Annotated in this window: 40 protein-coding genes and 14 tRNA genes; 15 read left to right on the plus strand and 39 right to left on the minus strand. The window is 52.2% G+C overall.

All coding sequences use genetic code 11. The annotated features are described in order from the left end of the window. Positions 1–72: 72 nt before the first annotated feature. The 4 genes from hemG to L971_RS02775 form a co-directional block, all read right to left on the minus strand. A complete protein-coding gene (hemG, locus tag L971_RS02760; protein WP_047374239.1) occupies positions 73–1458 on the minus strand; it encodes a protoporphyrinogen oxidase in 1386 nt (461 codons plus the stop codon). Continuing rightward, positions 1451–2380, minus strand: a complete 930-nt coding sequence (hemH, locus tag L971_RS02765; RefSeq protein ID WP_047374241.1) for a ferrochelatase — start codon at positions 2378–2380, stop codon at positions 1451–1453. The genes hemG and hemH overlap by 8 nt, the downstream gene beginning before the upstream one ends. After that, positions 2377–3426: a uroporphyrinogen decarboxylase gene (gene hemE / locus L971_RS02770; RefSeq protein WP_029335812.1), complete on the minus strand. Its 1050-nt coding sequence runs from the start codon at positions 3424–3426 to the stop codon at positions 2377–2379. The genes hemH and hemE overlap by 4 nt, the downstream gene beginning before the upstream one ends. 116 nt (positions 3427–3542) lie before the next feature. Further along, the gene (locus tag L971_RS02775; protein WP_024371800.1) at positions 3543–3848 is read right to left on the minus strand and encodes a MerR family transcriptional regulator; all 306 of its coding nucleotides are present in this window, start codon (positions 3846–3848) and stop codon (positions 3543–3545) included. Positions 3849–3978: 130 nt separating this feature from the next. On the opposite strand from L971_RS02775, the gene L971_RS02780 reads away from it, so the two are divergent. Continuing rightward, positions 3979–5277 (plus strand): ammonium transporter, encoded by a 1299-nt coding sequence (locus L971_RS02780; protein ID WP_024371799.1) that lies wholly within the window; start codon positions 3979–3981, stop codon positions 5275–5277. 41 nt (positions 5278–5318) lie between these two features. Here L971_RS02780 and L971_RS02785 read toward each other — a convergent pair whose 3' ends face one another. Both L971_RS02785 and L971_RS02790 read right to left on the minus strand, forming a co-directional pair. Further along, complete coding sequence (locus L971_RS02785) at positions 5319–6449, minus strand: ABC transporter permease (protein ID WP_081977033.1); 1131 nt, start codon at positions 6447–6449, stop codon at positions 5319–5321. After that, entirely contained in the window at positions 6446–7183 is a 738-nt protein-coding gene (locus L971_RS02790) for an ABC transporter ATP-binding protein (RefSeq protein WP_024371797.1), read from the minus strand. The genes L971_RS02785 and L971_RS02790 overlap by 4 nt, the downstream gene beginning before the upstream one ends. Positions 7184–7349: 166 nt before the next feature. Between L971_RS02790 and L971_RS02795 the strand changes: the two genes are divergently transcribed. Further along, complete coding sequence (locus L971_RS02795) at positions 7350–7601, plus strand: GlsB/YeaQ/YmgE family stress response membrane protein (protein WP_024371796.1); 252 nt, start codon at positions 7350–7352, stop codon at positions 7599–7601. A gap of 52 nt (positions 7602–7653) precedes the next feature. Here L971_RS02795 and L971_RS14775 read toward each other — a convergent pair whose 3' ends face one another. Beyond that, positions 7654–8694, minus strand: coding sequence for a hypothetical protein (locus L971_RS14775; protein WP_052200239.1), 1041 nt, complete (start codon positions 8692–8694; stop codon positions 7654–7656). Between the two features lie 130 nt (positions 8695–8824). On the opposite strand from L971_RS14775, the gene L971_RS02810 reads away from it, so the two are divergent. Continuing rightward, positions 8825–9253 carry an HIT family protein gene (locus L971_RS02810; RefSeq protein WP_024371794.1) on the plus strand — a complete coding sequence of 143 codons (429 nt, stop codon included), beginning with the start codon at positions 8825–8827 and terminating at the stop codon, positions 9251–9253. 37 nt (positions 9254–9290) lie between these two features. Here the strand turns inward: L971_RS02810 and L971_RS02815 are convergent, their stop codons facing one another. After that, a complete protein-coding gene (locus L971_RS02815; protein WP_024371793.1) occupies positions 9291–9626 on the minus strand; it encodes a hypothetical protein in 336 nt (111 codons plus the stop codon). 237 nt (positions 9627–9863) lie between these two features. Between L971_RS02815 and L971_RS02820 the strand changes: the two genes are divergently transcribed. Further along, on the plus strand, positions 9864–10151 hold the full coding sequence (locus L971_RS02820) for a hypothetical protein (protein WP_231557552.1): 288 nt from the start codon (positions 9864–9866) through the stop codon (positions 10149–10151). Between the two features lie 60 nt (positions 10152–10211). After that, positions 10212–10775 (plus strand): HTH-type transcriptional regulator Hpr, encoded by a 564-nt coding sequence (locus tag L971_RS02825; RefSeq protein WP_024371791.1) that lies wholly within the window; start codon positions 10212–10214, stop codon positions 10773–10775. Here L971_RS02825 and L971_RS02830 read toward each other — a convergent pair. Continuing rightward, positions 10759–11097, minus strand: coding sequence for a DUF1878 family protein (locus tag L971_RS02830; RefSeq protein WP_231557553.1), 339 nt, complete (start codon positions 11095–11097; stop codon positions 10759–10761). The two genes, L971_RS02825 and L971_RS02830, sit on opposite strands and share 17 nt — an antisense overlap. 152 nt (positions 11098–11249) lie before the next feature. Between L971_RS02830 and L971_RS02835 the strand changes: the two genes are divergently transcribed. After that, entirely contained in the window at positions 11250–12239 is a 990-nt protein-coding gene (locus tag L971_RS02835; protein WP_024371789.1) for a peptidylprolyl isomerase, read from the plus strand. Positions 12240–12280: 41 nt separating this feature from the next. Here L971_RS02835 and L971_RS02840 read toward each other — a convergent pair whose 3' ends face one another. After that, positions 12281–13207, minus strand: coding sequence for an HD domain-containing protein (locus L971_RS02840; RefSeq protein WP_024371788.1), 927 nt, complete (start codon positions 13205–13207; stop codon positions 12281–12283). 115 nt (positions 13208–13322) lie between these two features. Here L971_RS02840 and L971_RS02845 point away from each other — a divergent pair, with 115 nt between their 5' ends. Genes L971_RS02845 through L971_RS02855 form a run of 3 tightly spaced genes read left to right on the plus strand, consistent with a single transcriptional unit; the run spans position 13323 to position 15633 of the window. After that, positions 13323–14246: a CorA family divalent cation transporter gene (locus L971_RS02845; RefSeq protein WP_052200241.1), complete on the plus strand. Its 924-nt coding sequence runs from the start codon at positions 13323–13325 to the stop codon at positions 14244–14246. Between the two features lie 36 nt (positions 14247–14282). Beyond that, positions 14283–15374 carry a DNA polymerase IV gene (gene dinB, locus L971_RS02850; protein ID WP_047374250.1) on the plus strand — a complete coding sequence of 364 codons (1092 nt, stop codon included), beginning with the start codon at positions 14283–14285 and terminating at the stop codon, positions 15372–15374. A gap of 40 nt (positions 15375–15414) precedes the next feature. Continuing rightward, the gene (locus L971_RS02855) at positions 15415–15633 is read left to right on the plus strand and encodes a YhzD family protein (RefSeq protein ID WP_024371785.1); all 219 of its coding nucleotides are present in this window, start codon (positions 15415–15417) and stop codon (positions 15631–15633) included. 46 nt (positions 15634–15679) lie between these two features. Here L971_RS02855 and L971_RS02860 read toward each other — a convergent pair whose 3' ends face one another. The 3 genes from L971_RS02860 to L971_RS02870 form a co-directional block, all read right to left on the minus strand. Beyond that, a complete protein-coding gene (locus L971_RS02860) occupies positions 15680–17455 on the minus strand; it encodes an SLC13 family permease (protein WP_047374251.1) in 1776 nt (591 codons plus the stop codon). 132 nt (positions 17456–17587) lie between these two features. Further along, complete coding sequence (locus L971_RS02865) at positions 17588–17959, minus strand: YlbF family regulator (protein ID WP_024371783.1); 372 nt, start codon at positions 17957–17959, stop codon at positions 17588–17590. 35 nt (positions 17960–17994) lie between these two features. Beyond that, a complete protein-coding gene (locus L971_RS02870) occupies positions 17995–19113 on the minus strand; it encodes a DUF445 domain-containing protein (RefSeq protein ID WP_047374253.1) in 1119 nt (372 codons plus the stop codon). A 48-nt stretch (positions 19114–19161) separates the two neighbouring features. Here L971_RS02870 and L971_RS02875 point away from each other — a divergent pair, with 48 nt between their 5' ends. The 3 genes from L971_RS02875 (at position 19162) to L971_RS02885 (ending at position 22199) form a co-directional block, all read left to right on the plus strand. Then, a complete protein-coding gene (locus L971_RS02875; RefSeq protein WP_047374255.1) occupies positions 19162–20013 on the plus strand; it encodes a CdaR family transcriptional regulator in 852 nt (283 codons plus the stop codon). Between the two features lie 103 nt (positions 20014–20116). After that, on the plus strand, positions 20117–21217 hold the full coding sequence (locus tag L971_RS02880) for an ABC transporter ATP-binding protein (RefSeq protein WP_024371780.1): 1101 nt from the start codon (positions 20117–20119) through the stop codon (positions 21215–21217). A gap of 142 nt (positions 21218–21359) precedes the next feature. Continuing rightward, positions 21360–22199 (plus strand): DUF6671 family protein, encoded by an 840-nt coding sequence (locus tag L971_RS02885; RefSeq protein WP_047374258.1) that lies wholly within the window; start codon positions 21360–21362, stop codon positions 22197–22199. Between the two features lie 57 nt (positions 22200–22256). On the opposite strand, the gene L971_RS02890 is transcribed toward L971_RS02885, so the two are convergent. The 3 genes from L971_RS02890 to L971_RS02900 form a co-directional block, all read right to left on the minus strand. Next, on the minus strand, positions 22257–22907 hold the full coding sequence (locus tag L971_RS02890; RefSeq protein WP_024372505.1) for an amino acid ABC transporter permease: 651 nt from the start codon (positions 22905–22907) through the stop codon (positions 22257–22259). Further along, positions 22904–23662 (minus strand): transporter substrate-binding domain-containing protein, encoded by a 759-nt coding sequence (locus tag L971_RS02895; protein ID WP_024372506.1) that lies wholly within the window; start codon positions 23660–23662, stop codon positions 22904–22906. The genes L971_RS02890 and L971_RS02895 overlap by 4 nt, the downstream gene beginning before the upstream one ends. 125 nt (positions 23663–23787) lie before the next feature. Further along, complete coding sequence (locus L971_RS02900; RefSeq protein WP_047374260.1) at positions 23788–25515, minus strand: phospho-sugar mutase; 1728 nt, start codon at positions 25513–25515, stop codon at positions 23788–23790. A 98-nt stretch (positions 25516–25613) separates the two neighbouring features. Here L971_RS02900 and L971_RS02905 point away from each other — a divergent pair, with 98 nt between their 5' ends. Continuing rightward, complete coding sequence (locus L971_RS02905) at positions 25614–26429, plus strand: sulfurtransferase (RefSeq protein ID WP_024372508.1); 816 nt, start codon at positions 25614–25616, stop codon at positions 26427–26429. A gap of 17 nt (positions 26430–26446) precedes the next feature. Here L971_RS02905 and L971_RS02910 read toward each other — a convergent pair whose 3' ends face one another. The 4 genes from L971_RS02910 to L971_RS02925 are packed head-to-tail and all read right to left on the minus strand — an operon-like array spanning position 26447 to position 32636. Further along, positions 26447–28879, minus strand: a complete 2433-nt coding sequence (locus L971_RS02910) for a glycogen/starch/alpha-glucan phosphorylase (protein WP_024372509.1) — start codon at positions 28877–28879, stop codon at positions 26447–26449. 22 nt (positions 28880–28901) lie between these two features. Next, complete coding sequence (gene glgA, locus L971_RS02915) at positions 28902–30335, minus strand: glycogen synthase GlgA (protein ID WP_024372510.1); 1434 nt, start codon at positions 30333–30335, stop codon at positions 28902–28904. Positions 30336–30346: 11 nt separating this feature from the next. Continuing rightward, on the minus strand, positions 30347–31447 hold the full coding sequence (gene glgD, locus L971_RS02920; RefSeq protein WP_024372511.1) for a glucose-1-phosphate adenylyltransferase subunit GlgD: 1101 nt from the start codon (positions 31445–31447) through the stop codon (positions 30347–30349). A 34-nt stretch (positions 31448–31481) separates the two neighbouring features. After that, positions 31482–32636 carry a glucose-1-phosphate adenylyltransferase gene (locus L971_RS02925; protein ID WP_024372512.1) on the minus strand — a complete coding sequence of 385 codons (1155 nt, stop codon included), beginning with the start codon at positions 32634–32636 and terminating at the stop codon, positions 31482–31484. A 159-nt stretch (positions 32637–32795) separates the two neighbouring features. On the opposite strand from L971_RS02925, the gene L971_RS02930 reads away from it, so the two are divergent. Further along, complete coding sequence (locus tag L971_RS02930; protein ID WP_024372513.1) at positions 32796–34583, plus strand: transglycosylase domain-containing protein; 1788 nt, start codon at positions 32796–32798, stop codon at positions 34581–34583. A 31-nt stretch (positions 34584–34614) separates the two neighbouring features. On the opposite strand, the gene L971_RS02935 is transcribed toward L971_RS02930, so the two are convergent. From L971_RS02935 to L971_RS02960, 6 genes are all read right to left on the minus strand, one after another. Beyond that, positions 34615–35172, minus strand: coding sequence for a DUF5366 family protein (locus tag L971_RS02935; protein ID WP_024372514.1), 558 nt, complete (start codon positions 35170–35172; stop codon positions 34615–34617). A gap of 284 nt (positions 35173–35456) precedes the next feature. Further along, positions 35457–35930 carry a tRNA (uridine(34)/cytosine(34)/5-carboxymethylaminomethyluridine(34)-2'-O)-methyltransferase TrmL gene (trmL, locus tag L971_RS02940; protein WP_024372515.1) on the minus strand — a complete coding sequence of 158 codons (474 nt, stop codon included), beginning with the start codon at positions 35928–35930 and terminating at the stop codon, positions 35457–35459. A gap of 10 nt (positions 35931–35940) precedes the next feature. Continuing rightward, on the minus strand, positions 35941–36381 hold the full coding sequence (locus L971_RS02945; RefSeq protein WP_024372516.1) for a methylated-DNA--[protein]-cysteine S-methyltransferase: 441 nt from the start codon (positions 36379–36381) through the stop codon (positions 35941–35943). Next, complete coding sequence (gene queG, locus L971_RS02950; RefSeq protein WP_024372517.1) at positions 36362–37519, minus strand: tRNA epoxyqueuosine(34) reductase QueG; 1158 nt, start codon at positions 37517–37519, stop codon at positions 36362–36364. Before queG ends, L971_RS02945 begins: the two co-directional genes overlap by 20 nt. 69 nt (positions 37520–37588) lie before the next feature. Then, positions 37589–37659 (minus strand) — tRNA-Gly (locus L971_RS02955). Between the two features lie 199 nt (positions 37660–37858). After that, positions 37859–38878 (minus strand): fatty acid desaturase, encoded by a 1020-nt coding sequence (locus L971_RS02960; protein ID WP_024372518.1) that lies wholly within the window; start codon positions 38876–38878, stop codon positions 37859–37861. 266 nt (positions 38879–39144) lie between these two features. Here L971_RS02960 and L971_RS02965 point away from each other — a divergent pair, with 266 nt between their 5' ends. Next, entirely contained in the window at positions 39145–39789 is a 645-nt protein-coding gene (locus L971_RS02965; RefSeq protein WP_024372519.1) for a DUF6241 domain-containing protein, read from the plus strand. A gap of 232 nt (positions 39790–40021) precedes the next feature. Here L971_RS02965 and L971_RS02970 read toward each other — a convergent pair. The 13 genes from L971_RS02970 to L971_RS03030 form a co-directional block, all read right to left on the minus strand. Beyond that, positions 40022–40102, minus strand: a tRNA-Leu gene (locus L971_RS02970). Between the two features lie 9 nt (positions 40103–40111). Further along, positions 40112–40185 (minus strand) — tRNA-Cys (locus L971_RS02975). Between the two features lie 8 nt (positions 40186–40193). Next, a tRNA-Gly gene (locus L971_RS02980) sits at positions 40194–40268 on the minus strand. A gap of 5 nt (positions 40269–40273) precedes the next feature. Continuing rightward, positions 40274–40348 (minus strand) — tRNA-Gln (locus L971_RS02985). Positions 40349–40354: 6 nt separating this feature from the next. Then, a tRNA-His gene (locus L971_RS02990) sits at positions 40355–40430 on the minus strand. A gap of 9 nt (positions 40431–40439) precedes the next feature. Further along, positions 40440–40510: transfer RNA gene (locus L971_RS02995), tRNA-Trp, on the minus strand. Between the two features lie 3 nt (positions 40511–40513). Continuing rightward, a tRNA-Tyr gene (locus L971_RS03000) sits at positions 40514–40597 on the minus strand. Between the two features lie 3 nt (positions 40598–40600). Further along, positions 40601–40676 (minus strand) — tRNA-Phe (locus L971_RS03005). A gap of 27 nt (positions 40677–40703) precedes the next feature. Then, positions 40704–40779 (minus strand) — tRNA-Asp (locus L971_RS03010). Between the two features lie 8 nt (positions 40780–40787). After that, positions 40788–40861 (minus strand) — tRNA-Met (locus tag L971_RS03015). 17 nt (positions 40862–40878) lie between these two features. Then, positions 40879–40953 (minus strand) — tRNA-Glu (locus L971_RS03020). Positions 40954–40970: 17 nt separating this feature from the next. Then, positions 40971–41061, minus strand: a tRNA-Ser gene (locus L971_RS03025). A gap of 13 nt (positions 41062–41074) precedes the next feature. After that, positions 41075–41149, minus strand: a tRNA-Asn gene (locus L971_RS03030). Positions 41150–41154: the final 5 nt, after the last annotated feature.

Here is a 41154-nt window from a genome sequence, read left to right on the forward strand (position 1 = left end):
TTTCTCTTTCGCTTCTAACTATAACAAAAAGAGAGGCCGGCGGAAAAATCCGGCACCTCTCTTCATAAATCCTTAACCTTGTGCGGCCATCTGTTTGATTTGTTCATGGACACTGTTAATACAGTCCGGCATGCCGATCCCGTCATAAGCAATCCCAGCCAACAACACGCCCGGATAGACACGGCCCATCTCGGCCCGGAGTGCTCTGACACGGTCCGCATGGAACACCGAATATGGCGGTAGCCCGTCACGTAAACGGCTGACGACGGTTTGATTTGGCTTCCTGTGTATCGTCATCAATCCCCCGAGATCACGGAGCGCCGTCGCGACAATCTCTTCGTCCGATGCCTCAACGATGTCATCGGCACCCGGACGACCGAGGAAGACGCGAAGGACATGATAGCCATCCGGCACGGCGTGCGGCCACTTTTGATCGATGAATGTGCACGCCGTGATCACGACGTCCGCTTCTTGACTCGTGACAAAGCCGGTCCCGACGAACGGGAGTTCAATGTCTCCTTCTTTAAAGACGAGCGAACACGTCGCCGTGGCGTGCGGTTTCATCTCAGCCAAAAAATCGCTGTCGACTTTCGGCAAAAACTGACGAATGAGTCGCGGTGGCACGGTCAAGATGAGGCGTTCGGAGTCGATGTCGCCGCGATTCGTGAGCAGGCGATACCCGCCGTCGATTTCCTCGACCTGCTCGACCGAACAGTTCAAGATGATCTCCGTCCGTTCGAGCCGTTCCGCGATCCGGTCCGTCAGTGATTTCAATCCACGCTTGAGCGAGGCGAACTGACCGACTTTCTTCGCGCCGACTTCGGCGACGCGTTGCTCGGGACGCAGGTGACGCATCCCTTCGTATAAGTTCCCGTACCGCTTCTCCCCTTCGATGAACTGCGGGAACGTCGACAACGCGCTCATCTTGTCGATATCGCCGGCGTAAATGCCAGACAAGAGCGGTTCGATCAAACGGTCGACGATCGGGTCTCCGACACGCTCACGCAAATAGAGACCTAGCGAGACGTCTGTCTCCGGGGGGGCCACGTCCGGTGGCGACAATAGCATCTCCCGAAGCGCAGCGTGTTCTTCTTCCGATAAGAGCGTCGTGTCTTTAAATGCGTCGACATCGAGCGGGATCCCCATCACCGTCTGTTTCGGGATCGGATGAAGGCCGTCACGGTGCAACACATACGCCTGACCGACGCCGTTGCGGACGATCTCATCGCCGAGTCCGACATTTTTAATCAACTCCGTCATCGCCGTCTTCCGAAACACGTAAGAGTCGGGACCGCGCTCAACCGCGAACTCCCCCGTCTCGAACGTGTCGATTTTACCGCCGAGTCGACCGCTCGCTTCAAGCAACGTGATCGATACGTCTTCCGGCAAATAGCGTTCGGCATAAAAAGCGGCGGTGAGACCTGTGATCCCACCGCCGACAATCGTCAAATTACGCATGATGCACAATCACGCTTTCCATCCGATCCGCGATGGCCTCGATGAAGCTCCGCTCCGCGTTTGGCATGTTCGGACGCGCGTAGTGAACGCCGAGACGATCACAGACGACTTTACATTCCACATCGTTGTCGAAGAGAACTTCGAGGTGGTCTGCGACGAATCCGACCGGCGTATACACGAACGCCTCATAGCCATGCTTTTCATAAAGTTCAGCCGTCAAGTCTTGGACGTCAGGCCCGATCCAAGGGTCAGGTGTGTTGCCTTCTGACTGCCAACCGACCTCATAGTGCGGGACACCGGCCGCTTGCGCGATTTTGTCCGCCGTCTCTTTCAATTGATCCGGGTACGGGTCACCTCCGGCCAAAATCTTCTCAGGGAGACTGTGTGCCGACACGATCAAGCACGCCTTCTCGGCCGGTACCGGCAAGTTCGCGAACGTTTCTTTGATCGCCTCTGCCCACCAGTTGATGAATTTCGGCTCATCGTACCATGATTCAACCGAACGAATCTCGATGCCGTATTTGGCCGCTTCCTCATGGGCGCGTCCGTTGTATGACTTGACGCTATATGACGAGTAGTGCGGAGCCAATACGACCGACACCGCTTCTTTGATGCCATCGTTCGCCATTTGCGCGACAGCATCTTCGACGAACGGTTCGATGTGCTTCAGACCGATATACAATTTGAACTCGATCTCATCGGCATGACGCTCGTTCAAGATGTCACGAAGCGTTTCCGCTTGATCGATCGTGATCTTCGCGAGCGGGGATACCCCGCCGATCGCCTCATAGCGCTCTGTCAAATCTTGAAGCGCTTCCGGTGACGGCTTCCGGCCATAACGGATGTGCGTGTAGTAGCGTTCGATGTCTTCCGGCTTGTACGGTGTGCCATAAGCCATTACGAGTAGTCCGACTGTTTTCATGATGATTTGCCTCCCATTTTTTCACGTGAGTAATCGTGGATGAATGCTGTCAATTTGACGAGTACGGCCGGGTCGACTTCTGGGAACACCCCATGTCCCAAGTTGAAGACGTACCCTGGTTGTTTCATGCCTTCATCAAGAATCTCTTTCACTTTCTCCTCGATGACCGGCCATGGTGCGAGCAAGAACGACGGATCCAAGTTTCCTTGGACTGCTTTCGTGACACCACGGTCGCGGGCTTCTTGGACAGACAAGCGCCAGTCGAGACCGACGACGTCGATCGGCAAGCTGTTCCACTCTTCCACTTGATGGCTCGCACCGACACCGTGCATGATGAGCGGGATATCGAGCGGACGCAATTCGTTAAAGATGCGTTCCGTCGTCGGCTTGATGTAACGAGCGTAGTCTTTACGGCTAAGCGTCCCGACCCACGAGTCGAACAATTGGAACGCTTGGATACCGGCCTCGGCCTGCGCTTTCGCGTAAGTGATGACCATATCCCCCAATTTTTCCATGAGCGCGTTCCAAACGTCCGGTTCCGCGTACATGAGCGCTTTCGTCCGGTGGTAGCTCTTCGATGGGCCACCTTCGATCATATAGCTCGCGAGTGTGAACGGTGCCCCTGAGAACCCGATGAGTGGTACATCGAGACGTTCCCGGAGCAAACGGATCGTCTCAAACACGTAAGCGATATCATCCGTGTTGAGCGGTTTCAAGCTTTCGACGTCTTCCATCGTCCGGTACGGATTGTCAATGACCGGACCAATGCCGCTCTTGATCTCGACGTCGACACCCATCGATGGCAGTGGCGTCATGATGTCCTTGTACAGAATGGCCGCGTCGACACCGAGCTGCTTGACTGGAAGCTCGGTCACATAGGCGCACAGTTCCGCATCGTGCGTGATCTCAAACAGCGTCCTCGTCTTTTTGATCTCCCTATATTCCGGCTGATAGCGTCCCGCTTGTCGCATATACCAGACAGGCACATAGTCTGTCGCCTCTCCTCGAAACGCCTTTAAAATAGTATCGTTCATACGTCGCGTCATTCCCCTCTTTATTTCTCCTACACTCTTCTTCTATAGGTATGTGAACTCAAAAACATTATACAGAAATGAATTAGAATAATGCTAATGTGAAGCATTTTCATTGTGTTTACTTTGTGTCATTTTTTTGTCGGATACGTGCGGAACGCCGAGTTGAGCTGACCACGAATCAATTCGTCACGCTGTTTCGTCGACAGACGCTTCTCTCGGTCTTTAATGTCTTGAATGCGCCAACCGTCTTCAAGTTTCGAAGCGACATCGATCAGTCGCTCGACGTCATGGAAAGAATATTTACGTGACCCGCCTTTCGTACGTTCAGGAAAGATGAGTCCTTTCGCTTCATAATAGCGGACCTGACGCTCAGAAAGTCCCGTCAATTCAGTGATGACGCCCATCCCGATCACTTTCTTTAATTTATAGTCCACGCTGCCCGCTCCTCCCTTTTGAAAAAACTATGTCAGATAATCTGACAAAATGCAATCCACCTCGAATATTTCGACTTAAACTGAAAACAACTTTTCACCCACACCGATGAAAAAAAGGAGGAATCGCAACATGGAAGACATTATGTATTATATGGACACGCTGTTCGTACTCATCGCGGCATTGCTCGTTTTAACGATGCAACTTGGCTTTGGTCTGCTAGAAACAGGGACACTCCGGGCGAAAAACGCCGGGCACGTCGCCGTCAAACAAATTATCAGCCTCTCTGTGGCGGCACTTGCTTTTTGGGCTGTCGGGTTCGGACTATCCTTCGGGGACGGGACACGCTGGTTCGGAACAGAAGGGTTCTTCTTGAACGGTTCGTTCACAAGCCTTGATTGGGCGAACGTCTCAATCGACATCAAATTCTTGTTCCAGTTATCGTTCGTCGCGGTCGCACTCGCTATCGCTTGGGGCGGCTTCGCGGAACGAGCCAAACTTTCCGCTTACGTTTTGTTCGGCATCTTCTTCGTCGCCATCCTCTACCCGATTGTCGCTCGCTCGGTCTGGGCCGGTGGATTGCTCGGCTCGATGGGAATGCAAGACTTTGCCGGTTCGGCCGTCGTCCACCTCCAAGGCGGGATGGCCGCGCTCATGGCGACGATCATCTTGAAACCACGCCGGAAGACCGAATCACTCGCTGGTCACAACCACGTCCTAACGGTCGTCGGTGGACTCGTCCTTTGGCTTTGCTGGTTCGGATTCAACGCCGGATCGACGATGTCAGTCGCTGACGGGTTCTTCGGTTACGTCGCATTGACAACGATGCTTGCTACAGCTGCCGGCGCACTCGGTGCGCTCGCCATCGTCATGGTCCACCGGAAGAAAGCGGACATCCCGACGGTCGTCAACGGTGTCCTCGGAGCGCTCGTCGCCATCACGGCCGCTTGTGCGTTCGTCGAGCCATGGGCCGCCGTCATCATCGGGGCGCTAGCTGCGGTCGCGACATACGGAACGAGCATTCTCATGGCGAAATACGTCGACGACCCGCTCTGCGCCTTCTCCGTTCACGGCGTCGCTGGAATCATCGGGACGCTCGCCCTCGGTTTCTTCGCCTCACCACGACTCGTCGAGATCACGGGCATCGGATCGGCCGGCCTCTTCTACGGCGGCGGTCTCGGTCAACTCGGCGTCCAGGCGCTCGGCGTCTTGATCGCCATGGTCATCGCTGGTGGCGGAAGCTACGCGTTCTTGAAACTTCTCGACGTGACGATTGGGCTTCGTGTCACGGAAGAACAAGAAGACATCGGCCTCGACATCGCCGAGCATGGCGTCTCGGCTTACGGAGAAATCGAAGCACAACCAGACACTCCGGCACGCCTTCCGAAAATACTCGGTTCGAGCGTCTCGGTCATGTCACCGAAGAAATAACGTCACAAACAAGGACACCCATCGCGTGGGTGTCCTTGTTTTCATGTCAATCTCGACAAATAGTACCGCACGATCCCGTACGCAACTAGCAGTCCGACGAGAGCGTCCCAGCTCGCCCCAAAGAAGAGTGAGACGACACATAGTCCGAGCGCCTGTCCGACGAGAAGGCGGAGCGTCCACCACTTATAAGCCGTGAGACGCTCGAGGCGGGTGATCGGCAGCCACGACGCGATCGAGACCGTGTCGAGCCGTTTGAAGAGCGGCACGAGTTGCAGCGCCGTCAAGCCGACAAACAAGGGCACGACGATGCCAACGTACCAACCGCCAGCGAGCCACATGACGAGCACCGCGACGAGCGACAGCCGAATGATCAAGTCGAGCGAGTCTTTCGACCGTGCGATGCGTAAACCGTACATATAACGTGCCGCATCCGCACGGGCGAGCACCGAACGTTCAATCATCTTCACGACGAGCTTGCGCTCTTTCACTTCTTCACGCATCTCCGGCAAGTCGACGAACCAACTGACGATCCGATTAAACTGTGCCTTGCTCGTCTGTTCGAGGGCGAGCCACTCCAGGAGCGGGATCCGTTCGTGCCGTCTCATATGAAGGAAGACGAGCGCGGCGAGCGCCGGTAACGGCGTCAACAACGGCATCCCGAGAAACATTAAGCCGCCGCTGGCCACGGCACTCGCGACCCCTACGAAACGGATTCCTTCCAACTTCGCGAGGCGGCCGACGACCGAGAGCAAGATGCTCGCGAAGACGAGGGCAAACACCTCCGCTGACGTCAGCTCAAGCGTCCTGACGAGGAGCGGCAAGAGGACGAGCATGAGGACGAGGGCGCGGATGCTCGCGAAGACGACGTTGAACAAGCGGACGCCGTTCATGTACGAGCGAATGCTTCCGAGTTCAGGCAATAAAAACACTTGGTCGGCTTCTCGTATTAGCGTTCTCGGCCGGTGACCGAGCGGCAAGACGAGGAAAGCCAACGCGACGACCCACTCGCTCGGGAACGACGTGTCCAGCCCGTTCAAAAACTGGTTATACACGAAAGCGCCATAAATCAAAGTGAAGTATAACGTGAACAACAAACCGCCATTCGCCACGTAGCGGCTATATTTCACGACCTCTTCCATCCAGACGCCGAACCGGGTGCGAAACACGTTCATCTCGTCCGCTCCTCGGCGTCAATCGCCTCGACGTAAATATCGTCGAGCGTTGCATCCGGTGCGAGCGCGTATTTCTCACGTAACTCGCTCGCTGTCCCTGTGGCGATGACCGCGCCTTGATGTAAAAAGACGAAACGATCACAGTGTCGCTCTGCCGTCTCTAAGATATGCGTCGACATTAAAATCGCACTCTCTTCTTTATACTCGTCAAATAATTGGAGCAGTTGACGGATCGCGAGCGGGTCGAGCCCGACAAACGGTTCGTCGACGATGAGGAGCGGCGTCTTCGTCACGAGCGCACAAAGGATCATCGCCTTTTGCCGCATACCTTTCGAGAAGACCGACGGAAACCAGTCAAGTTGCTTCTCCATCCGCATATTTTTGGCGAGCTGTGCTGTCCGTTCTTCTAAATCCTTTTCACGTATCTCATACGCTTTCCCCATGAGCGTCAAATGTTCACGCAAGGTCAACGTGTCGTACAAAATAGGGGTCTCAGGTATATAACTTATTTTTTTGCGATAGTTTTTTTCAGACGATTGGACAGTTTCCCCACCGACCGTGACCGTTCCAGAAACGGGTTCAAGCAACCCCAAAATGTGTTTGATTGTCGTCGATTTCCCGGCTCCGTTTAGCCCTATCAGCCCGACAAGCTCCCCTTTTCCGACTTCGAACGTGACGTCGTGCAACACTTGTTTACCTATATAACCGCCGTTCAACTTGTCGACGTGCAACATGAAAACTCCACCCCTCATTTTCAACTTTTTTTTGTGATATATGTTTTAAAAGCTGTCACATGGGAATAATCTGAACTGTAAGGCATTTTAAAACTTATTCATCACTTCCATTGTTCCATAAAAATGTAAGTCAGGACAATGGACAAAACAGAAAGGAGAATGTTTTATGGGTTGGATTATCACTTTAATCGTCGGGGGTATTATCGGTTGGTTAGCAGGTCTTATTTTAGGTAAGGATGTGCCAGGTGGCGTTATCGGTAACATCATCGCTGGTATCATCGGTGCTTGGCTCGGTGGCCTCATCTTCGGTGACTTCGGTCCTGCAGTTGGCGGCATCGCAATCGTACCAGCACTTCTCGGTGCGATTATCTTAATCTTGATCGTATCGTTCGTCATGAAATCTATGCGTAAACGCTAATCAAATGCCTACCGAAAACGGGACCCTCGACTACGAGGGTCCCGTTTCACGTTCAGCTGATGACGACGTATAGCTTGCCGTCCCGTTCAATGAAGCGTTTATCCGTCTGGAGACCGAACAACGTGAAAATCGATTCGATGAACGAACGGTCATAACGCCACTCCGTGCCAAGCTCGGTATCAATCCGTTCCTCCGGTTCCCCAAGCAACGCGACCATATCGTCGGGACGTTTATCCAAGTCGATGTCGATCCGGTTCACCCGCCCGTTCTCAAACGTCACATCGAACCCCTCATACCGCCAGACGCCGTTTTGGTCGCTCGGTTCACCTAGTTGCTCGAGGACCGTGCTTTCCCGTTTGTTCATGAGTCCATCCATCGTCTCGAGCGGATGTCCCGTCCGCGCCTCGACCTCAATCGCGATCAACTCCAGACGTTCGATATCGAACTGCCCCGCGATTGTCTCGCCGGTCTCCGCCTCAAGCTCGAATGCGAGCTCGGTCGCCTCGACGAGCGTCACGGTTTCTTCCTTCACTATCGTCTCTCCACCTACGACCGCGACCGCCTTCACGTCATATCGGCCGGGCATCCGATCGATGGTGACGGTATCCCCTGTTTTTTCTACCCGTCCCGCTTGCGTCCCATCCACCCACACGTTCGTCAGCGGTCTGTCTGCTGTCACGGTGAGGCGTTGCGGCAACAATTCGATCTGATAATCGGCAAAACCGAACCGCCCCTCCCCTGTGTCGGTCAAGCGGAACAGTCCTTCTCCGTCCGAAGTCTGTTGACGATCCCGTGCCACCTCGGCGATCGCCTCGCCTCGAAGCGCCGGCTCATCGTTCAACCATCGGACAAAACGGATGGCCTCGGCCCGCGTGAGCGGAACGTTGGCGTATTCGACCGTCTGTTCGAAGAACGCGATATCTTCCGTGAGCAGCGCCTCTTTGAACCGGACGTGAATGTTCTCGTTTTCTGCGGCCGGCTGATAACCGTATACGTACACGAGGATGGCGACAACAGCGAGGACGCCCCCGCCGGCCAACCATATCCGAAGGCGGCGCTTCGGTACGCTCTTTTTCGTCCGTTCATACGCCAAGCGTTTCCCTCCTCTCTATCTCGTTTTATTCTATTGTATGTCAGCATCCATCGACAGGACAATCGTTCTTCCGCCCGAATTTCCATGTTATGATGAAATGGAACAGTCATTTCAGAATGGAGGACGTGCCATGCACACAGAAGACAACTGTATTTTTTGTAAAATCGTCAACAACGAAATCCCTTCTCACAAAGTGTACGAAGATGATGACGTCGTCGCTTTCCTCGACATCTCGCAAGTGACGAACGGACATACGCTCGTCATTCCAAAACACCACGCCCGAAACGTCTATGAGCTCCCGGAAAACATTGCGGCGGACGTGTTTCAGACCGTCCCGAAAATCGCGAACGCGATTCAACGTGAGACCGGCGCCATCGGGATGAACGTTCTGTCCAACGCCGAGGAAATCGCCGGTCAGACCGTCTATCATTTCCATATTCATTTGATCCCGCGTTTTGGCCACGACGATGGCTTCGGCGCGAAATGGGAAACACACATGGACGAGTATTCGCAAGAAACGCTCAAACAGCTGGCCACTCAAATCAAACAACACGTTTAAATGACACGGACCGGGCATATGCCCGGTCCGTGTTGGTTTATGTTGAATTGATCGAATCGAGGTGGCGTTTCCGTTCCTCATCGATTTGTGCCCGTTCGACTTGTAATTTGATCGCCTGCTCGTACAACTGCTGACGCGATTTGACAGATTCGGCTTGTTCAAATTCTTTTCGTAATTCATGTAGGCGGGCATCTATTTCGACGAGTCGCTTTTCAAGCAACGTTTGCTTGCGCTCCTGTTCGCTCTGTTCTGATGCTTCATATCCCGCCTCGAGTGCTTCCATGATTGTGTGTGCCCAAGTGTCATCTCCGAGTCGTATCGCAGCGTTATACAAGTCCAACATGTCGTCGACCCAACGCTTTTGCTTGTTCACTGGAGGTCACCTTCCTTTACCTACATTCTAAAATAAAATGATTTTTCGGTCAAAATTGAATGTTCTGAAAAATTTTATTTGAGATATAGGTTTTTAATCTCTCTTTTTTGGTAAAATAATATGAAAAGAATGTATTCTAGCATCATCGTGCTTGAGGAGGGGAATGTATTGTCGAGTCACAATCGTCGAGAATGGGTTGCTTTCGGCTTTGTCGTAGCGTTTTTAGGGGTTGCGACGATGCGAAAACTCGCTCGTGGAACGGCAAACGATGCCGCATCGAAGCAGCATCGGGCGTCTACAATCACTACGTTGAAAGAACAATTCAAAAAAGTTGCGGCTGACACATCGCACGTCGCACAGGCAGGCAAGCTGCAAGGGAAAGAATTGGCGGATCAAGTGAAAGCCGAAGTCGAACGCTATCAACAAGACATTCAGCCTTCTATCGAGCGGATCCAAGGAAACCTTAACGAGCTTTCGAACGTACAGTCAGATATGACCGAAACGAAAGCGAAACAGACTGACTGATTTGTCTGTCGTCATCGTCCGTCGTTTTAGTCACTTTGTATCCGGAAAGGATGGATCGAGATGGATCACGAAAAAGAGTTCACTGGCCCCGAGGCCATGCTGTATAGCCATAAAATCATTCAACTCAGCAAAGCATTGTGGAAGACGGTCGAAAAAGACTGGCAGAATTGGATCAAACCGTTCGATTTGAACATAAACGAGCACCATATTTTATGGATTGCCCACGCGTTAGGCGGTGCCTCGATTTCTGAGATCGCGAAATACGGCGTCATGCACGTATCGACGGCGTTCAACTTCTCAAAGAAGCTTGAAGACCGCGGTTTGCTCACGTTCTCTAAAAAAGAGACGGACAAACGTAATACGTACGTCCAGTTGACGCCTGAAGGCGAGGCGCTCCTGCTTGAGACGATTCACGCCTTCGACCCGGAAGAGAACGGTGTTTTCCGTGCCTCGCTCCCGCTTCAAGAGTTATACGGGAAATATCCTGACTTGACCGACATCACCGCGATCGTCCGCCGTCTCTATGGCGACAACTTCATGGATATCTTCGCTGAGACGTCGAAAATGATCACCGAAGAAGCCGGACGCCGTCCGGAAGAAGACGAGGTCACGAAAGAAGCTTGACCTGCTGATAAAGCGGCTCCGTCACATCAAGCTCGATTTGTTGCTTGACACACGCGGCTAAAATTTTCTCAGGATCAAGCGCCGGATGTAACATACCGACGAAACTGACGAGCAGTGGCTCTACGGACGAGAGACCGTACCGCCCTTGCTCGTTTTGTTGTTGCCGGATTTCCTCCAACAACGTGTGGAAGGCTTCCACATCCTCTTTCGTCAAATTCGCCCGGATGATTTCATATTCAAACGGACGATCCGACCAGTCGACCGATTTCATCAACAGCTCCATCTGGTATGACAATTGTTTGACTTTCTCTTCTAACGACACGTTTCCCACCCCATCATTTCACATTCTCTTTCATCATTATACGATACGTTTGTGTGCTATGATACGGTACAGGTAACAGAACAGCTGTCATGATTAGGAAAATGTGATATAGTCGGACATAAGAAACTTATAGATTTTTAGGGGTGGAATATATGTCAAACGGAATGACGAATGAACCAAAAAAACAAGATAAGAAATTTTCAACGGGCGCCCTCGTCGGCGCATCTGCTCTCGCACTCGTAATCGGTGCAGGCGGTACGTACGCAGCGACGAACGGCGGCGGCGCATCAGATGACTCAACTGTCGTCTCATTCGAAGGCGGCGAGATCACACGCGGTGAAATCGCGAATATGAGTTACGACCGCATGGTCCCGCAACTCGCGTTCCAAGAAACGATGAACGAGCTCCTTGAGAAAGAATACGGCGACAAAGTCGAACAAGATAAAGTCGACGAAGAGTACAGCAAAACTGAAGAGCAGTTCAACTCGAAAGAAGAGTTCGAGCAAGCGATTCAACAAGCCGGCATGACAGGCACAGACGAGTTTAAAGAAGCCCTTCGCGGCCAAATGCTCGTCGATGCAGCGAAATCTGAACTTGTCGATGTGACAGATGAAGAGATCGAAGCTCAATTCGCGAAAGAAAACGTTGAAGTCCAAGCGAGCCATATCCTCGTCGAGACAGAAGAAGAAGCACAAGACATCATCAAGCAATTGAACGACGGAGCGGACTTCGCTGAACTCGCTAAAGAGAAGTCGACAGATACCGGTTCAGGCGCACAAGGCGGCGATCTCGGTTACTTCTCAGCCGGCGCGATGGTCCCTGAGTTCGAAGAGTATTCGTTCCGTGAAGACGTCGTCGGTGAGATTTCTGAACCTGTTCAATCGCAGTTCGGTTACCACATCATCAAAGTCGTCGACCGGAAAGAGAAAGATCTCAAACTCGAAGACGAGAAAGATCGCATCCGTGAAGAACTCGCAGCCGAGAAAGCTGCATCGGTTGACGCGAACAAGATCTATGCCGAGTTGATCGAGAAGTATAACGTCGACGTGAAAGATGCGAAAGCATCACAACAGTTCGACGCAGTCAAAGAAGCTGTGAAAGCATCAGAAGAAGCACCAGCTGAAGAATCAACTGAACAATAAACCAAAAACGGTCGCTCTCACAACGAGAGCGACCGTTTTTCTTAGAGTTTCGGCTTGTAAAACGCGCGATTATCGAGCGCCATGACCCGTTCCGTGAACGCACCTGGCTCGACGCCTTCGTACGCCTTGTCGAACATATTCATCCGCGCATCGATGTTGTCGATGAAAAACAACATCTCCGCTTCCGGAAGTTGCGGCGCGTTCGCCGAACCCCATTCCGGTTTTCCGTGGTGGCTGAGGACGAGATGTTGCAGCAAGGTCACAACTTCACGATCGGTGCCGAGCTCACGCGCAATGACTTCGATTTCAGACGCCATCAATGACAAATGTCCGAGCAGCTTTCCTTCGAGCGTGTATTCCGGTGTGATCGCATCTGACAGTTCGATGACTTTCGCCAAATCGTGCAAGACGACTCCTGAGACGAGCAAGTCCCGGTTCAACTGTGGATACAAGTCACACATCGTCTCGGCGAGCTTCAGCATCGACATGACGTGGAACGCCAGACCCGAATAGACGGCGTGATGGTGGCGCACGGCCGCCGGGTACGTGAAGTACGCCTCTTCGTGCCGCTCGACGACCGTCGCGACGAGCTGTCGCATGCCGTCATGTCGAATCGCTTCGATATATGACCGAATCGCCGTCTCGAGTTCCGATTTCGCGACCGGTGCCGACCGGACGTACGGTGCGATATCCGTCTCGCCTTCGATGATGGAGATCTGTTTCAGCTTCAATTGTGTCCGTCCGCGATAATCCATCACTTCACCCGAAGCGTGAACGATTTTTTTCATCGCATATTTCTCCGTGTCAGCACTGTCCCACAGCTTCGTCTCAATCTCCCCGCTCTCGTCACAAAGGATGAGCGTCAAGTATGGTTTGCCATTGCCGGCAAGTCCCCGATAAGATTGTTTGATCATCACATATTGGTCTAACGTGTCGCCCACTTTGAGCTGTCCGATTTTTGTCGCCAATGTTAGCACCTCTCTCTAATTCAGTACCTCCATCTTAACGAAACTTCAGGTGAGATGCCAACTTTCTTCCCAATTCGGGAATAGTTGAAGGAGAATCGAATTGGAGGAATAGAACATGAAGTGGAATTGGTACACACGGCCCGAGGAGTCCGTACACATCGATCAGCGTTACGAAGAGGCGTACACGTATTGGCTCGATCAATTGACGACAGCGAACGTCACGAAAATCATCGTCGGGGAAGGCTACATGTACGGCTCACTCACACTCGACTACGAGCAGCTCGAACGGGAACCGCAAAAGGTCGGCCATTATTTTGTTGGACGCAATTTTTTATGGACAATCGGATTTGACGATTTGTTCTGCGAGGTCGTGGCCGCGAAACGGTACGAGACACCCATCGAGGCGTTTTATGAACTGTTGGCCGAAAAGATGGACTACTACTTCCACGGAATCGATGAGTATGAAGAGCGTCTTTTGGTTGCTCAGCGTGAGATGAGCGGACAAGTCCCGCCTGAGTTCATGAACGAGATTTTCGGACTCCGCAGCGAGATCGAACGTTGGTCCGATACGGTCGTGCCGTATCGAGAACTCCTCATGGCCGGGCGCGAGGCGTTCCTCGACCTCGAGTTACAAGAGATGAAACCGTATCGGTTGGCCACGTATCGGGTCGAACGGTTGCTCACTTCTATCGAACACTATCAAAACGATGTCATCGCGATGACCGATCTCGCGGCGACACTATCAAACTTCCGGGGCAACGAGATCATGAAGGCGCTCACCGTCTTCACGGCGCTCACCACGCCGGTCGTCGCTTTCGGCGCCATCTGGGGAATGAACTTCAAAGAAATGCCCGAGCTCGACTGGCCGTTCGGGTACGTCTTCGCCTGGGCGATGATCCTCGGCTTCACCGTCGTCATTCAAGTCTGGTTGAAACGGAAAAATTGGATCGGCTCGCTCTTACAATTCCCGACCCAAGTGAACACAAAGCAGGCCATTAGAAGACAAAAAGATAAAACAACGAACAAAAGTTCGGTATAATAGACGTATCCAACATAATTTAGAAAGGGGATACCCATGGATCGTCTCATCATCCACGTCGACATGGATGCGTTTTACGCATCCGTCGAACAACGAGACCGTCCCCACTTGCGGGACAAGCCGGTCATTGTCGGCGGTGCGCCGCACAGCCGCGGCGTCGTCGCGACGTGTTCTTACGAGGCGCGAAAATACGGGGTCCATAGCGCCATGTCTTCGCGCCGCGCGTTCGCCCTCTGTCCGCAGGCGACGTTCGTCAAACCGCGTTTTCAAGCATACCGTCAAGTAAGCGACCAAGTGATGCAGATCTTCAAATCCGTGACACCGCTCGTCGAACCGTTATCGCTCGACGAAGCGTATTTGGACGTCACGGAGAACACGCTCATGAGCACATCCGGCACGTACGTGGCCCGCTATATTCTCGGGGAAATCAAACGCCGGACGGGTCTCACCGCCTCGGCTGGTGTCGCCCCGTCAAAATTCGTCGCCAAAATCGCTTCCGGTTTCGAGAAACCGAACGGTCTCACGGTCGTCCCGGCCTCTGAAGTCGAGACGTTTCTCGCCCCGCTTCCGATCAACACGATGCACGGCGTCGGCAAAGTGACGGCCCAAACACTCTTCAAACACGGCTTCCATCTCATCCACGATATTCAACAAGCCCGGCCTGATGAATTAAAAGCCATCTTTGGCCATGACCGCGGCACACAATTGTACGAACTAGCCCATGGACGCGACAGCCGACCGGTCGTCCCGACCCGTGAACGGAAGTCGATCGGATCCGAGACGACGTTCGCCTTCGACCTCGATGACCCGGAAGAAGTTTATGAGCGCGTCGTCCCGGAGATCCAGGACGTCTTGCGCCAGCTTGACCGTCGCGAGCTCAGTTGTCAGACGGTGACGATCAAAATCAAGACGAGCGAGTTTCAGGCACGCAGTCACCAGATCAAGTTGAACCACCCGACGCACGACCATGACGAAATCAAACGTCTCGCCCGCCGTCTGTTCGACGAGATGGGCATCAATGAACCGGTACGCTTGATCGGAATGACCGTCTCCGATTTGATTCCCCGCACCGAGTCGACGCGACAGCTCACATTCGAAGAGTTGACGACACCTCCCCTTGAAGAATGAATGACCATTCAGTACAATGAAGACAAAGGGGGCAATGGAGATGGCACAGTATACGATCACCGCGTTCGAAAACGACGGTACCATCGTCTTGAATGAGACGCTCAAAGCGACGGACGACCACGAGGCGAAAGAGAAAGGGCTCTTACGGTTGCGTGAGGCGAACCATGAAGGGAAAGGGGCGCGCATCGTCCGGCACGGCCAAATGATATATTTCGAGCGCTGCAAGCTTCCTGGGAAGCTAAAAGGTACCGCATCGTGACATGAAGCGCCCGGGGCTCAACGAGCACCCGGGCGCTTTTCCATGATTAAAATGGGAACGTGATCAATATCGTAAGAATGGCGATAACGGCCGTCACGACTTGAAGCGGCAGCCCGACTTTCACAAAGTCCAAAAAGCGGTAACCGCCGATGCCGAACACCATCGCGTTCGTCGGCGACCCGAACGGGGTCATGAAAGCGAGCGACGCCGCGATGGCGACGGCGACGACGAGCGGCACCGGGCTGACTTCGAGCGCCGCAGCGAGTGACAACGCCAGCGGTGCGAACAAGACTGCCGTTGCTGTATTCGAGATGATTTGACTGAGGATCATCGTCGCCCCGAACACCGCGATGAGCACCCAGACTGGTCCGGACCGTCCGAACGATTCACTGATCCATGTGACGAGCCACGCCATCACCCCCGCGTTCTCGAGCGCTTTGCCGACCGGAATCATCGCCGCGATCAAAAGAAGCGACGACCATTGAATCGATTGGTAGGCGACGTCCATATGACGGACCGCACCGGTGAGCACCATCGCGAGCGCTGCCATCCAGACGGCGACGGTCGGGTCGACCCATTCGAAGACGAGCAGCGCGACCATTCCGGCCATAATGATGCCAGCGGCGAGCTGGTGCCGTTCCGATACAGCCCGGTTCGCCACATCGGTCACCCGCTCGTTAGCGAGCAACAAGTGCGTTTCTTCTCCGACTTTCTCCAAGTCCCGCCACTCTCCTTGAGTGACGAGCATGTCCCCTTGTTCGAGACGGACATCTTTCAATCTCGTCATCGCGATTTCCTCGTTCGGACGAATGACGCGCAAGACGTTCAAACCGTATCGATTGCGGAGCCGGCTCTCTTCCAAACAGCGCCCAATGAGCGGGCTGTCGGCCGGTATCGTAAAGATGACGACGCCTGCCTCTTTCCCGTAGACGTCTCGCGGTGGGACGTGCTCGTAACGCAACCCTTCCTGATGAGCGATGCTATGGACGTCTTCTTCGGCCCCGCTGACGAGTAGACGGCCTTCATGGAGCACCGTATCCGCCCGCGCGGCGTGTAGGCGATGCGCCAACCCTTTCCGGCGCTCCCCGAGCACTGTCAGCCCGTGGCGGGACCATAGCGTCTCCCGTAGCTCCCGACCGATGAGCGGATGCCCTTTTCCGACATGTAACGCATACACGCTCAGCGGCGGCATCATCGGATGAGGTGCGACCGTATCCGGTACGTCGTCAACATCCAACAACCGATTTCCGATCACGTAAAAGTAAAGCAAGCCGACCCCCGCTGCGACGAGACCGATCGGCAAGAGTGAGAAGAAACCTAACGTCTCGCCTCCGGCACTCCGAAGCGCCTCCGCGGCGACGAGGTTCGGCGGAGTCCCGATAATCGTCATCGTCCCGCCGATACTCGAGAAAAACGCAAGCGGCATGAGCAGTTTCGCCGGACTCGTGCCCATTTGGCGCGACATGGCGAGGACGACCGGGATTAACAACGCGACCGTCCCCGTGTTCGACATGAGGCTCGACAACACCGTCACAGTGACCATGAGGACGAGAAATAGACGCACCTCACTCCCTTTCGCATAAGGGATGAGCGCGGCCCCGAGCCGCTCGGCGAGACCGGTGTGAAACAGACCTGCCCCGACGATGAACAGTCCGGCAATCATGAGGACGACCGTATTCGAAAAACCAGCCATCGCCTCGACCGGCGTCAGTTGGTTTGTCAAGACGAGCAACAATAAGCCAATCAGCGCGACGAGGTCGGCCCGGAGCCAGCCTCCGATGAAAAACAGAATCATAACGGCAAGAATCGCCAAGGTGACCATGACGTCCACCCTCTCATGTGAAATATCGTACAAATGTATTATACCACTTATTATGTAAGCGTTATCATGTTTGGTTTGACAACTTCCTCAACAAAAAAAAAACGGATGGCCGTGGCCATCCGCGAGTACACATTATTGAACTTCGTTTTCGTTCACCATCGGAGCATACAGCTCTTCGAGTGGCTTCATGATGATTTTCGTCACTTCTGTGACAAGTTGGTGCATCCGTTGCTCTTCTTGCATGAGCTCCATGATCAACTCGTTCTGTTGAACGTTCATCATTTTTGTTTGGGCGTCCATCATCTCTTGTTCTGAGATCTCTTCGCCTTGCATTTGCTTCTGTTGAAGCGTCATTTGGATTTCACGGAAGTCAGCGAACAACTGGTTCGCTTCTGCATCCGCATTGACACGGTCGTATAGTGAAGAGAGGTTTGTGAACTCTTCAGAATCGCGAAGTGCTTTCTCCAATTGGTAAGCATGATCGTACAAGTTTGTTTGTGACATGTGACGTCCTCCTAAAAGCTATTAGGGCGTGCCATTCAGATGATGGCGATCAACCCTTGAATCAATCCAATCATACCACCTAATAGCGCCCCAAGCCATGTTATTGCCCGGAACTCCCGTTTTGAGATCGATAAGACGATCTCTTCGAGGTACGACGTGTCGAGGGATCGAACTTGTTCTTGGACGATTTGGTCGATTTTCAATCGGTCCATGATCGTCTCCATCTCGTCCGTGAATCGGATGATGACGAGCGTCACACCTTTCGGAACAAGTTCTTCGACGACTTGCTTCTCCACATCTCGCGTATACGAGTAAACGGGCCGGTCGAGCAGACTCGCGACCGGCAAACGTGTGACGATTTCGGTGACGACACCGTCGATGAGTCGCGCTTCTAAGCGATCATCAAGGAACGTGGCGACCGGCCGTTCGCTGAACCGTTCGAACTCGCGTGTGATCATCGTCGCCATACCAGTCCGGGTCGAGCTGCCGCGCAGAATGTTAATGATCTCCGGGCGAATCATCTCGACAAAATTGACGTTTTGAATGAAGCCGGCGATAAAGCCGAGCCGGCGCTGAACGAACGAATCGACCATATGACGGAGTTGTTCCTCTCCTTCGGTCGAATAAAAGTATTCTTCGGACTTGATGAGCATCGTATCGACGATCTCCGGGACGATGGCGCGGACGCGGTCCATCCCTTCTTCCCCGAGCAGCTCATACAGTTTTCGCGACTTGACGTCTTGGAGCACGTGTCCGAGCTCGTCTCGCAACTTCGCATCCGCTGCCGTCAAGACACGTGTCTCGACGTCTGGATAGAGCGGTTCGATGAGCATTCGAACGGTCTTTTCCGAGCGAAGCATCGTTCGTACTTCCCCTTGTACGAAATGGGTGATGTGGCTGCTGACTTGCTCGTCTAGCAGGCGCTTGCGCATCCCTTCCGGTGTCAGCAAATGCTTCACGACGGTTTTCCCGAGGCTTGTCGCCAATTCGTCGCGCCGCTTCGGGATGAGCCCAGGTGTGAAGGGCAAGCGTAGCTTGCCGATATACTTCGGCTCGTGCGGCCGGAACAACATTTTGATGGCGAAGAAGTTCGTCACTCCCCCGATTGTCGCCCCGATGGCGATCATGATGAATATTTTTAGTAGACTATCCAAACTGTCTGCCTCCGATCTGAAATATGATACATTGTTGAAGAGGTGATTGTGTTGACTACGTTTGAACGTATTAAATCGATTTTCCCGACCGTTGTCCATCGGTCGGAGGACGCATCCGGTGAATATGCCTGGTACCAAGCCCATGATGGGACGGTGTTCGGTCTCCCTAAAACGGAACTGACCGAGCGCGAGCGACGGCTCATCTCGTTGTGGGCGACCCCGTTCGTCACATCGCTCGATTCGGTCCAAGCGTTGTGGCATGGGCGATTGTTCGATGACTCGTTCCGGATCGAGCGCCCGTTCCGGCTGTCGTCGCTCGCCCTTCATCACCAAGAGCCTGAAGCGCTCGAGACGTTCGTCGATGTGCTCCGTGACTTCATGCCATCTGCGATCATCATCGTCATGACAGAGCGTCACATCGAAGTACTCGAGACGGAAGCGCTCGTCGAGATGACAGAATTTGAAGACGTCCTGCGCGCCATCGCTGGTGACTTTTATGTCGAAGCGAGCGTCGTCTATAGCGAGCGACCGCTCGGCACGCTAGCCACGCTTTACGCGGAACATCAAGTGTTGCTTCCGCTCGCGAAACGCTCTATTAAAGCTTACCCTGCTAGTCAATTATTATACCATTATTTGTTACAAGACCATGAGTCTTTTGCCGCCCGGCTCCGCCTGACCGAGGCGACGTATACAGCACTCGACGCGACGGCGCGGGAATTGCTCGAGGCGCTGTTCACTCATACGCTGAACGTCTCCCATACCGCCAAGGCGCTCTTCATGCATCGGAACACGCTCAACTATCGGCTCGACCGACTCTACGAAGCGACCGGTTATGACGCGCGCCAGTTCCATGATGCGAGTCTGCTCCAACTGATTGTCACGTTGCACAAATCTGAGTAATCGTTTTTGTGCAACGTGTCCATATTCAATGCAAGCGGTTTCATCGTATAATCGTTCTTGTAAGCGCTATTATACAAGAGCACATTCTCAGGAGGCTAACGACATGGCAGAAATTCAATTGAATCACATTGATAAAATATACGACGGTGGGGACTCGAAGGCAGTCAGCGACTTTAACTTGCACATTAAAGACCGCGAGTTCATCGTCTTCGTCGGACCGTCTGGTTGCGGGAAGTCGACGACACTCCGTATGATCGCAGGTCTCGAAGAAATCTCGAGCGGTGACTTCATCATCGACGGCAAGCGTATGAACGACGTCGCACCGAAAGACCGCGACATCGCGATGGTCTTCCAAAACTACGCCCTCTACCCGCACATGAGCGTGTATGACAACATGGCGTTCGGTTTGAAGCTTCGCAAATTCCCGAAAGATGAAATCGATCGCCGCGTCCAAGACGCAGCCCGCATCCTCGGACTTGAAGAGTACCTTCAACGTAAACCGAAAGCACTCTCAGGTGGTCAGCGCCAACGTGTCGCCATCGGCCGTGCCATCGTCCGTGACGCAAAAGTATTCTTGATGGATGAGCCGCTCTCAAACTTGGATGCCAAGCTTCGCGTACAGATGCGTAAAGAAATCATCCAGTTGCACAACCGTCTCGACACGACGACGATTTACGTTACCCATGACCAAACGGAAGCGATGACACTCGCGACTCGTATCGTCATCATGAAAGACGGGATCATCCAACAAGTCGGTTCGCCGAAAGAAGTGTACGACAACCCGGACAACATCTTCGTTGCCGGCTTCATCGGATCACCTTCGATGAACTTCTTCCGCGGTACACTCGCAGACGGCAAGTTCATCGTCAGCGGCGAAGAGATCAACGTGCCTGAAGGGAAGATGAAAGGTCTTCGCGACCGCGGTTACATCGGTAAAGAACTCATCCTCGGAATTCGTCCAGAATCAATCCATGATGAGCCGATCTATATCGATTCGCCGACGACACATACGTTCCAAACGCATATCGATGTCGCTGAACTCATGGGCGCCGAGTCGTACTTGTACGCCGAACTCGGTGGACACCAGTTCACGGCTCGCATCGACGGACGTTCGAACATCCATATGGGCGATGATGTCACACTCGCACTCGATATGACGAAAGCTCACTTCTTCGACTCTGAGACAGAGCTCGTCATCCGTTAAAATCATTTAAAAAAGAAGTGAACCGCTAAAGTGGTGTCGCTTCTTTTTTATTTCATACTGTTGAAAATATATTTACTTTAACTGAATCGCTCCTTTATATTTTTCACAAGGAACCTGTATGTGAATAGAAAGGAAACGTGTGATGAGTTTTTTAAAAGATCGAGATGTTATATTAGTCACAATGCACCAAAAAGAAAAAGTGATCAAGCCACTACTAGAAGAACAGCTAGGATGTCGTTTACATGTGAGCCAGTTTGATACCGACCAGTTCGGAACGTTTACGAGGGAAATCGGTCGACAACACTCTCAACTCGAAACAGCAAGAAAAAAAGCGAATATGGTCATACAGCTGTCAAACCTACATGTTGGAATAGCCAGTGAAGGTACATTCGGATTTCATCCTCTTGCCCCCATTCCATGGAACACTGAATTGGTGTTACTAAAAGATTATGAACGAGATCTTGAATTACAAGGTTACTACGAAGGAATCGACACAAATTTTAATCATTCCATCGTTCAAAGCTATTCTTCCGCGCTTCAGTTCGTGAATGAAGTTGGGTTCCCAGACCATCACGTAATCCTTCGACCAGATGATGAACACTCATCCGTCATTTTAAAAAATATTGCGGATGAATCAGCGCTGCAGGAAGCTTTTACGTATTGCTTAAACAAATCTACGAATCGACAAGTCTTTATAGAGACTGACATGCGAGCATACGCCAATCCAACTCGCATGAAAAATATTGAGATGGCGACGAGAAAACTGATTGAACAAGCAAACTCTTTATGTCCAAAATGTGAAACACCGGGTTTCCGTGTCGTACGAAAAGTACCTGGGCGATTATGCGAGCAGTGTCATTCTCCTACTAAACAAATTGTGCGACACATCCACGCCTGCTCTACTTGTCACTATCAACTAACAGAATATCTTGATCCTGACGTATACGCCTCCCCGGCATACTGTGATTTTTGCAATCCATAATACAAAAAAGCAGTCATATCTCTCAACCGTAAGATGAGAAGTGACTGCTTTTTGTGCTTAACGAACCGCATAGCGACGTTCGAGACGATGCTGGCCCGCTTGAATGAGCGTCGACAAAATCCAATAAATCGTTGCCGAGAACAACAGGAGCGGCATGACGAGATACGTCGTCGCGGCGATTTGGTCCGAGACGTATGTCAATTCTTGAACGGCGATGACCGAACCGAGCGATGTCGATTTGATGATGTCGATCACCGAGTTCGAGACAGGTGGAATCGCACGCGACAAGGCTTGTGGGAAGATGATGTCTTTGAATCGTTTCCCACGCGGAATCCCGAGGGCGACACTCGCCTCGACTTGCCCTTTGTCGACCGAATGGATGGCGGCGCGGAACGCTTCCGAGATATACGCCGCGAAGTGGAGGCCGAGTCCATAGATGAGCGCCTGCATGCCGCTCAACTGGACGAAGCCCGTCAACCCGACGTAAAGAATGAGCAATTGTAACAAGAGCGGGGTCCCGCGGAAGAACGAGATGTACAACCGCGTGAACCACCGGACAGGTTTGATGGGACTACTATGAAGCAACGCAATGATCAGACCGAGTACCAATGCAAGCAGAATCGATAGCACACTGGCGATCAACGTCAATTGCACGGCTTCAAGATAGACCGAACGGTTATCGATGACGGTCGTGATCAGTTCATTCATTGACTGATGTCCTCACCGAAGTACTTCTCTCCGATTTCCTCCATCGTGCCGTCTTCTTTCATTTCAGCGAGCGCTTCGTTCAAGCCTTCGAGCACGTCTGAGTCTTGACGAGCCATAAAGCCGGCTTGACTCTGGTTGAAGACGTCACCGACTGCTTTCACGTCGTAGCCCGTCTTCTCAAGCTCTGTCAAGATGAAGAGACGGTCGTTCAAGGCTGCGTCGAGGCGACCGACTTGAAGGTCTTGGAGCACTTGGTTTGCACCTTTGTAGAACTTCACTTCAGCGCCGGCTTCTTCAGCCATCTGTGCGTACACAGATCCTTGCGTCGAACCGACGACTTTTCCGTCGAGGTCGTCGATGCCTTGGATGTCTTCGTTGTCTGATCCGACGATGACTTGGGCGCCTGAGATCGCATACGGGTCAGAGAACGCGTACTTCTCTTGACGCTCTGGCGTGATGCTCATTTGGTTGGCAATCAAGTCGATGCGTTCCGCGTCGAGTGCCGGGACGAGTCCTTTAAAGTCCATCGCTTCAAATTCGAGCGTGTAACCGGCACGTTCTGCCGCTTCGTTCAACACGTCGATGTCGTACCCTGTGAGTTCACCTTTATCTTTGTACGTGAACGGTGGGTATGTCGCTTCTGTCCCGACCGTGATGACCGTCTCTTCCGAACCGCTGTTCGTCTCTGAGCCGCAAGCTGCGAGCACCCCGAATGATGCGCCGATTGCGAGTACAGCCGTTAATGATTTTTTCATATAAATTCCGCCTTCCTGATAATCCATATACGATTACATGGTTTTAAACAATATACTCATCATACTGACGGGGGCATACGTTGTCAAACAAAAACCACCACCCTCGTCAGGGCAGTGGTCATCCATCAATCGATCGCTTTCGCTTGCTTCATCACATCGCGTTCAATCGCTTCACGTTTTGCCGTCGTCTTCTCGGCACTATCCGCGTGAACGCTGAAATAGAACTTGATTTTCGGTTCGGTCCCAGATGGGCGGAGGCAGAACCATGAGCCATCCTCAAAGATGAATTTGAGCACGTTCGAAGACGGCAAGTCGATCGCCTCCGACTCGTTTTGGCGAAGGTCGGTCGCGACTTGTTTCCTATAGTCTTCGAAACGGACGACTTCGTAACCACCGACTTCTTGCGGCGGGTTCGCTCGGAACGCTTCCATCATCCGGCCGATTTGCTCAAGTCCAGCTTTCCCTTTGAGCGTCATCGACTGGAGCGACTCCTCATAGAAGCCATACTTCTCATAGACGGCTTGGAGCGCGTCGTAAAGGGTGCGTCCGTGCTGTTTATGGAAGGCTGCCATCTCCGCTCCAAGAAGACACGCCTGAACGGCATCTTTATCGCGACAGAAATCACCGATCAAATAACCGTAGCTCTCTTCGTAACCGAACAAGAACTCGTATTCTCCTGACTCCTCGTACTGCTTGATTTTCTCCCCGATAAATTTGAAGCCGGTGAGCGTGTTCTCAAGATGGACACCGTACGCCTTCGCGATGGCCGCCCCGAGTTCAGACGTGACGATCGTCTTGGCGACAAACCCATTCGTCGGGAGCGTACCGGTCTCCACTTTTTGTGACAAAATGTAGTCCATGAGGAGCGCACCCGTCTGGTTGCCCGTTAAGACGAACCATTCGCCATTCCGATCACGGACCGTGAAGCCGACGCGGTCGGCATCCGGGTCCGTCGCCATTAAAAGATCGGCCTCTACGCGGTCACCGTATTGCATGGCGAGCTCGAACGCGGCCCGTTCTTCCGGGTTCGGGTAACTGACCGTTGGGAACGCACCGTCTGGCTCGGCTTGTTCTTCAACGATTGTCACGTGCTCGAAGCCATACGCCTTGAGTCCTTCCATGACGGGGCGACGGCCGGTGCCGTGGAGTGGTGAAAAGACGATTTTGAGCGGATCTCCTTGGACGTCGTGATGGATGCGAATCGACTGTAACGCGTCCATATAGGCCGCGTCGACGGATGAATCGACCGTCACGAGCGTGCCGTCTGAACGAAGGCCCGCCTCTTCTTTCACTTCAATCAACAGTTCGTCTTCAATCGCATTGACGTATGAGACGAGTTCGTCGGCTTCTGCCGGCGGCAACTGTCCGCCGTCCGCACCGTATACTTTGAAACCATTGTATTCTGGAGGATTGTGGCTCGCCGTAATGACGATCCCACCAAAGGCGTGCAAGTGACGCACCGCAAACGATAGCTCTGGCGTCGCTCGGAGGCTCGGGAACAAGTACGTCTTAATCCCGTTCGAAGCGAGCGTCCGTGCCGCCTCGAGCGCGAACTCTGGTGAGAAGTGACGGGAGTCGTGCGCGATGACGACACCGTGACGTTTCGCCTCTTCGCCAGAAGCGGCGATGAAATCGGCGAACCCTTTTGAAGCTTTCCGAATCGTATAGATGTTCATCCGATTGGCCCCAGGCCCGATTTCGCCACGCATTCCGCCCGTCCCGAATTCGAGCGTCTTATAGAAGGCGTCTTCGAGTGACGTATCATCTTTCGCCATCTCCTCGAGCTCGACCCGAAGATGCGGCTCGAGCGCCTCGTGTTGTTTCCACCGTTCATACGTTTGTTGCCATGCCATGGTTAGTTCCCCTTTCGACATTTAAAATTCAATCGAAGTACTCGCCAATTTGTTCCATCTTGTATAGGATGGAAGTAACGAAACTTCGAGGTGATTCTATGTTCCCAACTATGCGTGCCCAAGAATTGAAACAGATCGTCCACACGGATTCGATTCGCTTTATCGATTGCCGCTATTCCCTGAACGACGCTTCCTACGGGAAGTACGTGTATCGTCAAGGCCATCTCCCGAACGCGGTCTTTCTCGATTTGATGGAAGACTTGTCTGGTCCCGTTGAAGAGCACGGGGGCCGCCACCCGCTCCCTTCGAAAGAAGCATGGACGGCGACGCTCCGTCGCATCGGGATTCAAGAAGACGATTTAATTATCATTTACGACGACGGGTTCCCATACGCCGCGCGCGCCTGGTGGCTCTTCAAATGGGCCGGACATGAGCGCGTCGTTGTGCTCGAAGGCGGGATTCAAGCCGGTATCACATACTGTGGCGAGACGACGACAGAGATCCCGAACTATCCGGCGTCTGACTATGTCCCTCAATTCCAAGACGAGATGATTGCCACGATCGAAGACGTGAAGGCCGCACGTACGGCAGAGCTGTATGACTCCCGCACGGCCGACCGTTTCGACGGCAGCCACGAACCGATTGACCACAAGGCAGGACATATTCCGAACGCCCTCCTCTGTTCATATGCTGACGCCGTCACGGATCTCGGCACGTTGCAAGACTTTCATGATTTGAAAGAGCTTTACGTTGACGTGCTCGATGTCCCGAACCCAATCTTTTACTGCGGGAGCGGGGTCACCGCCTGTGTCAACATCTTAGCGTTACACGCCCTCGGCAAAGATGATGTCCGTCTTTACCCCGGCTCTTATTCTGACTGGATCTCTTATCCAGAAAACGAGGTCCACCCATAACGGGTGGATCTCGTTTTTTATTTCACGCTCGTCGGTTTGATGTTCCAAACCGCGTTCGCGTATTCCGTGATGGTCCGGTCGCTCGAGAAGATTCCCGATTTGGCCGTGTTGACGATTGAACTCTCGGCCCAACGCGCCTTATCGGCGAACACTTCCCCGGCCCGACGCTGTGCCTGCATATAGGAGGCGAAGTCTTTCAAGACGAGGAAATCGTCGTTGTAGACGAGCAGCGAATCAAAGATCGCCTGGAATTGATACTCACCGACCTTATCGAACGTTCCGTTGACGAGACCGTCGACGACATCACGTATTTCTTGGTTCGCATGATAGATGTCCGCCGCATGATAACCGCCGAACTTCTTGTAGTTCATGACTTCTTGCGGCGTCAAGCCGAAGATGAAGATATGGTCATCTCCGACCGCATCTCGAATCTCGATGTTCGCCCCATCGAGCGTCCCGATCGTGAGCGCACCGTTCATCATGAACTTCATGTTGCCGGTCCCTGACGCTTCGTAGCTCGCCGTCGAGATTTGCTCGCTCACATCAGAGCCTGGGAAGATTCGTTCTGCCATGGAGACGCGATAGTTCTCAAGGAAGACGATCTTAATGAACTGGCTCGCCCGTTTATCGTGATTGATCATCGTCGCGAGAGCGTTGATGTAACGGATGACTTCTTTCGCATAGTAGTATCCAGGTGCCGCTTTCGCACCGAAGATGAACGTCCGCGGTACCATTGTGAACGTCGGGTCCGCTTTGATCTTTTGATAGAGGGCATGAATGTGGAGCGCATTCATAAGCTGACGCTTGTAGGCGTGCAGCCGTTTCACTTGAACGTCAAAAATCGAGTTCGGATCGACGGTGATGCCCGTCTCGTCTTGAATATATGACGCCAAATCGAGTTTGTTCTGTTGCTTCACGTCCATGACCTGTTCTTGGAAGCTCGCGTCTTTCGAGAAGCCCATCAACTTCTCTAAGTCGTTCGGATGTTCAATCCACGATGGGCCGACCGCGTCCGTGATCAAGTTCGAGAGGCGTGGGTTGGACTTGAGTAACCAACGACGGTGCGTGATCCCGTTCGTCTTGTTGTTGAAGCGAAGCGGGAACATCTCGTACAAATGACGCATCTCGCGTTGCTTCAATATATCGGTATGGATTTGGGCGACACCGTTCGTCGAGTGTGAACCGACGACAGCCAAGTTCGCCATATTGATGTGCGCGTTCGAGACGATGGCGATATCCCCCATATGCGGCTCGAGGTGCGGGTAGTTGACGAGCACGTCGCGACAGAAACGGCGGTTGATTTCTTCAATGATCTGATAGATGCGCGGCAATAACCGTTCATACATCTCGACCGGCCACTTCTCAAGCGCTTCGGCGAGAAGTGTATGGTTCGTGAACGACATGACACTTTTCGTCACACGCCATGCTTCTTCCCATCCATAGCCGTGCTCATCCATCAAGATGCGCATTAATTCTGGAATCGCGACGACCGGGTGCGTGTCGTTGATGTGGACGGCGTAATGGTCACCTAGATGTTTAAGCGATTTGTTATGACGGAGATATGAGGCAATCATCGATTGGATGCCCGCCGACACGAAGAAGTATTGTTGTTTCAGGCGCAGCACTTTTCCTTCGTACGTCGTGTCATCCGGATAAAGGAATTCAGAAATCGTCGCAATCGACTGCTTATATTTGAGCAAGTCTTTGTATGACCCTTTCGTCCGTTCCATATACTCCTCATCGTCGTAAGGCGATTCGGCGTTCCATAGACGGAGTGTGTTGACGACATCATTTTTGTAACCGATGACCGGCATATCGTACGGGACGGCCCGGACGACTTCGTCCGGATGATGGACGACACGCAGACGGTCGCCGATTTGTCTCATTTCAATCCAGCCACCGAAGTTGACGTCGATTGCACGATCGGCACGGCGCGTCTCCCACATGTTGCCGTCTCGAAGCCAATTGTCCGGGAGTTCGACTTGATAGCCGTCGACGATCTTTTGTTTGAACAACCCATAGCGATAACGAATCCCGTTCCCATGCCCTGGCAAACTGAGTGCGGCGAGCGAGTCAAGGAAGCATGCGGCCAACCGACCGAGGCCCCCGTTCCCAAGGCCAGGTTCCGGCTCGAACTCGGTGATTTCCGTGAAATCAAACCCGAGCTCCTCGAGCCCTTCTTGGACGACTTCTAACACATCCATGCTGAGCAAGTTGTTGTATAAAAAACGCCCCAACAAAAACTCAAGCGAGAAATAGATGACTTGCTTACTTTGCTTCTCTTCTTGCTTGTCGCGCGTGTTAATCCACTTCGGGATTGCCTGCTCACGCACTATCGTAGCCAACGTCTGATACACTTCCTGCTCGGTCCCTTCCTTGAACGATTTCCCGTTTAAGGCGACGAATCGGTCTTTGAACAAAGTGACGAAGCTCTGTTTGTCTGTGAACATATAAGTGTAAAACTCCTTCCAGTCATGCGAATAAGTGATATAACTCACGGTATTGCTTCGCGGATTGTTTCCAGCTGAAGTCCGTCGTCATCGCTTGATGGACAAGGGCGTTCCAATTGTTTTGGTCGTAGAAGACGCGAATCGATTTCTCGATCGTCGCGAGCATCTCATGGGCGTTATAGTTCAAGAACCCAAACCCGGTCCCTTCTTGCGTGTACTCGTTATACGGTTTGACCGTGTCACGAAGCCCGCCTGTCTCGCGTACGATCGGAAGCGTCCCGTAACGCATCGAAATCAATTGGCTGAGCCCGCACGGCTCAAATCGTGACGGCATGAGGAATGCGTCCGAACCGGCGTAAATCAAGTGAGCGAGTTCGATGTCGAAGCCGATGTACGACCCGACCTTGCCAGGATGCGACGCCGTCATGTGATGGACGATGCCCTCATACTCGGGTTGACCCGATCCGAGGAACACGAACTGACAGTCCAAGTTACCGAGCTCTTCACTCACCGCTTCAATCAAATCAAGCCCTTTTTGTTCAACGAGACGGCTGACGAACCCGATCAACATGACATCATCACGCACTTCCAAACCGAACCGTTCCTGCAGCATACGCTTGTTGGCCAACTTTCCTTCTTTGACCGTGTCCAAGTTATACGTCTTCGCGATTCGTTTGTCCGTACTCGGATCGTTCGTCGCCAAGTCGAGACCGTTCAAAATTCCCCGGACGTCGACGGCTCGGTGACGAAGCGCCGCATCAAGCCCTTCTCCGTAATACGGCTCCATGATTTCATCACGATATGACGGACTGACCGTCGTGATTTGATCGGAATGGACGATGCCCGCCTTCATATAGTTGACGAGACCGTTATGTTGAATCCCTTCCGCCGTGAAGTGTTCGGGTCCGAACTGCAACAGCTCTCCGAGGACAGCTTCCGGGAAGATTCCTTGGTACTGCAAGTTATGGATTGTGAAGACGGTACGGATCCGTTGATACGCCTCGATATGTTGATAGTGGATCCGCAAGAACGCCGGGACGACGCCGGTCTGCCAGTCGTGACAATGCAACACGTCCGGGACCTCGTCGACTTTGCCGATCATCTCAAGGACGGCACGTGAGAAGAACGCGAACCGCTCGGCATCATCGTAGTGCCCATAGAGCACGCCTTCACGCTTAAAATAATATTCGTTATCGATAAAGTAGTAGGTGATGCCGTCCCGTTCGAGCTTAAGGACCGCACCGAACTGTTTGCGCCATCCGACAGGGACGATCAAATCAAACATATATTCCATCTCGTCGACGTACTCCTGTGCAATCGAGCCATACTTCGGCATGACGACACTGACGTCCTCACCAAGGCTAGACACCGCTTGAGGGAGCGAGCCGATGACATCGGCAAGCCCCCCCGTCTTCATGAACGGTGCCGCTTCTGAAGCGACATACCATATTTTCATAATATCCTCCTTCACACCGTTGTCCGTTTTCCGATGACGATCGGCTCGTCGACCGTCCCGCGAATGACCTGTCCGCGTTTCACGACCACTTCTTTGTCTAAAATGGCGTTCTCGACGACAGCGCCTTCTTCAATGATGGACTTGGATAAAATGATTGAATTTTTAATGCGGGCGTGCTCACTGACGACGACCCCGCGGAAGAGAATACTGTTCTGGACTTCTCCGCTAATTTTACATCCGTTCGCGACGAGCGCTTCATTCACTTTCGACCCTTTCAAATAGCGGGTCGGCGGTTCATGCTTGATCTTCGTGTAAATGTGCGGGAAGTCATAGATGATGCCTTCCTGACGAAGTAGGCGCATACTTTCATTGTAGTATGAAAGGACGGAATGAATCACTTGCATTTTCCCAGTATAGTGATAACCGTGAACGTGGAGACGATGGAGTTGGGGACGAATGACGCCATCCAACAAGTCGTATTCCCCTCTAGCCGTCGCTTCATCGACGAGGCGGAGGAACAAGTTTTTCGACATGATGATCGTCTCCGTGTATGCGTACTCGTCGGCCGGGCTGAAGCCGCGTTCCGAGATGCCGACGACGCGGTCGTTCTCGCCGAGACGAATCGGACGGCAGTAGCCGCATTTTTGCTCGTGACCGGTATACGCGAGCGTGATGTCCGCACCCATCTCTTTATGATGGTCGAGCATGTCTTGGAAATCGATCGTCGTCAAGACGTTCGATCCTGTGATGACGACGTACGGTTGCTTGCTGCGCACAAAATGCTCGCGGTGTATCGAGAAGTTGGCCAAATCACCCAAGTAAGCTTCGCCGTCTGGTTTCAGCGCCGGTGGGAAGATGTGGAGGCCCCCTTGTGAACGGTCGAGGTCCCACTCTTTCCCAGATCCGAGGTGGTCCATTAACGAGCGATACTTATCGAGCGTGTATATCCCGACTTGGTTGATCCCTTGTGTGATCATGTTCGTCAAAGTAAAGTCAATGAGTCGATAACGTCCTGAGAACGGCACGGCCGCTAAATTGCGATGTCCCGTAAACTCTGGAAACAGTCCTTCTTCGGTCCCTAAGTTGATGACCCCTAACAAATCATTCGTCAACAGTAACGCCTCCTTGCGTCGGTCTTTTTTTAGTTCAAGCACGTTGTTTGAATACTGTGCCGCTCTGGATATTTTCATGTGGTTCAATGACAACGATCTCACCACCCGGCTCGCCGATTGTTGCCCCGTCCTCGATGACGGCACAGCTTGCGACGATGGCACGATGAATCGTTACATCTTTGCCGATGCGTGCTCCCGGCATAATGACAGAGTCTTTAACGAGCGACCCTTCGCCGACACGGACGTCGTAGAACAAGACGGAGTGTTGGACTTCTCCTTCGATTTGACAACCTTCGTTAACGACCGACTGTTCGACACAGGCGTCTTTTCCGATGAACTGCGGCGTCTGGTTCGGGTTGACCGAATACATCTTCCAGTTCGGGTCGTACAAATCGAACGGCGGATCTTCTTCGAGCAGGTCCATGTTCGCTTCCCAAAGTGATTGAATCGTACCGACATCTTTCCAGTAGCCCTTGAACTTGTAGGCGAAGACGTTTAAACCGTCGAGGAGCGTGTTCGGAATGATGTTCTTCCCGAAGTCAAAGCTTGACGTCTCATCTTCTGCATCTTGGATCAAGTGCTCCCGCAGCACTTTCCAGTTGAAGATGTAGATGCCCATCGAAGCCAAGTTGCTTTTCGGCTTTTCCGGTTTCTCATCGAACTCATTGATGCGAAGATCGTCACTCGTGTTCAAAATCCCGAAGCGTGGCGCTTCGTCCCATGGTACTTCCATAACCGAGATTGTGACGTCCGCATTTTTCTCTTTGTGGAAATCAAGCATCTTCTCGTAGTCCATCTTATAAATATGGTCACCCGACAAAATCAAGACGTACTCCGGATCGTAATCATCGATGTAGCTCAAGTTCCGGTAAATCGCGTTCGCCGTACCTTCATACCAGTTCTTCCCCGATTGTGCCTGGTATGGGGGCAAGATGGCCAAGCCTCCGTTACGACGATCTAAATCCCAAGCCGAACCGATGCCGAGATAACGGTTCAATTCAAGCGGTTCATATTGTGTCAACACGCCGACTGTCGTAATTCCCGAATTCGTACAGTTCGATAAAGGGAAATCGATGATTCGGTACTTCCCTCCAAAGTGGACAGCCGGTTTCGCTGTCTTGCGCGTGAGGGGCCCGAGTCTCTTCCCTTCTCCGCCCGCGAGGAGCATCGCAACCATTTCTTGCTTCATAGTACAGCCTCCTAAATTCATAATATAAACCTCTATTACCCTTTTTCCTTTTTCGCTGTTTCCTAATGTATTCCTGCCCAAATTATTATATGATAACGTTTACATTTTGAATTTAATTGAAAGATTGACGATATAATGAATGAAGAGAGAGGTGAAACGATGCGCGCATGGATTGGAACACTATTTTTCGCCGGACTGACCGCTGTCGGGTTTACGGTGAGCGGGGCTTTAAAAGAAGAGATTGAACAAGCAAAAACGATTGTCGCCTGGGGGGAAGAGACCGTCGACACAGAGCCGCTCTCGACAAAGCACGCCGTCACGCTTGCCTATAAAGGCGGGACGGAAGCGCTCTACTTGAGCGGCCGGCGAGACGACGTCTCGGTCGACGGGCTCCCGGACCATATCCGTGACGCCATCATCGTCATCGAAGACCGGAAGTTCAACGCCCATCCCGGCTACGATCTCGGCGGCATCGCCCGGGCGTTCATCAACAACGCCAACGAGTCATCGATGCAAGGAGGGAGCACGATTACCCAACAATTGGCGCGGAACGTTTACTTGACGCACGAGCGGACGTACGAGCGAAAAGTGAAAGAATTGATGATCGCCCGGGCGCTCGAGAAAAATTATAGTAAGAAAGAAATTATTACCGCATACAGCAACGTCATCTTCTTCGGTCATAACGTGTACGGCATCCAGTCAGCGGCTGACACGTACTTCAATCGCCCGCTCGAGGATTTAAATTGGAATCAAATCGCATACTTGTTGACAGTCCCGAACAATCCATCTTTATACAACCCGCTCGAACCGTCGTCTGCATTTTACGAGCGGAAAGACCGGATTTTGACACAACTGAAAGATGCCGGAGTGTTGTCAGCACAAGCGTATGACGCGTCGTACGGTGTGAAGCTGAAAGCCACCTACAAACAGCATGAAATTCGGTACCCGGATTACATGGACGCGGTCATTAAAGACGCGGTTCGGCTCGTAAGAACCCGCTACGACCTTGACGAAGAAGGAGCCCGTAACTATTTGGCGAGCCATCAAGCGACGATTGAGACGTATTTATCTGTCTCGCGCCAGACGAAAGCGAAGCGTGAGCTGAGCCGGTTGCCTGCAGGCGTGAACGGCGGTTACGCTGAACTGACGCCGAACGGGCGCATCGTCGCCCTCGTCGATTCGGAGATGACAAAGAGCGGGGAGTTCAACCGGGCGACACAGGCGTTCCGCCAACCTGGTTCGGCCATCAAGCCGATCGTCGTCTTCGCCCCGTTCATCGAAGAGACGAACGCGACACTAGAGACCGTCCTTGATGGAAGACCGGCCTGCTACGGCACGTATTGCCCGACGAACAGCGGCAACCGTGTACTCGGTGACGTGACACTCCGTGATACGGTCGCCTACTCGTTCAACACCCCGGCGCTCGCGGCGTTCTCCGTGATCGACCAAGATGCCGCCTACGCCACGGCCGACTTGATGTTCAGCCAGTGGGACAAAGAGAGCGACAACAGCATGGCGAGCGCCCTCGGCGGTTTGACACAAGGGGTGTCGCCGAAAGAACTAGCTGCCGCCTATACGCCGTTTCTTAACGGCGGCGTGTACGTATCAGGACAGACGATCAAGGAAATCCGGTTCGGTTCTGGTGCCCCGACGCTCACGCCAGGCGTGACGAAACAGGCCGTCTGGTCAGAAGAGACGGCGGCAACGATGCGACAAGCGTTATCTGCCGTCACGTCGTATGGGACCGGGCGCTATGCAGGGCAAATCAAACGTCCGTACGTCGGCGGCAAGACCGGTACGACGAACGCCCACAAAGATATGTGGTACGTCGGGTTGACCGATGAGACGATCACCGCCATCTGGCTCGGTGCGGACACACCGCGTCCGTTCCCCGAGCTTGCCAATCGAGCCTACCCCGCCATCGTTTGGACGGAGGCACATCGTTAAAAGGTCAGGGACAAGCGTCCCTGACCTTTGTTTATAAGATGATGTCCCCAACCGAGTTGAACAACCGAAGCAACGCCCACGCCAAGCCACTTAACAACAGCGCCCACATCATCGCTTGAATGAGCAAGAGCCCAATCGCCCGAAACGTCGACATCAACTGGCTGACTTGCCATATATAATAGAACAAATAGAGTACGAACGTGCCGAGCAAAACGCCGATGGCGGCGAGCAGCGAGTTTAAAAACAAGAAACTGACCCCTGACCCGACGAGGAAAATCGTCGCCCCCGGCTTCAACCGATGGAGCGAGCTACCGTTCGTCTCACGAGCAAAGAAGGCGAAGCCAAGCTGATTGAACGTGTCAGCGACAAGCTTGAACGCACTAAACAGCATGAAGTATATCGTGAAAAAGACGACGAGGACGAGCACTTTCGTCTCTTGTACTGATAATAAGGCGATGATTTCACTGTACACACCGACACGAGTCATCCATGCGATGACGTATTCACTCGTCGCGATGGCGAGTGACATCGAGAACAAGATGATGCCGATCAACGGGGCATAGCTCAACAAGTACACATTCGTTTTCATAGGGAGGCTCCAATTTCACATTTATTTCTCATATTCAGTGCAAATCTAATATCAAGTATATTATAATATTTGTAGTCATGGAGAACAAAAGGGGGATTTTCGGATGGGTTTATTATTGATGATGGCAGTCAGCGTCGTCTTCCTCGCCGCGATTTTTACAGCAGGATACAACAGAAAGCCAGAAGGTAACCAATAAGAGCCGAGATTCTCACGAATCCGGCTCTTTTTTTATGTCCTGAGCAAACGCTCCACGTGTGAAGTTTTTCAAAGCGATGAGTACGACTTTATTTCAATCCCGCATATCCTTGTTGGCGAAGCGCCTCATAGACGATGATGGCCGCCGTATTCGACACGTTGAGCGAGCGGACGAGGTTCGATTGCGGGAGACGGATACAACGGTCGAGGTTGTTCTCGATCACTTCCATCGGCAACCCTTTCGTCTCGCGTCCAAAGACGAAGAAGTAGTCTTTGTCGACGACTGAGACGTCGAGGTCGCTCGGGTACTGTTCCCCGTATTTTGTGATATAGAAGAACTCCCCGTCCGGATGCTGCTCCCACAACTCTTCGAGCGAATCGTGATAGCGGACGTCGACGAACTGCCAATAGTCGAGACCGGCCCGCTTTAACATCTTGTCATCCGTCGAGAAACCGAGCGGCCGAATCAAATGGAGCACCGAGTTCGTCGCCGCGCACGTCCGTGACACGTTGCCCGTGTTCGCGGGAATTTCAGGTTGAAACATGACTACATGGATTGCCATAATGAGTACCTCACTTTTGTTGTTCGATTTCAAGTAAACGTTGCTTATGCGAGAGTCCGCCGGCAAAACCGGTCAACTTGCCGTTGCTGCCGATGACACGATGACACGGAAACAAGATCGGCAACGGATTCCGATTGAGCGCTTGCCCGACGGCGCGTAACGCTTTCGGGCGTCCGATTTGTTCAGCGATTTGTTTATACGTTCGGGTCTCCCCAGACGGGATCGTCAAGAGCGCGTCCCAGACTTCATGTTGAAACGGCGTGCCGTGCATCTCGATTGACGCACGATCGGACGCCTGAAGACCGTCACGTTCGACGCGTTCCATCAAATCAACGAGCCAATCAGGCGCCGGCTCGATCGACGGTGTATCGGCGAAATCGAGCGCGACCAACTTCCCCTCTTCGTTCAGTTCGTACGATAACGGTCCCCACTTAGATGACACGGTTTTCACGTTCCCACTCCTCCCGGAAAATACGAATCTCCTCAAGCACTACTTCGGATTGTTCCTTCTGTTCGATCTCTCGATAAATCGTCTCGGCCTCTTCACCTAGAATGGCTCCGATTGCCCAAACAGCGGTCGCCCGCATATCTTCTCTCGCGTCTTCTTGAACGAACGCTTGCAACACCGGGACCGCGGACGGTTCACGATAATGTGCGAGCGCAAGGATGGCGTTTCGCTGAATCGGCTTCTTGCCGCGCCACGCTCCGGACAGATGCCCAAACTTTGTTTTAAATTCGCGGTTACTTAGTGTGAGGAGCGGTTCAAGGAGTGGCTTGACGATTTCCGCCTCCGGCAACAATTCCTCATGGTGCCGCCAATCTTTTTTGCGGTTGTACGGGCATACTTGCTGGCACGTGTCGCAGCCGTAAAGGCGTCCGCCCAGTTTCGAACGGAACTCGCGCGGCATGAGCGTCTTCATCTGCGTCAAATAGGCGATGCAGCGCTTCGCATCGAGCACCCCTGGCTCGACAAGCGCCGACGTCGGACAGGCCGTCATACACTTATCACAATCCCCACACCCGTCTTCAATCGCCTCGTCTGGCGGTAAGTACGTATCAAGGATCATCTCACCCAAATAAATGTATGAGCCTTTTTCCGGGGAAATGATGGAACAGTTCTTACCGCTGAATCCGATACCGGCCCGTTCGGCCACAGCCCGGTCGACGAGTTCTCCCGTATCCACCATTGAACGGGTCCGGACCTCGGGGACGAGTGTCTCGATATAAGCTTGAAGCTTCTCAAGGCGCGAACCGACCGCACGGTGGTAATCAAGTCCCCACGAGGCGCGGGCAAAGAGTCCTCGTCGTGAACCGGATACGCTGCGCGGCGCCTCCTTTAATTTGCTCGGGTACGCGATGGCGATGGCGATGATGGACTGGGCGTCTTCAAGCAACAACTCCGGCTTTGTCCGCTTGTCTAAATCCGGCTCCTCAAAACCTGATGCGAAGCCTTTTTCTTGTTGTTTGACGAGCCTCTGTTTCATGACGATGAACGGGTCCGCCGTCGTCACTTTCAACTCGTCGATCCCAATCGTCTGGGCGTACTCGATAATTTTTTGTTTTAACGTTTCCGGACTTAATCCGTTCATCCAATCACCTCTTCCGAGTCTATTTTCGCATACAAAAAATCTCTCCGCCACTCGGCAGAGAGATGAAGAAGCGGGTGAAGAGAATCGAACTCTCGTCATCAGCTTGGAAGGCTGAGGTTTTACCATTAAACTACACCCGCATGGTTATCATATGTTCGCCTCATCAGCGACTACAATCAATATACACCTATACTTTTATGAAGTCAATACTTATGTTGAAATTCTTTTGTTAGAATGCTTATGAACAGTTATATACCCCGATAAATCGACTGTAAATCATATTCCAATATATCGTCATGGGCGATAAAAAAAGCCTGCCGTAAATGTACGGCAGACTGTTCAAAGCGAAGACGTCTTCGGTTCTCGTAACAGGTGTTTAATGTCGCGGAACGTGACGAACGTCTTATTCTTCGCATCATATAGTTTGTAGCGAAGCGATTTCAAACTTGAGAACAACCCGATCGTCGTCGCCTTTTGCAATGGCGGTGTCATCGTATGTGCTTTTTCCAAGTTGTAGTTTGGAACGCGTGGGCTTAAGTGGTGAACGTGATGGAATCCAATATTCCCGGTCACCCACTGGAGTACTTTCGGCAACTCGTAATATGAGCTTCCTTCGATCGCGGCTTTGACGTAGTCCCATTCACTCTCGTCTTCAAAGTAAGAATCTTCGAACGTATGTTGGACGTAGAAGAGCCAGATGCCGAGAAGACCGGCCGTGAACATCGTAATGCCTTGGACGATGAGAAATGCCTGCCAACCTACGAGCGCAATCACTGCTCCATACAAGACGACGAGTGCCGCATTGATGACGTACGTATTCGTACGCTCTTTCTTACGTGCATCTTTCCGGTTGAATCGGCTCGTGATCATAATCAAATACAATGGACCGAGACCGAACATGACGAGCGGGTTGCGGTACAAACGATATTGAAGACGAGTCCACTTCGATGCTTCGAGGTACTCTTCAATCGTCATTACCCAAATATCCCCTACCCCGCGCTTATCCAAGTTCCCGCTTGAGGCATGGTGAATCGAATGCTCCCGCTTCCACTTTTCGTATGGGAATAACGTGAGCACGCCCATGATCGTACCGACGATGTTGTTCGCCTTTTTGTTTTTGAAGAACGATCCGTGCGTACAGTCATGAAATATAATAAACATCCGGACGACAAATCCTGCTGCGATGATCGCGAGTGGGATCGTCAAGAATATAGAAATACTGAGCGCTTGGTACGCTAAAAACCAAGCCACTAAAAACGGTAAGATTGTGTTGATCATTTGACGCACACTCTTCTTCACATCTGCTTTTTCAAACGGCGAGACGTGTTTGCGGAGTTGAGCAATTTTTTCTTTACTCATATTACTTTCTTCCCCCTCAACTACATATAACATTGGCTACGACTACAGTAAAATGAAACATCGCGCGATCATTACAACCGAATTATGCGCCATTTATTAACACCAGGTAATTATACCACATATAATTTATATTGTTTGATTATTTCAAATTTGGTAACAACAATTCCATTAACACTTCATTTAAAATTACATATTAATCCCTTTTATAGGATTAAAAACATAATAAGTATGATAAAATCCAATGTATGCAGTGAGGAGGAATCGCTATGAAAGATACAATGAAACGTGTGATCACACGCAAGCGACTCTTGATTTTTATGTTCACATTATTACTTCTTGTTCCATTGGCAATTGTCAGTTACACGTTCTATACGAATTTGAGCCAAGGTGTTCAAAATAAGGAATTAGAAGATGAGTACGCCGAGCGTGTACGAGAGTTACAACTCGAAGTATCCAAAGGAGATCCCTTCAATCTACGGGGAAATGCGACGAATAAGACACGTGTCGAATTAGTGGTTAGCTATGACAAAAACAAGCTCAGTCGAACGAGCCTCGTGAAAAATATGCATCTGATGACCCATCAAAAAATCTCTGCCCGCTCAAAATGGGGTGCCATCCCAATGACCGAAGAGAATATTACGGCTTCTTCTGAATATTTGACACTTCTAAAGACGCATAACAAAGTTGGACCGAACGTATATGATGAGTTGCGAACGATGCTCGAGAACTGGGAAAACGATGAATTCAGCAAAGCAGACCAAGAACAGGATCGCCTCCTCCGTTTGTTAAATGCGAATCGTGGATTCTCGAACGGGTTAGCTACGGCAGCCGAGGAAGAACTTTATATTTTGAATAACTTCGGTCCCGACTATCTGCATACACTAACTGCTATTTCGACTGCCACCCAATGAGATCGGATAATAGCAAGTACATAAAAAAGCGTTCTCGCAGGAAAGAACGCTTTTTTTGTGCAGAGAACTAACAAACGTTCTACGTGACTTGACTTTCGACAACCTCTAAACAGACGGTAGCGTTGTTTCGACTTTCCCTTTGCTTTATAATGACTCAACCCTATCAGACCTGTTAAGGTGTTTGATAAAAATCATCAAAAAAAAGACCCTAGCCTCAGCTAGGATCTACGGATACCGGTGGTCGGAGTCGAACCGACACTCCAGAGGAACACGATTTTGAGTCGTGCGCGTCTACCAATTCCGCCACACCGGCATATTATGTTGGAGGCGCCAGTCGGAATCGAACCGACGATAGAGGAGTTGCAGTCCTCTGCCTTACCACTTGGCTATGGCGCCAAATTAGATGGAGCGGAAGACGGGATTCGAACCCGCGACCCCGACCTTGGCAAGGTCGTATTCTACCACTGAACTACTTCCGCATAGTTGGCTGGGCTGGAAGGGATCGAACCTTCGCATGTCGGAATCAAAATCCGATGCCTTACCACTTGGCTACAGCCCAATAAAATGGGGCGACTGAAGGGAATTGAACCCTCGAATGCCGGAATCACAATCCGGTGCGTTAACCACTTCGCCACAATCGCCATAATAAACAGGGGCAGCAGGAATCGAACCCGCGCTGACGGTTTTGGAGACCGTAGTTCTACCGCTAAACTATGCCCCTAAGTGGTGGGGGGGGGCGGATTCGAACCGCCGAACCCGAGGGAGCGGATTTACAGTCCGCCGCGTTTAGCCACTTCGCTACCCCCCCACATGGTGGCTTTGGACGGAATCGAACCGCCGACACAAGGATTTTCAGTCCTTTGCTCTACCAACTGAGCTACAAAGCCATGTATGTAGTAATTTAATTAAAAAAATGGCGGTCCTGACGGGGGTCGAACCCGCGATCTCCTGCGTGACAGGCAGGCATGTTAACCACTACACCACAGGACCAATGGTAATTGCGGGGGCTGGATTTGAACCAACGACCTTCGGGTTATGAGCCCGACGAGCTACCAGACTGCTCCACCCCGCGACGATATAAAATATAAATGGTGACCCGTACGGGATTCGAACCCGTGTTACCGCCGTGAAAGGGCGGTGTCTTAACCGCTTGACCAACGGGCCTTGTTGTGTTGAAAAACTGGCGGAGAGCAAGGGATTCGAACCCTTGAGACGGTTTTGCCGCCTACACGAATTCCAATCGTGCTCCTTCGGCCACTCGGACAGCTCTCCAAAAAGAGAAAAGTGGCTCCGCAAGTAGGATTTGAACCTACGACCTACCGGTTAACAGCCGGTTGCTCTACCACTGAGCTATTGCGGAACGAT

The organism is Exiguobacterium sp. ZOR0005 (assembly GCF_000798975.1).
GTDB lineage: Bacteria > Bacillota > Bacilli > Exiguobacteriales > Exiguobacteriaceae > Exiguobacterium > Exiguobacterium aurantiacum.

Coding starts and splice junctions, on each gene's coding strand:
- L971_RS02810 (WP_024371794.1), top strand. CDS start 8,825: ATGCACACAGAAGACAACTGTATTTTTTGTAAAATCGTCAACAACGAA.
- L971_RS02895 (WP_024372506.1), bottom strand. CDS start 23,662: ATGAAAAAATCATTAACGGCTGTACTCGCAATCGGCGCATCATTCGGG.
- L971_RS02835 (WP_024371789.1), top strand. CDS start 11,250: ATGTCAAACGGAATGACGAATGAACCAAAAAAACAAGATAAGAAATTT.
- queG (WP_024372517.1), bottom strand. CDS start 37,519: ATGAACGGATTAAGTCCGGAAACGTTAAAACAAAAAATTATCGAGTAC.
- L971_RS02890 (WP_024372505.1), bottom strand. CDS start 22,907: ATGAATGAACTGATCACGACCGTCATCGATAACCGTTCGGTCTATCTT.
- L971_RS02965 (WP_024372519.1), top strand. CDS start 39,145: ATGAAAGATACAATGAAACGTGTGATCACACGCAAGCGACTCTTGATT.
- L971_RS02845 (WP_052200241.1), top strand. CDS start 13,323: ATGAAGTGGAATTGGTACACACGGCCCGAGGAGTCCGTACACATCGAT.
- trmL (WP_024372515.1), bottom strand. CDS start 35,930: ATGGCAATCCATGTAGTCATGTTTCAACCTGAAATTCCCGCGAACACG.
- L971_RS02880 (WP_024371780.1), top strand. CDS start 20,117: ATGGCAGAAATTCAATTGAATCACATTGATAAAATATACGACGGTGGG.
- L971_RS02820 (WP_231557552.1), top strand. CDS start 9,864: ATGCGAAAACTCGCTCGTGGAACGGCAAACGATGCCGCATCGAAGCAG.
- L971_RS02855 (WP_024371785.1), top strand. CDS start 15,415: ATGGCACAGTATACGATCACCGCGTTCGAAAACGACGGTACCATCGTC.
- dinB (WP_047374250.1), top strand. CDS start 14,283: ATGGATCGTCTCATCATCCACGTCGACATGGATGCGTTTTACGCATCC.
- L971_RS02865 (WP_024371783.1), bottom strand. CDS start 17,959: ATGTCACAAACAAACTTGTACGATCATGCTTACCAATTGGAGAAAGCA.
- L971_RS02935 (WP_024372514.1), bottom strand. CDS start 35,172: ATGAAAACGAATGTGTACTTGTTGAGCTATGCCCCGTTGATCGGCATC.
- L971_RS02910 (WP_024372509.1), bottom strand. CDS start 28,879: ATGTTCACAGACAAACAGAGCTTCGTCACTTTGTTCAAAGACCGATTC.
- L971_RS02790 (WP_024371797.1), bottom strand. CDS start 7,183: ATGTTGCACGTCGACAAGTTGAACGGCGGTTATATAGGTAAACAAGTG.
- L971_RS02795 (WP_024371796.1), top strand. CDS start 7,350: ATGGGTTGGATTATCACTTTAATCGTCGGGGGTATTATCGGTTGGTTA.
- L971_RS02930 (WP_024372513.1), top strand. CDS start 32,796: ATGCGCGCATGGATTGGAACACTATTTTTCGCCGGACTGACCGCTGTC.
- L971_RS02825 (WP_024371791.1), top strand. CDS start 10,212: ATGGATCACGAAAAAGAGTTCACTGGCCCCGAGGCCATGCTGTATAGC.
- L971_RS02885 (WP_047374258.1), top strand. CDS start 21,360: ATGAGTTTTTTAAAAGATCGAGATGTTATATTAGTCACAATGCACCAA.
- L971_RS02960 (WP_024372518.1), bottom strand. CDS start 38,878: ATGAGTAAAGAAAAAATTGCTCAACTCCGCAAACACGTCTCGCCGTTT.
- L971_RS02780 (WP_024371799.1), top strand. CDS start 3,979: ATGGAAGACATTATGTATTATATGGACACGCTGTTCGTACTCATCGCG.
- L971_RS02900 (WP_047374260.1), bottom strand. CDS start 25,515: ATGGCATGGCAACAAACGTATGAACGGTGGAAACAACACGAGGCGCTC.
- L971_RS02860 (WP_047374251.1), bottom strand. CDS start 17,455: ATGGTCACCTTGGCGATTCTTGCCGTTATGATTCTGTTTTTCATCGGA.
- hemH (WP_047374241.1), bottom strand. CDS start 2,380: ATGAAAACAGTCGGACTACTCGTAATGGCTTATGGCACACCGTACAAG.
- L971_RS02905 (WP_024372508.1), top strand. CDS start 25,614: ATGTTCCCAACTATGCGTGCCCAAGAATTGAAACAGATCGTCCACACG.
- hemE (WP_029335812.1), bottom strand. CDS start 3,426: ATGACGCGACGTATGAACGATACTATTTTAAAGGCGTTTCGAGGAGAG.
- L971_RS02925 (WP_024372512.1), bottom strand. CDS start 32,636: ATGAAGCAAGAAATGGTTGCGATGCTCCTCGCGGGCGGAGAAGGGAAG.
- hemG (WP_047374239.1), bottom strand. CDS start 1,458: ATGCGTAATTTGACGATTGTCGGCGGTGGGATCACAGGTCTCACCGCC.
- L971_RS02785 (WP_081977033.1), bottom strand. CDS start 6,449: ATGAACGTGTTTCGCACCCGGTTCGGCGTCTGGATGGAAGAGGTCGTG.
- glgA (WP_024372510.1), bottom strand. CDS start 30,335: ATGAAAATATGGTATGTCGCTTCAGAAGCGGCACCGTTCATGAAGACG.